47 protein-coding genes and 3 pseudogenes (2 of these 50 running past the window's edge) are annotated in these 57,671 nt (G+C 59.2%); 26 read left to right on the forward strand and 24 right to left on the reverse strand.

Features of this window, described 5'->3' with window-relative positions; genetic code table 11:
* Together BQ4436_RS02300 and BQ4436_RS02305 are read right to left on the reverse strand one after the other, a co-directional pair.
* A protein-coding gene (locus tag BQ4436_RS02300; protein WP_255366091.1) for a hypothetical protein crosses the window boundary here: on the reverse strand, positions 1-509 show its 5' portion. It extends 289 nt beyond the left edge of the window; only the first 509 of its 798 coding nucleotides appear in the window; its start codon is at positions 507-509; its stop codon lies beyond the left edge, outside the window.
* Between the two features lie 130 nt (positions 510-639).
* Positions 640-1,596, reverse strand: a complete 957-nt coding sequence (locus BQ4436_RS02305; RefSeq protein ID WP_070975386.1) for a diaminopimelate dehydrogenase — start codon at positions 1,594-1,596, stop codon at positions 640-642.
* A gap of 541 nt (positions 1,597-2,137) precedes the next feature.
* On the opposite strand from BQ4436_RS02305, the gene BQ4436_RS02310 reads away from it, so the two are divergent.
* The gene (locus tag BQ4436_RS02310; protein ID WP_070975387.1) at positions 2,138-3,871 is read left to right on the forward strand and encodes an ATP-binding protein; all 1,734 of its coding nucleotides are present in this window, start codon (positions 2,138-2,140) and stop codon (positions 3,869-3,871) included.
* Between the two features lie 221 nt (positions 3,872-4,092).
* On the opposite strand, the gene BQ4436_RS02315 is transcribed toward BQ4436_RS02310, so the two are convergent.
* From BQ4436_RS02315 to BQ4436_RS02330, 4 genes are all read right to left on the reverse strand, one after another.
* Positions 4,093-4,677: a PIN domain-containing protein gene (locus BQ4436_RS02315; protein ID WP_070975388.1), complete on the reverse strand. Its 585-nt coding sequence runs from the start codon at positions 4,675-4,677 to the stop codon at positions 4,093-4,095.
* Positions 4,674-5,084, reverse strand: a complete 411-nt coding sequence (locus BQ4436_RS02320; RefSeq protein ID WP_070361684.1) for a helix-turn-helix domain-containing protein — start codon at positions 5,082-5,084, stop codon at positions 4,674-4,676. The genes BQ4436_RS02315 and BQ4436_RS02320 overlap by 4 nt, the downstream gene beginning before the upstream one ends.
* A 70-nt stretch (positions 5,085-5,154) precedes the next feature.
* Positions 5,155-6,516: an amino acid permease gene (locus BQ4436_RS02325; protein WP_070975389.1), complete on the reverse strand. Its 1,362-nt coding sequence runs from the start codon at positions 6,514-6,516 to the stop codon at positions 5,155-5,157.
* A gap of 152 nt (positions 6,517-6,668) precedes the next feature.
* A complete protein-coding gene (locus BQ4436_RS02330) occupies positions 6,669-6,893 on the reverse strand; it encodes a helix-turn-helix domain-containing protein (RefSeq protein ID WP_070361682.1) in 225 nt (74 codons plus the stop codon).
* Positions 6,894-7,188: 295 nt separating this feature from the next.
* On the opposite strand from BQ4436_RS02330, the gene BQ4436_RS02335 reads away from it, so the two are divergent.
* Entirely contained in the window at positions 7,189-7,389 is a 201-nt protein-coding gene (locus BQ4436_RS02335) for a hypothetical protein (protein WP_070361681.1), read from the forward strand.
* A gap of 756 nt (positions 7,390-8,145) precedes the next feature.
* Here BQ4436_RS02335 and BQ4436_RS02345 read toward each other — a convergent pair.
* On the reverse strand, positions 8,146-8,658 hold the full coding sequence (locus BQ4436_RS02345; protein WP_070975391.1) for a GNAT family N-acetyltransferase: 513 nt from the start codon (positions 8,656-8,658) through the stop codon (positions 8,146-8,148).
* A gap of 335 nt (positions 8,659-8,993) precedes the next feature.
* Between BQ4436_RS02345 and BQ4436_RS12405 the strand changes: the two genes are divergently transcribed.
* Together BQ4436_RS12405 and BQ4436_RS02350 are read left to right on the forward strand one after the other, a co-directional pair.
* The gene (locus BQ4436_RS12405) at positions 8,994-9,149 is read left to right on the forward strand and encodes a hypothetical protein (RefSeq protein ID WP_255366092.1); all 156 of its coding nucleotides are present in this window, start codon (positions 8,994-8,996) and stop codon (positions 9,147-9,149) included.
* A 12-nt stretch (positions 9,150-9,161) separates the two neighbouring features.
* Positions 9,162-9,593: a DUF488 domain-containing protein gene (locus BQ4436_RS02350; RefSeq protein ID WP_070975392.1), complete on the forward strand. Its 432-nt coding sequence runs from the start codon at positions 9,162-9,164 to the stop codon at positions 9,591-9,593.
* Positions 9,594-9,607: 14 nt separating this feature from the next.
* On the opposite strand, the gene BQ4436_RS02355 is transcribed toward BQ4436_RS02350, so the two are convergent.
* From BQ4436_RS02355 to BQ4436_RS12410, 3 genes are all read right to left on the reverse strand, one after another.
* Positions 9,608-10,039, reverse strand: coding sequence for a cupin domain-containing protein (locus BQ4436_RS02355; protein ID WP_143000773.1), 432 nt, complete (start codon positions 10,037-10,039; stop codon positions 9,608-9,610).
* Positions 10,040-10,733: 694 nt separating this feature from the next.
* On the reverse strand, positions 10,734-12,764 hold the full coding sequence (locus BQ4436_RS02360; protein WP_143000775.1) for a hypothetical protein: 2,031 nt from the start codon (positions 12,762-12,764) through the stop codon (positions 10,734-10,736).
* Between the two features lie 63 nt (positions 12,765-12,827).
* Positions 12,828-12,950, reverse strand: a complete 123-nt coding sequence (locus BQ4436_RS12410) for a hypothetical protein (protein WP_255366093.1) — start codon at positions 12,948-12,950, stop codon at positions 12,828-12,830.
* A 265-nt stretch (positions 12,951-13,215) separates the two neighbouring features.
* On the opposite strand from BQ4436_RS12410, the gene BQ4436_RS02365 reads away from it, so the two are divergent.
* Entirely contained in the window at positions 13,216-14,427 is a 1,212-nt protein-coding gene (locus BQ4436_RS02365; protein WP_083329398.1) for an IS1249 family transposase, read from the forward strand.
* 264 nt (positions 14,428-14,691) lie between these two features.
* Positions 14,692-17,097 (forward strand): DUF262 domain-containing protein, encoded by a 2,406-nt coding sequence (locus tag BQ4436_RS02370; RefSeq protein ID WP_070975394.1) that lies wholly within the window; start codon positions 14,692-14,694, stop codon positions 17,095-17,097.
* Between the two features lie 431 nt (positions 17,098-17,528).
* On the opposite strand, the gene BQ4436_RS02375 is transcribed toward BQ4436_RS02370, so the two are convergent.
* From BQ4436_RS02375 to BQ4436_RS02390, 4 genes are read right to left on the reverse strand one after another with little or no spacing between them, the layout of a single operon-like run.
* Positions 17,529-20,768, reverse strand: coding sequence for a type I restriction endonuclease subunit R (locus BQ4436_RS02375; protein ID WP_070975395.1), 3,240 nt, complete (start codon positions 20,766-20,768; stop codon positions 17,529-17,531).
* 35 nt (positions 20,769-20,803) lie between these two features.
* The gene (locus tag BQ4436_RS02380) at positions 20,804-21,973 is read right to left on the reverse strand and encodes a restriction endonuclease subunit S (protein WP_070975396.1); all 1,170 of its coding nucleotides are present in this window, start codon (positions 21,971-21,973) and stop codon (positions 20,804-20,806) included.
* A complete protein-coding gene (locus BQ4436_RS02385; RefSeq protein WP_070975397.1) occupies positions 21,973-23,604 on the reverse strand; it encodes a class I SAM-dependent DNA methyltransferase in 1,632 nt (543 codons plus the stop codon). The genes BQ4436_RS02380 and BQ4436_RS02385 overlap by 1 nt, the downstream gene beginning before the upstream one ends.
* 52 nt (positions 23,605-23,656) lie before the next feature.
* Positions 23,657-25,651: a helix-turn-helix transcriptional regulator gene (locus BQ4436_RS02390; protein ID WP_070975398.1), complete on the reverse strand. Its 1,995-nt coding sequence runs from the start codon at positions 25,649-25,651 to the stop codon at positions 23,657-23,659.
* A 279-nt stretch (positions 25,652-25,930) separates the two neighbouring features.
* Between BQ4436_RS02390 and BQ4436_RS02395 the strand changes: the two genes are divergently transcribed.
* The gene (locus BQ4436_RS02395; RefSeq protein WP_070975399.1) at positions 25,931-26,356 is read left to right on the forward strand and encodes a hypothetical protein; all 426 of its coding nucleotides are present in this window, start codon (positions 25,931-25,933) and stop codon (positions 26,354-26,356) included.
* On the opposite strand, the gene BQ4436_RS11505 is transcribed toward BQ4436_RS02395, so the two are convergent.
* Positions 26,353-26,547, reverse strand: a complete 195-nt coding sequence (locus BQ4436_RS11505) for a histidine phosphatase family protein (protein WP_369822022.1) — start codon at positions 26,545-26,547, stop codon at positions 26,353-26,355. The genes BQ4436_RS02395 and BQ4436_RS11505 overlap by 4 nt on opposite strands.
* Positions 26,548-26,863: 316 nt before the next feature.
* Between BQ4436_RS11505 and BQ4436_RS12155 the strand changes: the two are divergent.
* Positions 26,864-28,085, forward strand: a pseudogene (locus BQ4436_RS12155) (ISL3 family transposase).
* Between the two features lie 153 nt (positions 28,086-28,238).
* Here BQ4436_RS12155 and BQ4436_RS02405 read toward each other — a convergent pair.
* Entirely contained in the window at positions 28,239-29,948 is a 1,710-nt protein-coding gene (locus tag BQ4436_RS02405; RefSeq protein WP_070975400.1) for an RNA-directed DNA polymerase, read from the reverse strand.
* A gap of 235 nt (positions 29,949-30,183) precedes the next feature.
* Here BQ4436_RS02405 and BQ4436_RS02410 point away from each other — a divergent pair.
* From BQ4436_RS02410 to BQ4436_RS02420, 4 genes and pseudogenes are all read left to right on the forward strand, one after another.
* Positions 30,184-30,411: pseudogene (locus BQ4436_RS02410) on the forward strand (IS256 family transposase); the annotation flags it as partial.
* A 427-nt stretch (positions 30,412-30,838) separates the two neighbouring features.
* Positions 30,839-31,324 (forward strand): annotated as a pseudogene (locus tag BQ4436_RS12600) (Abi family protein); the annotation flags it as partial.
* 150 nt (positions 31,325-31,474) lie between these two features.
* A complete protein-coding gene (locus BQ4436_RS12415; RefSeq protein ID WP_255366095.1) occupies positions 31,475-31,609 on the forward strand; it encodes a hypothetical protein in 135 nt (44 codons plus the stop codon).
* Between the two features lie 301 nt (positions 31,610-31,910).
* Positions 31,911-32,672: a DUF4352 domain-containing protein gene (locus BQ4436_RS02420; RefSeq protein WP_070975403.1), complete on the forward strand. Its 762-nt coding sequence runs from the start codon at positions 31,911-31,913 to the stop codon at positions 32,670-32,672.
* A gap of 434 nt (positions 32,673-33,106) precedes the next feature.
* On the opposite strand, the gene BQ4436_RS02425 is transcribed toward BQ4436_RS02420, so the two are convergent.
* Positions 33,107-34,432 carry a Fic family protein gene (locus BQ4436_RS02425; RefSeq protein WP_070975404.1) on the reverse strand — a complete coding sequence of 442 codons (1,326 nt, stop codon included), beginning with the start codon at positions 34,430-34,432 and terminating at the stop codon, positions 33,107-33,109.
* A gap of 187 nt (positions 34,433-34,619) precedes the next feature.
* Between BQ4436_RS02425 and BQ4436_RS02430 the strand changes: the two genes are divergently transcribed.
* From BQ4436_RS02430 to BQ4436_RS12160, 3 genes are all read left to right on the forward strand, one after another.
* Entirely contained in the window at positions 34,620-35,867 is a 1,248-nt protein-coding gene (locus tag BQ4436_RS02430; RefSeq protein ID WP_070478690.1) for an inorganic phosphate transporter, read from the forward strand.
* A 9-nt stretch (positions 35,868-35,876) separates the two neighbouring features.
* Entirely contained in the window at positions 35,877-36,125 is a 249-nt protein-coding gene (locus tag BQ4436_RS02435; RefSeq protein WP_070975405.1) for a hypothetical protein, read from the forward strand.
* A gap of 358 nt (positions 36,126-36,483) precedes the next feature.
* Positions 36,484-36,630: a hypothetical protein gene (locus BQ4436_RS12160; RefSeq protein ID WP_176754795.1), complete on the forward strand. Its 147-nt coding sequence runs from the start codon at positions 36,484-36,486 to the stop codon at positions 36,628-36,630.
* Between the two features lie 1,197 nt (positions 36,631-37,827).
* On the opposite strand, the gene trpB is transcribed toward BQ4436_RS12160, so the two are convergent.
* Positions 37,828-39,171 carry a tryptophan synthase subunit beta gene (gene trpB / locus BQ4436_RS02440; RefSeq protein WP_070975406.1) on the reverse strand — a complete coding sequence of 448 codons (1,344 nt, stop codon included), beginning with the start codon at positions 39,169-39,171 and terminating at the stop codon, positions 37,828-37,830.
* Positions 39,172-39,269: 98 nt separating this feature from the next.
* Between trpB and BQ4436_RS02445 the strand changes: the two genes are divergently transcribed.
* The 5 genes from BQ4436_RS02445 to BQ4436_RS02465 all read left to right on the forward strand — a co-directional run bounded on the left by BQ4436_RS02445 (position 39,270) and on the right by BQ4436_RS02465 (position 45,217).
* Positions 39,270-39,794, forward strand: coding sequence for a PepSY domain-containing protein (locus BQ4436_RS02445; protein ID WP_083329402.1), 525 nt, complete (start codon positions 39,270-39,272; stop codon positions 39,792-39,794).
* Positions 39,795-39,964: 170 nt separating this feature from the next.
* On the forward strand, positions 39,965-41,317 hold the full coding sequence (locus BQ4436_RS02450; RefSeq protein ID WP_070478682.1) for a TRAP transporter large permease subunit: 1,353 nt from the start codon (positions 39,965-39,967) through the stop codon (positions 41,315-41,317).
* 4 nt (positions 41,318-41,321) lie between these two features.
* The gene (locus BQ4436_RS02455) at positions 41,322-41,639 is read left to right on the forward strand and encodes a hypothetical protein (RefSeq protein WP_070975408.1); all 318 of its coding nucleotides are present in this window, start codon (positions 41,322-41,324) and stop codon (positions 41,637-41,639) included.
* Between the two features lie 12 nt (positions 41,640-41,651).
* Entirely contained in the window at positions 41,652-44,462 is a 2,811-nt protein-coding gene (locus tag BQ4436_RS02460; RefSeq protein WP_070975409.1) for an FAD-binding and (Fe-S)-binding domain-containing protein, read from the forward strand.
* Positions 44,463-44,485: 23 nt separating this feature from the next.
* Positions 44,486-45,217, forward strand: coding sequence for a nitroreductase family protein (locus BQ4436_RS02465; RefSeq protein ID WP_070975410.1), 732 nt, complete (start codon positions 44,486-44,488; stop codon positions 45,215-45,217).
* 203 nt (positions 45,218-45,420) lie between these two features.
* Here BQ4436_RS02465 and BQ4436_RS02470 read toward each other — a convergent pair whose 3' ends face one another.
* From BQ4436_RS02470 to BQ4436_RS02485, 4 genes are all read right to left on the reverse strand, one after another.
* Positions 45,421-46,395, reverse strand: a complete 975-nt coding sequence (locus BQ4436_RS02470) for an IS3 family transposase (RefSeq protein WP_070975143.1) — start codon at positions 46,393-46,395, stop codon at positions 45,421-45,423.
* A gap of 41 nt (positions 46,396-46,436) precedes the next feature.
* A complete protein-coding gene (locus tag BQ4436_RS11880) occupies positions 46,437-47,354 on the reverse strand; it encodes a hypothetical protein (protein WP_143000740.1) in 918 nt (305 codons plus the stop codon).
* 94 nt (positions 47,355-47,448) lie between these two features.
* Positions 47,449-48,069 carry a hypothetical protein gene (locus tag BQ4436_RS02480; RefSeq protein WP_070975411.1) on the reverse strand — a complete coding sequence of 207 codons (621 nt, stop codon included), beginning with the start codon at positions 48,067-48,069 and terminating at the stop codon, positions 47,449-47,451.
* On the reverse strand, positions 48,066-49,433 hold the full coding sequence (locus BQ4436_RS02485; RefSeq protein WP_070975412.1) for an AAA family ATPase: 1,368 nt from the start codon (positions 49,431-49,433) through the stop codon (positions 48,066-48,068). The genes BQ4436_RS02480 and BQ4436_RS02485 overlap by 4 nt, the downstream gene beginning before the upstream one ends.
* Positions 49,434-49,963: 530 nt before the next feature.
* On the opposite strand from BQ4436_RS02485, the gene gluA reads away from it, so the two are divergent.
* From gluA to BQ4436_RS02505, 4 genes are read left to right on the forward strand one after another with little or no spacing between them, the layout of a single operon-like run.
* Positions 49,964-50,692, forward strand: coding sequence for a glutamate ABC transporter ATP-binding protein GluA (gluA, locus tag BQ4436_RS02490; RefSeq protein WP_070361658.1), 729 nt, complete (start codon positions 49,964-49,966; stop codon positions 50,690-50,692).
* A gap of 16 nt (positions 50,693-50,708) precedes the next feature.
* Entirely contained in the window at positions 50,709-51,575 is an 867-nt protein-coding gene (locus tag BQ4436_RS02495) for a glutamate ABC transporter substrate-binding protein (protein WP_070975413.1), read from the forward strand.
* A gap of 22 nt (positions 51,576-51,597) precedes the next feature.
* Positions 51,598-52,284 (forward strand): glutamate ABC transporter permease GluC, encoded by a 687-nt coding sequence (gluC, locus tag BQ4436_RS02500; RefSeq protein WP_070975414.1) that lies wholly within the window; start codon positions 51,598-51,600, stop codon positions 52,282-52,284.
* Positions 52,284-53,222, forward strand: coding sequence for an amino acid ABC transporter permease (locus BQ4436_RS02505; RefSeq protein ID WP_070975415.1), 939 nt, complete (start codon positions 52,284-52,286; stop codon positions 53,220-53,222). Before gluC ends, BQ4436_RS02505 begins: the two co-directional genes overlap by 1 nt.
* 189 nt (positions 53,223-53,411) lie before the next feature.
* Here the strand turns inward: BQ4436_RS02505 and BQ4436_RS02510 are convergent, their stop codons facing one another.
* Positions 53,412-54,305 (reverse strand): ADP-ribosylglycohydrolase family protein, encoded by an 894-nt coding sequence (locus BQ4436_RS02510; RefSeq protein WP_083329403.1) that lies wholly within the window; start codon positions 54,303-54,305, stop codon positions 53,412-53,414.
* A 283-nt stretch (positions 54,306-54,588) separates the two neighbouring features.
* Here BQ4436_RS02510 and BQ4436_RS12420 point away from each other — a divergent pair, with 283 nt between their 5' ends.
* Positions 54,589-55,461 (forward strand): hypothetical protein, encoded by an 873-nt coding sequence (locus tag BQ4436_RS12420; RefSeq protein WP_255366072.1) that lies wholly within the window; start codon positions 54,589-54,591, stop codon positions 55,459-55,461.
* A 29-nt stretch (positions 55,462-55,490) separates the two neighbouring features.
* The gene (locus BQ4436_RS11510) at positions 55,491-56,480 is read left to right on the forward strand and encodes a DDE-type integrase/transposase/recombinase (protein WP_083329404.1); all 990 of its coding nucleotides are present in this window, start codon (positions 55,491-55,493) and stop codon (positions 56,478-56,480) included.
* 503 nt (positions 56,481-56,983) lie between these two features.
* Here BQ4436_RS11510 and BQ4436_RS02530 read toward each other — a convergent pair.
* A protein-coding gene (locus tag BQ4436_RS02530; RefSeq protein WP_070975419.1) for an ABC transporter ATP-binding protein crosses the window boundary here: on the reverse strand, positions 56,984-57,671 show its end. 1,265 nt of this gene lie beyond the right edge of the window; 688 of the gene's 1,953 nt are visible here — the last part of the coding sequence; its start codon lies off the right edge, out of view — the gene reads right to left on this strand; it ends in the stop codon at positions 56,984-56,986.

Consider the following 57,671-nt stretch of genomic DNA (forward strand, 5'->3'; position numbering starts at 1 on the left):
GTGCCGTAGTTCTGCGGGAAGCCATCGGCAGCGACGGGTGCCGCGTGCGCCATGCCGCGCAGCAGCGGCGCGGCCACCGGATCATGCCGGATGGCCTGCACAAACCTCGCGACGTCCACCGCCGACGTACTCGCCACTCCCCAGTTCCCACGCCGTTGAGTAGCGCTCAATTTGAAGTCGCGCGCGATCGCGTCAATCGCCTGTGGGTACGCAGCATCCAGCGTGCCCGCAATGCCATCGTTCGAGGTGCGCACCATCTCCTCCACCAGCGCCTTATGCCGCGGCACCCCGTGGTACAGCACCCAATAGCCCAGGTAGAGCTTGCTCAGGCTCAGGGCCGGCCGCGCCTCCCACCCATTTCTCGACGCCTCCACTCCCCCACCCGCATGCACCACAGCCACCGCGGACCGGGGCGAAGCGGCGTCGCCACGCGCGGAGATCGCCGAAGCACTCGGCGCTGCCAAGATTGCGAGTACGAACGCCACAAACAGGGCAATGAACTTCTTCACAGGGGGCCTCCTGAAAATGCTATTTCCAGGAAGTGTAGCCAGAAGAGTCAGAAAAATGTGAACAGATCTGCATGTGCAAATCTGTTCACAAAATCTCTAAGGGCCTTTTGCGGCACCCTCTACCCGTGGGTTAGACGTCGCGGGCGATCAGGTCATCGAGGGCGACCGGGGACAGCAAGTACGGCGGAACCTCCAACACCGTGTAGGCGCCGGACTTCCCGTCCTCCGCGAGGCGGGCAGCCGCGCGCGCGTACGCGACGGCGACGGCGCCGGTGAAGTCGGGGTTGCTGGAGAGTTCCAGGGTGTACTCGACAAGCTGGTGGTTCTCGCCGACGCCACCAGTGGTGATCACGTGGCCGCCGTGCGGCATGCCGGAATGCTCGCGGACGAAGGTGGCGTCGTCAATAAAGTTGACCTCTACCTCGTAGCCGACGAAGTAGTCCGGCATCGTGCGGATGGTGTGCTCGATGGCGGCGGTGTCGGCGCCATCCTCCGGCACGATGTAAACGACGCGCTTGTGGGCGGACTTGCCGTCGAGACCCTCGGTCTCGCCGCGGCGCGCGCGATCCAACGCATCCGGCGCAGGAATCGTGTACTGCACACCCTTCGCGACGCCCTCAATCCTGCGCACCGCATCCGAGTGACCCTGCGACAGGCCCGGGCCCCAGAACGTGTGCTGCTGCGCATTCGGCAGAATTGCCTCCGCCATCGCGCGGTTCAACGAGAACATGCCCGGGTCCCAACCAGTGGAAACGATGGACACCGTGTTGTGCTCGCGCGCGACCTCGTCCATCGCCTTGCGGTGACGTGGGATGTCACGGTGATTATCGTAGGTGTCCACGGTAGGCACGTACTTCGCGAACTCCGGCGCCTGCTCCGGAATATCCGTCGCCGAACCCAGGCACAGAATCGCGACGTCAATCTCGTCCTTGTACTGTCCGAACTCCGCCACCGGTAACACGCGAGTGTCCGTGTCCAGCTTGCTGCGGCGCGAGAAGATCGCCGACAACTCCATATCCGCCTGCAGCTTCACCAGCTGCTCCACGCTCTTGCCCAAGTTTCCATAGCCGACAATGCCAACACGCATAATGCGCCTCCCTTTCCTCGTGGCCCTTTGGGCTCGTGGCTTCTGGGCTGTTTGCCCATAAATTACGGGCCTACTTTACTCGCACATCGGTTGTGAGGGAATGCGCACGACGGGTTGGTGGCAGGTTGGTGGCTTGCTGGTGGCTTGCTGGTGGCTTGGTCACAGGGAGCGAGTGCCAAAGGACGCAATTTCGGTTTTGGAAACGGCTGTTTTCCCAGGTCGTGAATTTTCGGGTGCGTCCTTTGGCACTGGCTCCGCTGGCGAAAGGGTTTCTGGCAATTAGCTGTGCACCAGAACCCGGGTTTTTGGCGGGGCTGGAGGGTAAAAGGCCAGGTCGCTGATTGCGCGAGGTGGAATTTGGTGCACCCGGCGCCCTCACACCGAAAGATATAGAAAGAGATAGAAAGATATCGAAACAAATTGCTGACCTGCACAAATAACATTTCGGCGAGGCTTCCAGGCTCCCTATATCTTTCCGATATCTTTCAACTCCCAAAATTGGCTCCGAAAAGAATTACCTGGGGAATGTACAATCTGCCACATGGTCACGGAATCAGCTTGGGACGCGCTCCCCTCGTATGTTCGTTTAGCGCTGGAGGCGATTCATGATGGAGCGACGGCGGACTCGCAAGAGTCGCTGATTTTGGAATTCAAGGAGGATCCCACTGCTCGTGAGGGGAAGGGCGGGAGGGCGAAGCTCGTCGAGAAGCTGTTGAATGAGGCTATTTGTATGGCCAACAGCGAGGCGGCGACGGGGCACATTGTTGTCGGCGTTGCGGACCGGACTCCCGGCGCGGGCGCATTCACTGGCACTGAGCTGGGCGAGGAGGACATTGCTCGGCGGATCTTCAATGGCACGAAGCCGAACATGAATGTGCAGGTCACAGCGGTGCATGCGTGGGGCACTCGGCTTGTGGTAATTCACGTGCCGGAGGCTCGTGCACTGTACACGCGGGGTGATGGCGCGGCGAAAAGGCGGACGGCGGACTCGCAGTTCTCGTGCCAGCCGATGACAGAGGAGCTACGCCGAGCGATTGATGCCGCGCGGCGAGACCCTGACTATTCGAACGACACAGCCGATATCACTATCGATGACCTGCAACTTCCCGTCATCGAGGAGGCGCGGCGGATGCTGCGGGAGCATCGCCGCTCGCGGGGCTCGGACGCGGCAACCCCTCAGACCACCACTGGCCTGCTTCGAGAGCTCGGGCTCATGCGTGACGACGGCCAACTCAAGCGCGCCGCCGAAATCCTCCTCGCCCAACCAAACCCGACAGACGTGGTGGTCCGCCACCTGTGGCGCAGCATCCCAGGGCAAGAACCGCAGGCCACGCTCATTTCAGACCCTCTGCTGCTCGCGTTGCCACGCCTGCGACGTCTGATTGCGGAAAATGGTGACCGCGAAATTGAGAGGGTGCAATTCGATGACGGTGAGGAAGTCGCCATCAGTAGGTTCCCGTCGCAGGCAGTCGACGAGGCCGTCTCGAACGCATTCATTCACCGCGACTGGCGCCTGCCCGGCCCAGTCGTGGTCGAGCAAACGAACCGCACGCTCAAGATCACTTCCCCGGGACCTCTCCCACCAGGAGTAACAGTTGACACATTATTATCGACGCCCTCAGTCCCCCGAAACAACCGGCTCATGGCGGCGATGCGGACCCTTGGCCTCGCCGAGGAAAGCTCGCGCGGTTTCGACCGCATGTGGGCCACCATGATCCGCACCGGCCGCAGCGCCCCGGAGGTAACCGCCACCGAGGCAAATGTGCAGGTGGTACTAGCAGCGCAGCAGCCAGATACCAACTTCATCAAGGGCTTGCGGAAGCTTTCGGAGCGTTTCGGCGAGGAGGTCGTCGATAGTGTTGCGGCACTGATTGTGCTCTGGCACCTCAACTCCGCGCCGCTCATTACAGCAACAACGGCTGCACAGAAAACCCAGTTCAGCTCCCTCGAAGTACATGAGCTTATGGACGACCTCGTCGCCCGCAGCCTTCTCGACCCCGTCACCGACGCCGACGAGTGGACCCTCAGCAGCGAAGCCCGGAAACTCCTCAACCTGGGACAACCCGGCGACCTCGCCACCGTAAGCGTCCAGGAATGGATCGAGGCCAAACTCCACGACGGTGCCGCACTCCAATCCGCCGACATCGCCGACCAGACCGGTGTCAGCGTCGCCGAAGCAGGCCGGATCCTTCGACACTTACGCAGCCTCGGGCGCGCGAAGATCGACCCGGATGGTCCTCCGCGCGGCCGCGGCACCCGTTGGATTCGGGCGTAGAAAGAGATAGAAAGATATCGAAACAATTCTCTAACCTGCACGAACGGCCAGAATTGCCACTTCTCGGCGCGTGATATCTTTCCGATATCTTTCAGAGCCTTAAAATGGTCCTAAAAAGAATTACCTGGGGTTTTACCTACCGGGGTGGAGGAGCGATTCTGAAACGTCCAGGTCGCAAACAGTCCACAATGGAATTTGCTGCACGGCACCGACCGTGCCCACTATCTTAAAACCGAATCAATAACCGTTGCGAAATTCGGGCAGCCCGAGCGCTCTAGCATTACGGCAGTTATCGGCCGGTCCGCCGCTTTGACGCCCTTTACCTTCTCCCAATAAGCCTCGTTTTCCTGCGCTACCCTCTTACAAAGCCCTGGGAACGCCTCAAAAATGTGGCAAAAGAAATCATCCGGAGTCAGCAAGTCAAACAGAAACTGCTGTGAGTCGACATAGTCAACGAGTCCCCTGTCGCTGGTGACGACGCACTGGACGTTGCCAGCCACGGCAGCGCTGAGAACGTGATGATCATGAATGTCCGCGTACCCATAATTACCAACAACAAAACCGGAGATTTCCCATTCCGCCAACGCACCGCGAATTCGCTTGAAGCGTTTTGAAATAGCACCCTCGGGAGCGTGTGGGTTATTTCTGCGCAAATGATACTGAGCTTCGGCGATAATATCCTCGGTCCACACTGGAAAGAATGGTGGCTCGACATCTTTATCCGAGCCCAGGAAGAGAAGGAAGCACCAGTCGGTGAGAGTGCGCGAGTACCAGACGTTAGCGTCAAAAAGGACTGGAATACTCACAGGCCTTCGATCTCATTATCAAGCTCTCGAATCGCATCGAACTCGTGACGTGCGCGCGCACGGCACCGCTGCAAGTATGCGACGACGTCTTCCCTGCGAAGCCGCGTGTGTGACCCGGCTTTGAAGTAATCGATTTCGCCTTCTCGAATCCGTTTCATCAGAGTCGGCCGAGAGATCCCGAGATACTCAGCGGCCTCAGTGGTGGTGAGTATCTCGGAGGGGCGGGAAAGCGCGACGCTCTCTCCGCGCGCGACCCTGGCCAAGATGGACTCGATAAATGAGGCTAATGCAGGTGGAAACGTACCGCGCACGGCATCATGAAACGTTTCGGGGTTAGCCACGACCTGGCTGGCCTGCTGCTCGACAGCTTGAGTGACCTCAATTGCCGGATTAGTTTTCGTTGTCACAGCGCTTCACCTCCAGAGAGTTTACACTTATAACTGTAACATCCACACCATAAACGTGCAACCCGCCGTACTACGCCACCATCTGCCAGACCGTCACGCAAATGATCACGATGCCCAGGCCGAACACGAAGATGGCCTCCGGCTGGTTCGCGTAGTGGCGGAAGGCCGTCGCGTGGCGGAACAGGAGCATCGGCACGATGTAGACCAGCAAAGTAATGAAGATACCGCCGACGACCGAAATCAAATCCAGGATTGACGGGTTGAAGATGGCGACAGCGACCGTCGATACGAAGACGAAGAGATAGATGCCCGCGCGGACCGCACGCGGATTCCACTTCTCCGTCGCATTCGGCGCCACCGCACGCAACAGGTACTGCGTGCCCTCCTCCGTGCCAAGCATGTGCCCAAAGTACGACGACGCAATCGCACACAGCGCGACCACCGGGGTCACCACCGCCATGAACGGGGCATTCGTCGTGTTGGCGAAGTAGGAGAGGACCGGAATGTTCTCCTCGCGCACGGCGGACATGCCATCCGCGCCGAGGGCGAGCGTGCAGGACCAGACGAAGAACATCGTGAAGCTGACCAGGAGGGTACAAGTAATCAACTCAATCTTGGACACCTCCTTCTCCGTACCGGCCACATCACCGTCATGCGACTTCTGCACATCCAACGCAGACTGCGACACCGCCGCCATATGCGAAAAGGAAAACACCAGCACAGGCAGCACAAACAGCATCGCCTTCCACAGCGGCACATCCGACTTGTACGCCATGAAACTCTCCAGATCCCAGTACGGAATCAAGTACAGGGAGACGGCAGCGAGCGCCACGATCAGCGGATACACCAGCAGATTCGCGAACCACAGCGTCGCCTTCTTGCCGAGGGCGTAGGCGCCCGTCATCACGCCGACACAAATCGTGGCCAGCAGCCAACGGTCAATGTGCGGGCCGCCCATCTGGTTCACGATGAAACTGTCCATCGTGTTCGTCACCGAAACGCCATAAATCAGCACAATCGGGTAGATCGCCAGCCAGTACATCAGCGCCGTTGCCAGGCCGCGCTTCCGGCCGGCCAGAGACGTGATGACCTGCAGCACGTCCAGACCCTTCACCGGCGACGCCGACACAATCCTCGAATACATCCGGTGCGAGAAAAACACCATTGGCCCAACCAGGATCGTCGCAAGCAGGAGGGGCCAGAAGCCGAAGGAACCGGCGTCGATAGGAAGGAAGAGGATTCCGGCGCCGACCGCGGTACCGAACAGCGTAATCGCCCACGACCAGGTACTACCGTCCGGAGACGGGGCTCGCCGCGTGCGGCGGATCTCGCGCTTGTCCGCCGGCGTGAGGTTCTCCAGCTCGAACTCGTCAGCGGCAACCTCCTGGTGCTCGCTGCTGAAAGGTACGGGGTCCGTGGCGCGCTCGCTCATGAAATCCTCTCTCGCTCGACAATAATGTGACCCCACACACCTTAGCCGATGAATGAAATTGAGCTAACTTATCGACGGCCAGCTGCGCGGAGGGTTGGGCGGAAGGTGTCGAAAACTGTCCTTAGCGATTTTGTGAACAGATTTGCGCCTCGCTATCGGAGCGCCTCCGGAACGTGCTGCACCGCCACCACATCCAAACCAAGCACAGCCAGCACGGCCTCAACCTTATCCAGCCGGACAGAACGTTTTCCCTGCTCAAACTCTCGAATGAACCGTTCCGACACCATCGACAGGTCGGCCACGTCCGCCTGCGTCAGGCGCATGGCACGGCGTTGCTCGCGAGCCTGCTCGCCGAGACTGCGGGGCGTGGGGGACATGAGGGCCTTTCGTGTCGCGGTTCTGGGGGGTTCGGCCTTTTGGAGTTTCGGCACGATCGTGCCGTTTTGAAGTATATTGTGCGGAATAGTGGTGCGCAAGAGGCAGTTTCGGCACGATCGTGCCGGTTTCACGGAGTTTGGTCAGCATCGCATTCACGAGGAAAATCCAGAAACATATCGCACGGTTGTTCCATATCGTTTGGGGGTGGCAGGATCCGTTTGTCTTTTGCAAAGTTAAGATAAAGGCATATAGTTCATTTTCAATTTTCACTTGCCCTACCCGAAAGGAGCGATCATGACCGCCCCGCTCGTTGAAAATCTGTCGAAAGAAGCTGCACGTCATGAGCTTGCTGAACTCAAAAAGTCGATCGAATCCCTTTCTGGGGACTCGTTCGAAGAGTTTGAAGAGCGTGCGGACAACTACAATCTCACACCCCGTGAATTCGCCGTGTGGGAGCGTGTTTCGGAACTGCGCTGGCTCCTTGGCGATGACTAAAAACGCTGAGCAATTACAGGCCCTGGTCGCCGAGTTCAGCGCAGACCTCGCCGCTACGGTGGAAGCCTTCACCGGACAGCATTTTGAGTTTAGTAGCAAAATAGTTGAGAACGGCAGCATTTCGATCCGCCTAAAGCAGATAGAGGACCGTGTAGGCATCATTCCTCTATCTTGGAACGGGCACGTAATACTCGGATTGCGTCCGACGTTTAAATGCACCTGGGATTCAACTCACAGTTTCTTGGCCGTGGAGAACTCCAGCTTCGCTGTTCACACTCAAGCAAAATCAAACGACGAACCGCTTTTCAGAGTTGAGTACGACCGCAACAAAAGCAACAGACCGAGTTCGCACTTCCACGTTCACGCGCATCGGGACGAAGTAGCCCACCTTCTAGGCCTAACAAAGAAGTTGGATTCAACGAACGATCAGAAGATAAAGAAATTTACTTCGGAATTCCCTCGACTCTCAAAAATCCATTTCCCTACTGGTGGGCACCGTTTCCGCCCGTCATTGGAAGATGTCTTAGAGAGCCTCCGCCAGGAGTTCAACCTCGATACCGATCTAGGCAGATGGAAGACGCACCTAAAAAAAGTCACGCTTGAAATGGCGAAAGATCCAAACAGCAGCCGTTTTTTTTTTCAAGCAGAAGACGGCATACGAGATACTCGTGAATGAGTTCCAGATGCCCGTACCCGAAAGCTGGGAATGTCCGTCGGATAACGACGCCAAAATCGTTCGAGATTAAACCCAGCGGATTAGCAACAGGACGCGGGGCGTCGGTAAATGAACTCGTGGTCGCGGTGATTGCCGACCTTGAAGAAGTACTCGCCGGCCTTGGAGAAGCCGTAGCGGTGATAGAAGCGCTGCGCCCCAAAGTTTTGCGACCAGACCCCGAGCCACGCGGTACGCGGACCAATCCAGTCGAGGACAAGCTCGATGAGCGTGGAGCCGAGGCCGGACTTTTGGTGATCGGCAAGGAGGTAGAGGCGTTTAAGTTCGCGGTCATCGGGAAGGACGTCCGGGTGGGGGAGACTGCAGGGGCCGACCAGCGCGTAGCCCACGAGGGCGCCGTTGTCCTCGACGAGCCAGATGGCGTGGTCTGGGTCGGCGAGGAGGGTTTTGTGTTTCTGCAGGTCGTAGGCTTCGGTGAGGAAGGTTTCCAGGTCGGCCGGGTCGTAGAGGTGGCCGAAAGTCTCCGTGAACGTGGTGGTGGATAGTTCGACGAGGGCGTCGGCGTCGGCAGGCGTGGCGCGGCGAATCGTAGGCATGGGGACAGGATAAGGGAAGGGATAAGCGTCACGAGCGGAGTCGGGATTTTGTGAACAGAATTGCAGATGGGAGTAATCCGGGCTTAAGGGACATTATGTGTGTATAAATCCATCCGGTTTCCCGGGGTGACCTCGACCAACAATCCGATATGGTTTTCAAAACAGTTCCATCCGCCAGTTTTGAGAAATCAACGCTGAATGGCATCGGGTGTGGGGTATGGAGGCTGCGGGTAGCGCCGCTGCGCCGGGTGGAGCAACGCGAGGGCACAGCGGGAGACGTTTGGTGGGGCAGTGGGGCGTCGATAAGCAAGAGTCCCTGCGGTACCGTGGGCTGCGTGACTGATGCACTTGCGCCCAAGCCTGAAGCCCTTTCGATCGACGCGGTGGCCGCGGGCAAGACGCAGGTGTTCGTCGAAGGCTTTACCGACGCCTGCCTCATGACCCAGAACATGGTCAACGCTGCCGAGCGACTCGCTAGCAAGGCTTCGTGATCTAGGAGGATTATGCGAATTTACACACTCGGGTTTTCACACAAGAGCGCGGAGGAGTTCTTCGACATTCTGCGCGAGTCCGGCGTGCGGCGCGTGGTGGATATTCGCCGCTCGAACACGAACCAGCTCGCCGGGTTTACCAAGAAGGACGACCTGCGCTACTTCCTGCGGGTCATCCTGGACATGCCGTACACGCACGAGCTCGCTCTCGCGCCGTCGGCGGATCTGATGCACGCGTATCGGCATGACGAGGTTGGCTTCGATGAGTTTTCGAAGCAGCTGCGCGAGGAGTACGACGCTGGGAAGGTTTCGTCTCTGGACCGCTCGCTTTTTGACGACGCCGTGCTGCTTTGCTCCGAAGCCGACCCCTCTACCTGCCACCGGTTAGTTGCCGCCGAGTACCTCGCCGAAGTTTGGGACGACGTGGAGATCGTGCACCTTTAGGGTTGTGTTTGGGCTTAGCTGTCTTGCTCGCCGTGGCGTTCGCCCGTAAGCATGCTGAGCAGCAAAATGTTGCCCGCCGACAGGGCGTTATCCGGGCAGTAAACCGCGTGCGGCACGTACGCGCGCAAGTGGACGACTTCGCCTGGTTTCAGCGGGAAGCGCTCGCCGCCGCACTCGAACTCCAGCGAGCCGTTGAGGCACTGCACGGTGATCGGGTGGGCCGCCTTGTGATCCGGCAGCGTCTGGCCAGGGCAGAAATTGAAGACGATGAGGTTCGCGCCGTCGCCCTGCAGCAGTCGCTTGACGCCCGGTCGCGCATTGTCTGGCCGCGGAGCAACGGCGTTGATCGTCTGGATGCAGGTGGCGTGGTCGGTCGAGTCTGCCGAGTCTGCAGCACCAAACACTTCGGGGCGGTTGACAGGTAGGTCGTCTTTTGGCTGAGACATCGTTGATCCAATCTTTGGGATATCGGGGGTAGTGGCGTCTGGGCGTTTACGCACCATGTTATCGGCTCAGTCCGCAGCGTGTGGCGTACGCAGGATGACTCGTTAGCGGGGCTGACGTTTGGTCAGTGGGTGCATCTTCTCTCCAAGCCACATGCGGGCGAACGTAATGCTCGCGTTGTTCTCTGGAATGAAGCGCTTGAGCCGAACCTCTCATCCTATGGCCAAAACTCCACTAATCGCAGGCGTTTCCAAGGCCAGGCGCTTGCGGTCAAAGAATTACGCAACCGAGCTACTCATCGACGCCCGCTAGTCAAAATTGAGTCAACACGACCCACCGTAGGTGATGATGGGGCCGAATCACCCCAACTGCACTGCGATCGACCAGATTCTGCGGCGCATGCCAACGACGACATTCACCCCACCCCAAGTCATGCTGCCCACCGAAGCGGTGGGGACTCAAGCGAGTTCACCGGGCGGTGGATCGTTGGCCCCGCTATGTTGCATGCCGCGATTATCGACGGCACGCTCGCCCAGTGGGTGCGGAGGCTGTAGGCCTTCTGAAGTAGTTGCCTCCAGCGGAGTCGGGATTTTGTGAACAGAATTGCAGATGGGAGTAATGGGGTTGAGGCACTACACAGTCGCCGCTCAATTCAGTTCACTAGTATCCCGCTTCCGGTTGGGGCAGGGCAGGGGGTTAGCGGTTCCGGTTCAGGAAATGCTCCGCGGCACTGCTGCCCTCGATGGCGGTGAAGGCTTTGCCGGGTTCGGAGGAGCACCAGTCGTAAAGGATGGCGGAGGCGGCAGCTAAACCGAAGATCACTGCGGCGACCGTGCCGATACGCTGGACGTTCGGGTCAGAAGCAATCTCCTGGAACCTCCGATTCGCGTCCGCGATTTGGGCGCGGAGGGCGGCGGAGGGGTCGTCGTTACGCGGGGCGCGACCATTGCGACCGCGATCTGGCGAATCCTGCTGGAACGCTGCCTGAATATCCGCATTGATACGTGCGAGCTGCTCATTCAGCGCACCGGCGTACGGGCGGGCGAGCTCGCCGCCAACCGCCGCAAGCACACCAACCGGCACGAAATAGAACAACGGCGACGCAATCGCGTTAGCGAAGCAGCGCTCGGCAGTCTTGCCAGGCGCGGTCGTGGTCGACGTTGCGGTGACGGTCGGCGTGGGATCCTGCGGGTCCGCCGGAGCAACCGGAGTCGTGGTGACAGTGGTCGTGACGGTCTCCGTGGCCTTTTCGGTCGTTGTGGTGGTCGTCGTAGTGGTCTCGGTTGCTGTGGCCGTTACGGTGGTCGGGGTGGTCTCCTTGGTGGTCACCGTGGTTGTTTCGGTGGTCGGCTCAGGGACCTTCTTCGTAACGGTGGTCGGGGTGATCTCCTTGGTGGTCACCGTGGCGGTTTCGGTGGTCGGCTCAGGGGCCTTCTCCGTCGTCGTCGCGGTCTCAGTCACCGTCGTTGGAGAGCAATCGCAGTCTGCGGTCGTCGTCGCAGTCGTCGTCGCCGTGGTCGTCGCCGTGGTGGTTGCGGTCGTCGTTGCCGTGGTGGTTGCGGTGGTAGTCGCCGTCGTAGTTGCCGTCGTAGTTACGGTGGGCGTTGGCGTCTCGGCAGGCGAGGTCGGGGCTTCCGGCGCTGAGATTTGGGTCTTGGCGATCTCACGCTTGATTGGGTTCATGATGACGCCGCCGACGTAGCTGCTGTAAATATCCGACGGGTACACCTCCGTCATCGAACAATGACGCTGGTTATCGTATACGGGCTGCTCGATGACTACGCGGCTACCGCTAGGAAGGAACACCTGCCCAAGCGTTTTGTTCAGGTCGGCGCGATTGAGGTTCAAACCCCAGTCGTAAGTTTGCTGCCAAGTCGTGTTTTTATACTGCTCATTGCGCTTCTCCAACGTTCTCGGGTCTGTCAACCGTCCCTCAGCGTCGAACTCACCAGCTTTGCCGGTGACCTTCTTGCCGTCGGCGTCAAAAATGGTAATGGTGGCGTCGCCAAGCTGAACATTGGCTGGGTCGGTGACGCCGAGGAAAAGCTCGGTAAGCCAGGCGCCGTATTCACCAGCGTGGAGTTCGTATTCCGTCTTGGCAATCCAGGTGCACTTGCCGTCAACTTCCTGAGGCGAAACAGTACGCTTACCCGGGACAGCGTCGAAAGAGAACTCCGGATTAATCAGCGCTTGGGCAGCGCCAGAAAACGTCAAAGTCTCACCCGCGGGAGCATCTTTCGTTGCTTTGACGGGGACGGTGATCTGGAAGTTGCCTTTCTCGCCCATAGCGCCGCGAAGGTCTACTTCGTACGAACCTGATGGGAGTTCATTAAACCCCTGAGTCCCCAAAGACTGGCCGTTGATGTTTACTCCTGCGCGGTCGGCAAGCTCGATGCCGTCCGGCAGTGTTACCTCAACAGTGAAGCCTTGAATGTTGGATTGACCAGGTTGAGCAGCTGCGTCCCCAGCAGGAAACGGCGCCTCCGCTGTTCCCGAAATCGTTACATTAAACGTGTCGCCAGCTTTGACCCCGTCCGTCTTATCCGTTTCGACGTTCACGTCCACAGCCGGAATCTTCGCCGGGTTAGTCACATCGGGGCTCGGCTCCATTCCCGTCGTGTCTTGCTTCTCCACGTACGCGCCCGCCACCGGGCCACCCACCGCAGTAATTGACCCGCACGCAATAGCGATGGCACCACACATCGCAACTAGTTTCTTCCGGTTCATACCGTTTTCTCCTCGCAAATACCTGGAAACTTACGTAGAATATCCTACGCTTTCGGATCTTGCTTATCGACGCCCGCTCCGCCTCACACCCAGGTCACGGACATCCTCGACGAGCCCGGCAGCGTGGTCCGGGTCGGTGAGGAAGATTCCGAGGTCGGCGGGCGTGGCGCAGCGGACCGTAGGCATGGGGGCAGGATAGGGGACCCGCGAGGTCTGTTGGGGAAGGGATAGGCGTCGAGCGCGGAGTCGGAAATTTGTGAACAGAATTGCAGATGGAGGGCTTAAGGGACATTTTGTGTGTATAAATCTATCCGGTTTCCTGGGATGACCTCGCCTAACAGTCCGATATGGTTTCCAAAACAGTTCCATTCGCCCGTTTCGAGAAATCAACACCGAATACCACCACACCTGTGGTATAGGCTCCGACCGTGGTGCGGTAAGGCCAATTGCTATGGCAATCACAAACCGGCCGTCTTGCCCACTATGCGGCCACACACTGATAAAAAACGGAACCACAACCGCAGGCACACAACGCTGGCGCTGCCCGAACTGCAACGCATCCACAATCAACCCCCGCGCCCGCACCAACGATGTACGCCACTTCAAAATCTTTCTCGACTGGATCCTTTCCGGGGAACCCGCAGACCGCGTCGCTCAACGACACAAGGTGACCAGACGCACCTTAACCAGATGGTTTCAACTGCTGTGGTTTATCACCGTGCCCAACATGACAGACCCATATCGCGTCTACGACCAAGTCTTTATCGACGGCACCTACTTCCACAAGAAATGCCTGCTCGTTGCATGTACGGACACACACGTCATTGCCTGGCACTGGTGTTTGCGGGAAAGCTCATCGGAGTACCTCAAACTCCTCGACAAGATCGCCCCACCGCTAATCATCACCACTGACGGCTCAGGAGGAGCCTTAAAAGCAATCCGGAGTAAATGGCCCCACGTAGCCATCCAGCGCTGCCTAGTCCACGTACAACGCAACACGTTTAGCGATATCAGTAAAAACCCGATCCACCCAGCACATAAAGCAATCCGCAAGCTTGGCTACATGCTCGTCAACGTTGCTGATACCGACGATGCCGCACGGTTTATCGCAGCCGTACACACCACCCGCATCACCTTTGACGACTGGCTCAAACAACGCACCTATCGCCGTGATATCCCCCAAGGTCAAGTACCAACATGGGTCAACGACACCCAACAATGGTGGTACACCCACCGCAATGCACGCCGTGCACTACGCAGGTTTGAAAAGCTCATCCAAGACGACCAACTCTTTGTCTTCCTCGCCCCACCAGAGGGCGTGACACAAGATGTAAAAGCCACCACGAACCTGTTAGAAGGCGGGATAAACAAGCAGCTCAAAGACAAAGCTGGCCAGCACCGTGGCATGTTCGATGAACATCAACGCATCACCATGGACTGGTGGCTATACATGCACACGCAAGACCCGGTACCGCCTCTTGAGCTTGCCCGGCAACAAGACTTCGGACGCGTCGGCGAGAAGGCCGCACGAGCTGCGTGGGCCAGAGAAGAATTACAACGCCGCGGTCACCTGGATGGGCGGCCGAAAGAATTCGATACCGGCATTGATCATCAGTGGAACCCCAGCTTAGGCGTGAGAAAAGGGTGGACTGGACGCAGCTAAACACACACAAAATGTCCCTTATCGCGACACGCCGTAAAAACACACAAAATGTCCCTTAAGCCAGATGGAGCGCAACGGGCTGCGGAAATAAAAGATGGCCCCCGATTTCTCGAGGGCCAGAGCCTATTTGCCTCGCGGCTTGATGACTCAAAGATACATGGACTTCGACATTGAGTCAAGACGACGCGCCGTAGGTGATGATGGCACCCAACCACCCCAGCTACACTGAGACCAACCGCACTTACAACGAGTCGAGAGGTTTCCATGCAAGGCGCACGCCCGATCATCCAAGTGTTTGATGGCCAACATCGTGAGCTCATTATTCCCGTGTACCAGCGCAATTACGACTGGCAGACGAAGCATTGCGCGCAGCTCTTCGATGACTTGGAGGAGATCATTCGTGAGGGGCGGGAGGCTCACTTCTTTGGTGCGATTGTCGGCGGCGGGGCGTCGTTTGAGTGGCTAGTTATCGACGGCCAGCAGCGCCTCACCACCGTCAGCATTTTGATGCTCGCGCTGGCGAAGGCGATCGAGAACGGGGACATCCAGGCTGATGACGAATCCTTGGGTGTGAAGATTGTCGATTCCTTCCTCATGATCGGTGATCAACGGCAGGAAGTCCGGTTCAAGCTCAAGCCGGTCAAGAATGACAAGAAGGCGTATGATGCACTGTTTGGGGAGCCGTCGAGGTACGTGGCGGCGTCGAATATTACGGCGAACTTCAAGTACTTTCAGGACCGGCTGCGGGCGACGAAATATACGGCGGATGAGATTTGGGGGGCCGTCGAAAAGCTGCAGGTGATGCTGCTTGAGCTGGACAAAGATGACGATCCGCAGCGAGTTTTTGAGTCGTTGAACTCGACGGGCTTGGACCTGACTGAGGCCGATAAAGTGCGCAACTTCATTCTGATGGGGCACACGGTGGAGGTGCAGGAGAAGCTCTACGAGAACTTGTGGAACCCCATCGAGACGAATGCAAAGTTCCGCACGTCAGCGTTTATTCGCCGGTATCTAACGACGAAGAATTCTCGTACGCCGCGCGAGAAGGATGTGTACGAGGAGTTCAAACGCTTCACAAAGCGCCAAGGCACCGGAACAAAGGAGGTGCTGGAGGAGCTCTACGAATTTTCTCGGTATTACAGGGAGATTCAGGAATCGAGTACCGGGTTTGCGCAGGCAGATCGTATTCTGCGGCGTATGCAGCCCATTCTCGGCGGTGTGACCTTGCCGTTCCTGATGCCTGTGCTGCGCGATGTTCACGCCAACCGCATCACTGAGGATGATTTCTGCGACGTGCTTCGCATTACTGAATCGTTTATTGCGCGCCGCTTCATCATCGAGATGGCAACGAACTCGTTGAATAAGATCTTTGCGACGGCCTACTCCGAGACCACAAAACTGCGTAAAGAGGATGACCGGTTCGCTGACGTATACGCGTATGTGTTGGGGCGACGCACAGGCAACGGCCGTATCCCTACCGATAGCGAAGTACAAGCCGCGCTGGAGACGCGAAACATGTACAACATCAAGGCCCAGTGGCGGAACTACATTTACGACATCCTCGAAAACGGCAACTCGCAAGATACCCGCGACATCGCCCAAAAACTCGAAAACGGCGACATTTCCATCGAACACATCATGCCGCAAACGCTCACAAAAGAGTGGGCTGCAGAACTGGGCCACGATGCGAAACGTATCCATGATGAGTGGTTACACCGCATCGGCAACCTGACCGTGACCGGCTACAACTCCAGTTACTCCAACAAGTCATTTGCCGTAAAGAAGGACACCGACAAAGGCTTCGACTCCTCCCCGTACCGCCTCAACCGCCGACTCAAAGAGACCACGACCTGGGGCGAAGCCGAGATGCAGCAACGCACAGAAGACATCGTCACCGCCGCCCTGAACTACTGGCGCATGCCAACGACAACGTTCACCCCGCCCCAAACCGTGCTCCCCACCGAAGTGATGGGGGACTCAGGCGACTTCACCGGGCGGTGGATCGTTGGATTCAAATACCAAGACTTCTCCAAAACGGTAGAGAGCTGGGTAGACATGGTTGTTGCCCTGATCCAGCACCTCCTTCGCGACCACCGTTCCGAACTCCTCGCCCTCTCCAATGATGCCGCGCTACTACATACCGAGTTCGACCCGGCGGACCTGCCACGCGGCCGGCGAGTTGTCGACGACGCCCTCGCCGTCGACGTCGGCAATAGCACCTCGACAAAAATGGGGCTGCTACGCTTCATCTTCGACCGACTCGACCTAGACACCAACGACCTCGAGTTCCGGTTCCGAGCCACCGAGCAAGATGCAGCAGACGAGCCTGAAAAGCCTGTGGCGAAGTACGCCGGACTATTGAAGTTCGTCGCCGAGCTTGATGAAGCCGCCGAGTTGCAGGCACCGCTGGAGGACACTGAGGCGCTTCGAGCCCAGTTCACGGAGGAGTTTGCGAAGTACGCGCCGGCGACACCGGACGCGGAGGTTTCGAATTTGTCGCTGCCGGAGATCGCCGAGCAGGTTCCGACGGAAACGGCCACGGAGCTGCAGGCACTTTCGGTGATCCAGATGATCATCCAGGCAGCTCGGTTAGTTGGGCCTACCACGATCCACGACGCGATTATCGACGGCACGCTCGCCCAGTGGGTGCGGAGGCTGGAGGCGTTCTGAGGTGGCTGCCACAGGGGTGCGTCGGCGAGGTCTGTTGGGGAAGGGATAGTCGACACGAGCGGTGTCGGGAATTTGTGAACAGAATTGCAGATGGGAGTAATGGGGTGGGGAGGTTGTGGCTGGAGGTAGGTTAGGAAAGTCATCCTCGAACACCCCGCGTATGCGGGATTGCCAGTGCCATCAGTGTCTGGGCTGTACGCCGCTTTACCGTTCTGGTCAGCCGATACCTCTCCGCTGGCAACGCTACCCTCATGCTCGTGGCCGGGTGCGTCACGGCGGCCTGCCTCGCTTGGTCAAACTAGATTTTGGTGGCTCTAAAACCGGAAGAGCCAATAAACAACCCCGAGCTGTATCTGCCGAACGTGTACAGCCCACCGTGTATCCAAACTTGTCGTTGCTCATCATGTCTTTCCTGGCTCGTGCCTGCCAACCTAGTAGCAGCGAGGCGAAAGCACCGCCGGGAAGGTAGCGTCACCTTGTTCGCACACCGCCGCTGAATACCTTGGCGCGAATTTCTCCATCTGTTCAAGCACGAGCTTGATGGCCTCCGGCGCCTTGTCCGGGGGATACTTGTAGTCGCGTAGCAACCTGCGGACCGAACGGCGTAGTTTCGCACGTACGTCATCACGTACTGTCCAGTCGGTCTTGGCATCGCGACGCAGCATGGAAACGAGCTGGCGTGCGATTTCAGCAAGAACTTCGTCGTCCATGAGCTCGGTTGCGGATTCGTTTGTCGACACCGCGTCGAAGAAGGTGAGCTCGTCATTGCCCAGTGGCGGGGTGAATTGTTCACCGCGTTTGCTTTCCTTGACAATCTCCTTGGACAGGCGGATGAGTTCAGCGATGATTTCAGCGGCCGTGAGCTGCTGATTGGTGTACCGATTCATCAGCTCGGTGATCCTCTCGGAGAACTGCTTGGAGCGCAGCTCGTTGTTGCCTGTGGCGGTGCGGGCTTCCTGCTGGAGCTGGCGGCGCAACGCATCGATGAGCAACGAGACCTCAGAGGGGGATTGTTTGTCCTTGAACAGGTCGACGGTGAGATCCTGCAAGTTCGGAATCTCAATCCCGGCCTGGCGGTAGATGTCGATGACACCGGTGGCCTCAGCCGAATCAACGACCAGCTTGCCTAGGGCGTTGCGGATGGAGTCGCTAATCGGCTCGCCATTGGCCACGCGGTCGCCCGCATCGAGCTTGATGAGCCAGTTCTTGACCTCGGAGTAGAACCGCACGCTCGGACGGAATTCATCGGCGGCAGGGCTGTTGGACGCAAGCGCCCATGCACGCGCGAGCCTTCCAGCCTGACGCTTGAACTCATCAGCGACGGGACGCGCGTTTGGCTTCTCGGGGTCGTAGTTGCCTTCGGTTCTTGGATTGCGAAGGAAACCAGTGACATCGAGCAAGGCACGACGAAGGTTGACATCATCGATGAAAGCGGTGTTCTTCCATTCGATTCCCACAATGTCGTCGAGACGAGCCAGGAAGCCCTTCGCCAGATTGAGCGCTTCTTCGACGTCCTGTCCCGTGACCTTCGTACCGTCGTCGGAGGGGTTGAGCGTGAACTCAGCCAGCGCCTTCTCCAGGTTCTCGACCAGCGGAGCATAGGCGACAAGGAGACCATCCTGCTTGCCTCGGAACGTGCGGTTGACGCGGGCGAGGGTCTGCATGAGCAGCGCGCTCTTGAGCGAGCGGTCAATGTAGAGCGTGTGCAGCGGCGGCGCATCGAAGCCGGTGAGCATCATAGACTGAACGATGGCGATTTCCAGCTCGTCGTCGACATCCTTAATGCGGTTCTTCACTGCCTTGAGCGCACTCGGGCGGCGCATATGGACCTTGAGCTCATCCGGGTCGGACGGCGCGGCAGAGTAGATGACCTTGATCTTGCCCTTGTCATCGGCATCCGAATGCCACTCAGGGCGCAGTGCCACGATCTTGGAGTAGAGGCGTGCTGCAATGGAACGCGTGGCGGTCACGATCATGGCTTTGCCCGGTGCACCGATGAATTCCCGCATGTTCTCGCGACGGTCTTCCCAGTGGCGAACAAAGTCCTCAGCGAGCGCATCCAATCGGTCGTCGGAACCGTAAATGATTTCCAAGGCTGCGACGGAGCGCTGAATCCGGTCGCGCTCCACCTCGTCGAGACCCGTGAGCACTTCCTCAGCGGTGTCATCAATCTCGTCATCGGTAATCCCAGCAATGCGCTTGAGCGGGATGAGGCGCGGCTCGAAATACACGGGCACCACGGCACCATCTTCGACGGCGCGGTTCATGTCGTAGATGTCGACGTCATCGCCGAAGACCTTGCGCGTGTTGCGGTCCCATTCCTTGAGCGGGGTACCGGTAAACGCCAACATGGTGGCATTCGGCAGCGCATTGCGTAGGTGCTGTGCGTAGCCGTCAGCCGCGGTGTCGCCAAAGCCATAGTGGGAGCGGTGTGCCTCATCAACGATGACCACAATGTTGCTTCGGTCAGAGAGCAACGGGTGCTCCTTTTCGCGGAGCTCGCCCTTTCCATTCAAGCCAAACTTCTGGAGCGTGGAGAAGTAGATGCCACCGGAGGTCTTCTGCGACAGCAGCTCACGCAACTCAGTACGCGACTCGATATTGCGCGGTGCCTCCGGCAGGATGGTGGACCGGTTGAAGGTCTCGAAGAGCTGCTCATCTAGCTCGGTACGGTCATTGAGCACAATGACGGTCGGGCTGAGCATCTCCGGCCGACGCATAATCTTGGCGGTGTAGAGCTCCATCTCCATGGACTTGCCCGCACCCGTCGTGTGCCAGATGACGCCCGCGCGCTTGTCGCCGCGCGCCGCCGTGATTGTGGAACCCACAGCCTTGGTCACCGCGAAGTATTGGTGCGGCTTCGCGATGCGCATGACTAGCCCCTCAGCCGTGTCATCGAACGCCGTGAAGTCGCTGTAGAGCTGTCCAAAGCGCTCCACATTAAACAGACCATCAAGCAGCAGGTCCAGTTGCGTGACCGGCTCGCCGGCCACAACCATGTTGTTGGGGTCTACCGGGCTGCCGTTCTCATCCACGTTCCACGGCGCAAAGTGGTTCCACGGAGTAAACGGCGTACCGTACTTCGCGCTGAGGTCATCCGAAGGAATCACAATATTGGCAAAGCGGAAGGCCATGCCGAATTCCTTGACGTACGTCTGCAGCTGGTTGTACGCGCCCTCGACGGAGGTATTCGCGCCCGTCCTCTTCAGCTCAATGAATGCCAGCGGCATGCCGTTGACGTAGCAGACCACATCAAAGCGACGTTCCCCATCAAGGTTCGCAACGGTGACCTGGTTGAGCGACAAATAGTCGTTCTTGTGCGGCTGTGAGGACAGGAAATAGATGGTTGGGTTCTGGACGTTGCCTTCGTGGTCGATGTACTCGATACCGCGGTAGCCTTCCACCAAAATCTGGTGAATGCGCCGGTTCTCCGCAATCGAGGACTGTGACTTCGGCGTGATGACCTCACCAATCGCCTGGTCGAGGTACTCCTCCGGCACGCCCGGGTTGAGGTTGCGCACGGCATTGCGCAGACGCCCGCGCAGCACGATGTCATTCCACGTGTCGCGCTCGCCGGAGCCCGGCGCAAAGTCCGGACCGTGGCCGGCCTGCCATTCCAGTTCAGCCAGGTGGTCCTGAACAATGAGTTCGAGGGATTCTTCGCTCAACATGAGCTTCTCCTTTGGGGTTGTAGGGGTAGGGGTGCTTAGCTTTCCGACGCCACCGTGCCCACAACGTCCGCAGCGTCCTGCGCCTCACCGACCGTAATTCGGCCGCTCATGAGGAGGGGAAGGAGTTCGTCGCGGGTGCGGGCGAGGACTTGGTTTTCTTTCCGGGCATGCTCTTGACGGGCCCGAAGTGTTTTGAGCAACGGTCCAATCTCGCTGGCAGAATCTTCGCTAATCCATGGAACTGCAACTTGATAAGCGTTTTTTCGATTCAGCCCTGGAACAGCTGAATCAGTATTCATGGATGCGAAGTCACAGGATTTCAGCAAGAAATAGAGCAACTCGAGGGGGAGTCGTTTGGACTCAACCCAAAATGTGGTGTCGATTGGGTAGTTTGGGCCAGAAATCCAATGAACCGTACCTATTGTTCCCTTGCGGCCGACAATGATCGAAGGCCCATCTAGTAGCATTTCATTATGGAAACCTGAGATACCACCGCTACCTACTACCGCAACTTTGCCAGGGATTCGAGACTTCTTGGGGAGTGCTTTGCCGTAGTGTAGCTCAAGCTCCTTTCCGAGGGTTGTTGTATCAGCGGTGGCTGAGGTCTTTCGGAATAAGGCTTCGGATAAAGATTCGCAATCTCGAATCGTACGTTGATTTGCGGCAAGCTTATCGTCGAGAGCTCCAAGCAAATGAGCGATTTTCAGCTGTTCTTGCCGGTTTGGCAAACGGACGGCCTCGCGGTCGAGGAACTGCTCGAATTGAAAGTTTGCAATGCCGGTGGATCGGTTTTGGTAATTCCACGTTTGTCCTGTGGCATACATATTCTGGAGCCAGTAATAAACAAAGTGGGGTTCCGCTTTTTCTGTGTCAATTGCGAGACGTCGGCAGAAGCTAGCAGGAATTAAAGGACTAGCTGCATCGTTAACCATCTTTTGCGTAATAAAGATCGTTCTACCGGTTGGGCGATCCTTTGTACCGCCTGAAACCTCAAGGACAATATCGCCTGGATTCAGAACTCGGTTTGGGATTCTAGAGGATTTTTCGAATCTGATTGGAGCCGAAGAAATATCTTGGAGAGCCGCAGCCGGGAAATCTGCGCCTCGAATGACCGTAACTTCGTTTGTGTCGTCCTGAAGTTCTTCTGCTCCCCAGCCACCGCCGATTGCGAACTTGGTCAGCTCGCGCATGGTCAAGGTATTCATTACTTCAACCTCCCCAGCTGTTCACGCACAACCTTGTCGAGGCGGGCGGCGTCGTCAAGCGCGGCGGTGAGCTCGTTGGTGAGGCGGGTGATTTTCTCGTCGATGGGCTCGTCGTCTTCTTCGGCTTCGGCGAAGCCGACGTAGCGGCCGGGGGTCATGGCGAAATCGGCGTCGCGGATGTCGTCGAGGGACGCGGACTTGCAGAAGCCGGCGATGTCTTCGTAGGCCTCGTCCTTTGGGGCGGAGGTGCGGCCGCGCCAGAGACGGAAGGTGTCGGCGATCTTCTGGATGTCGTCGTCGCTGAAGGTGCGCTCCGTGCGGTCAATCATGTGGCCGAGCTCGCGGGCATCGATGAAGAGCACCTGGTTGGTGCGGTCTATGGAGCCTTTGGAACCTGCCTTCTTGTCCTTGGCGAAGAACCAGACGCAGACCGGAATCTGCGTGCCGCGGAAGAGTTGCGCAGGAAGTGCGATGATGCAGGAAACGATGTCGTCTTTTACCATGGCCTTGCGGATATCGCCTTCACCGGAGGAGTTCGACGTCATCGTGCCGTTGGCCATGACGACGCCGGCTTCACCCTGAGGGGTGAGCTTGGAGATAATGTGCTGCATCCACGCGAAGTTTGCATTGCGCTTGGGCGGAACGCCGTATTTCCAGCGAGTGTCTTCCTCGTTGCGCGACCAATCCTTGATGTTGAACGGTGGGTTGGCCATGACGTAGTCCATCTTTTTATCCGGATGGATGTCACGGGCGAAGGTGTCGGCCCAGCGCTCACCCAAGCCGGCAGAGCTAATGGCGTGGATGGCCAGGTTCATCTTGGCCATGCGCCACGTGCGCTCATTGAGCTCCTGACCGTAGATGGCCAGAGCAGTGCGGTCCTTCTCTGTGGTCTCGAGGAACTTCTCGGCCTGCACGAACATGCCGCCTGAGCCACAGCACGGGTCGTAGACGCGACCCTGGGTCGGCTCCAGGATTTCCACGAGGGTACGTACGACAGGGCGCGGGGTGTAGAATTCACCGCCACGCTTGCCCTCAGCGCGGGCGAACTTCTCGAGGAAGTATTCATAGACCTCACCCAGCAAATCGCGTGCGCGTTCTGGGCCCTCCGAAGTGAAGCGGGTGGTGCTGAACAAGTCGATGAGTTCGCCCAAACGACGCTGGTCAACGCTATCCGAGGCGAAGTTGGTGGGCAGGGTACCTAACAGGGACTCATTGTCCAGCATGAGCTGCTTCATCGCGTTATCGATGAGCTTGCCGATGGACTGGTACTCCTGGCCGGCGTCGGCCGTCTTGCCCTTCGAGTTGTCACGCAGGAAGGTCCAGCGAGCGATGGGGTCGACCCAGAAGACGTTTTTCTCACGGTAAGCGTCGATATCCTCCAGGTCTTCCTGGATGTACTCTTCGCTATCGCCGCGCTCCTCGCCTTCGGCACGCAGTTCTGCGCGCCGGGCGTCGAAAGCATCAGTGACGTATTTGAGGAACACCAGTCCTAGGACGATGTCCTTGTACTGAGAGGCGTCCATGGAACCGCGCAGCTTGTCTGCTGCCTTCCATAAAGTGTCCTTGAGCTCTTTGAGGGTGGTGGCGGAGGCAGACTCTACGTTCTGCTCATCCTTGACTGAGTTGGTCATTTTTCTCCTTATATATAACGGTGTTTGTGTTTTTGAATGTTGAACTCTGTTATTAGCCTGGCGGGGATTGTGCACGAGATTCAGCGGTGGTGACAGCACCGGTACCTATTGAAATAGTGAGGTTGTGCCGTAGAACATCGATACTCCTTAGCTGCTCAACCAACTGGCGACGCCGTGCGCCGAGCTGTTGCTCGACTGTGCTGAGGTGTTCCACATTCTTGCGAGGCAATACGGGGAAGTACACCGATCCCAACTCGGAGGAGACAGCTTCGTTTATAGCCTTCTCTACGAGGTAGGGAATGCAGACCTGTTCCAAGGGAGTGTGGCTGCGTCCACGGAAGGTGCGGCATCGTAGTGCTTGCGCCGGTGCAGTGACTAGCTTGCCGCCTTCCTCATCGATGAGCGCGCGTGGTCTCGGGCTCTTGATGAAGACCACATCCCCTGGTTCTGTGAGGGTGCCGCGCGGTGCAATGTCTTCCAGCCGGAGACGATCGATGCAACGTGCGCCCTGTGGAATGCTCCCCAGAATTTCGGGTTCACCGATGAGTTCCAGTTTTGCTACTGCTTCAGGGGCGAGATCACGTTCGGCAATGCGGGAGCCGCTGAGTTTCTGAAGAACTCCGGTTCGCGTATTAGTTGCGGCTTTCCAAGGACGGTATTCAATGCGCGTGGACTCAGTGTCGGCGCGCATGCCGACCTGTGGCTGCGTGTCCTCGAGTCCTATAGAGCTGATGTCCCATCCGGCCTGATGTGCGGTGTGGATGAGGTCAGCAGCCGATACTGCTGGCTTGCTAGTAAAGACGGAATCATCAAGAGAATGAGTGCGGCTGCGCCATGCAGCGGCGGCACGCAGTGTGCGGCCGCGCACAAAGGTGTGCTTGAGAGCATCGTCCGGAGTGGTAAGCATGGTGACCCAGTCCGAGATGAGTCCGGGCGCGGTTACGTCGGGTACGTCTGCAAGCACTACCGGTGCGTCGGCGGAGTTGGCGACTGCAGCGCGGTTGGGGCGCTTGAAGATCCACAAGGCGCCTTGCTGTTGGCCACGGTCAGGGAAAATGCCGCGGGGCAGGCGCGCGCTGTAGCGGAGCGGGGCCAGTGCGCCGGTTTCTGTCGGCGCGAGGAAACGCCGGCGGATACTCTGCGCTGCGGAATCTTCGATGAGTAAGCCTGCGGAGGATACGCAGAGGAGCGCGCCACGGTCATCCAAGTGGTCGAGCCAATCCTGGAGGCCGTCGAAGTACTCTTGGACTTTTTCGGGTTGCGCGGACGTTGCGTGGATGATGAAGGAATCCGAGGGGATCTCCTCGCTGACGTCGAGGAACTCCACGTTGCGGCACGCCAGTTCAGCCCAGAAGAGAGAGGCGGGAGCGCACTCCTTCCGATAACCGATGGTGAGTGACATCGGTTCCGTGAGACTACGGACCAGGTCTGCGACGAGTCCCAGGCTGTATTCATCAGTAGGGATGATGAGCGGTGCAGGACCTGAAACAGTGAGGGCTTCTTTCAAAGCAGAGGTTACGCGCGCAGAGAAGCGAGAAGACAGCAGAACCTGACGTTGAGCGCCGAGATCGTGGGCAAGTCGGGCCAATACTGCAGCAGGCGTGAAAGCCGCCTCGGTGACGAGCTCGGCTGCTTCGTTGATATCGGCGTGCGAGACGGCAGTAGGGGTGCTGTCTGCGGCGCGTTCGTATGAGGCAGTGAGGGCGTCTATGACCTCGGTAGAGGAATCTAGGGAAGGTTCCTCAAAACCCGTGCTGCACTGTAAGAGGCTGAGTGCGGCGTGGGCAGGGTGGCTGAGCAGCATCTGGTAGAGAGAAGAATGGAAGAGTGCATCATCCACCGCGGTAGCACGATGGCCGAGCTGCGTTGTGCGCAGCCAGCCTTGAACATCGGCGACGGCGTAGTAGGAACGGCCGTCATGTTCTTCGTAGGGGGCGGGGAAGGGGGAGGCGGATTCTGCATTAAAGCGCCGGATCCACTCGTTGACCGCAGGGCGTGCGACGCCGGTCATGCGAGCGATGTCGGCGAGCGTCATGGTGGCGGTCATGGTGTGCCTCCTTTCGTAGGGGGAGCGATGGGAAATAGGGGCGAACAGTCATTGCTGATTGCTCTGCTATTCACCATAAGGGAACTTTGGTGCAACCGCTCAAACCTACATTGTTAAACGTCCTTAAGGGTTCTTAAGGCCGATTATCTTAACCCTGAAACGAATGGGTGGGCGCTGCTGCTTGCTGCAAGGTGTGGCGACGGTATAGGTAGCTGGTGTCGGGTGCTTCCGCTACCCTGAGTCACGATATTCATCAGTCATCGAGAGAAAGGACGCGGAATGTCTGTTGCCAGCCCGAATCCCGAAGTCGGATTTAACGTGTGGGTTTTCTACTCCGAGGGCGGTCTTTCAGCGACCTATGCGGTCAAGCCCTATGCGTTCAATGGCGACGCCGAATCAATGCGGGCCATGATGAAAGCTCTCGCGCCCACTGATTTCTATACGGTTCCGCAGCGGACGTACCCGAAACGCTTCCAACTGCACGGCCCCAATGGACAGGTGCTCGAGGGGGCTGTGACCGTGGCGAGCGTCGACGACAAGGTTGTCGAGCAGTTGGTCGAATCTGTGCTCCCGCTGCCGCCTCAGTACGTCAACCGTCAGGGCGTTCCCGGAGATTTCCAGCTGCCGGTTGATACGTTTAATTTTGTGGTGACGTTCGTCGAAGAACGAGAAGACGGCACGCTGTTGCCGCAGGTGTCGGCCTAAAGCCTGCCCACGCGGCTGTTCCACTTCTTGAGTGCGCGGCGGCCGCAGTAGTGGCCGAGGAGTGAGACGGTCGCGGTGTCGAGGGGGAGCTGTGAGCCGAAGCTCAGGGGCATGCCCAGCAACGTCATCGCGAGCACGCGCAGGGCGTGGCCGTGGGTCCAGATCTGCCAGTCGGGGATGGTGGCGATGATGTCCTGGCGGGTCTTTCCCTCGTACTGCCCGTAATTTCACTCGGCGAGGTCCTCGGTGACCTGATAGTCCGAGAATCCGGCGAGTTGGGCGGTTACCTGTGCACGCAGGCGGGGAGACCAGTAAACCGGCTCTTCCGGTTTTAGGGTGCATTGATTAGTTCGCCGGGGGTTCGGGCGTGGCACAAGATATTGGGGTCCTTGGCTTTGTAGGAATAAGGGTGTCTAATCCATCCGTACAAACCAAGGACCTACTGTGCAGCCTAACGGAAATGTCATCGTCGATACCATCTGCCGCACCGCATAACTAGGAGTAACTATCACCGGGGCTGCAGAACACGGCGATGTCACCGTCATCGAAGCCGAGCCCATCGACCCCATCAACGAATGCCCCACGTTCGGGCAGCCTGGAGTATTGCGCGACCACGTCATCCGCAGCTTGATCGATCTACCCATCGTCGGCCACCCAACACGCATTCACGTGCGCCTTCCACGCTACCGGTGCACCAACAAGGCCCGCGCAGAAGATCTTCCGCGCGGGCCTTGCTTGCGCGCCCGACTGCCCGACAATGCAAAGACCACGGACCGGGTGACCCGCTGGATACTGCAACGACTCTGCCTCGATCGGATGAGCGTTGCCGCTGCAGCCAAGTCATGAGGCCTGGGATGGGACACCACCAATGCCTTAGCCTTAGCTGCTGTTCGCGACTTGATCTACAACGACGAGCACTACCTCGACGGGGTCAAGGTCATCGGTGTTGATGAGCATCGCGTATCGCACAACCGACGCAAATGGCGTGATGGATACGTCACCGTCATCGTTGATATGACCGACCACCATGATAAGGATGGAAACGTCGTCCGCCCTGCCCGGCTTGTTGATGTTGTGCCCGGGAAGAAGCGCTGACGCGTTGCGAACATGGCTGAATAATCAAAGCGAGCAGTTTCGTGATCAGGTCAACATCATCAGCATGGACGGCTTCCAAGGCTATGCCACCGCCGCCGGCGAAGTCATTCCCAACGCGACCCAAGTCATGGACCCGTTCCACGTTGTACGCCTGGCTGGTGACAAGCTCACCAAGTGCCGCACCAGGCTCCAGTGAGAAACAACAGGCCGACGTGGCCGCAGCAACGACCCGCTCTATCGCAACCGGAAAACACTGTTGACCACCGAGCGCCTACTCACCGACAAGCAGCGCGAAAGGCTTGAGGAACTGTTTGACTTCGACGACGACTACGCGCCATTACAAGAGACCTGGACCTACTACCAACAAGTCATAAGCTGCTACAACAATCCCAACAAGCAAGCAGCCAAGAAAGCCATGAGCACGCTCATTGACACGCTTGTTGACATCAAAGACGCCGGGATCGCCGAGATCGCGCAGCTAGGCAGGACCATGAACAAGCGCCGCAAAGACATCCTCGCCTACTTCGACCACGCAGCATCCAACGGGCCTGTCGAAGCGATTAACGGCCGCCTGGAATTCCTACGCGGCATCGCCCTGGGATTCCGCAACCTCGACCACTACATCTTGCGGTAGCTGATCCACGCCGCCAACATCCGACACAAAATCAATGCACTCTAAAACCGAAAGAGCCGGTTTTAGAGGCGAAACCGACCTACGGTGATAGGGCTGTAAATTGGCACTGGCGGGCCAGCCTCCCGCGACGCTAGATGGTTCTTTCCCCGCAGCTCAGGGGTGAGCTAGCAAACTGAATTCGTGGTCAATCATGATCTCAAAACACTTCTTCTCGATTGCGGAGAGGCTGGAAATACTAATCTCACTGTTGCGACATAGTTCGTACCGGATCGGCCATTCAGGTGACCACTCGGCCATCCGCGCATCATTCCAGTTGCCAGGAGTCGTATATGTGGTGCACAACAGCTCTCGCAGGTTAGTAGTAAATTTAGAGACCCCGTGGTTATGATTTTCGAGCTCATATGAGTAGTGGAGCAGACACACCGCGAGTATGGGGTTCATTTGATTCCGTAAGGCTTCCGCGTCCGAGACGCTTAATGGCAAGCTGGGCGGGAATTGGCTGGCTGATCCGGTGCCATTTTTTCTGAGCACTTGTTGCACAAAGTCGCCGATTACGTGGCTCAGATCGAGGGTCAAGAGCTCCGAAAGGTAAATCAGCCAACATGTAAACTCGACAGACCCAATGCGAAGCGAATCTCGGAATAGTTTTGTCAAGAACTCCTTCACAGATAGAGATTTCGCGATTCTGGGTATCAGCTCGGGCGAGTCAGCAATTGTCTGGGTATAGCCTTGGATTAATTCTGGATGCATCGGGAGAAGATACATAGATTCGACCAAGAACTCGTAAAAGAGACCTGCTTCTTTGGCCTTTGTGAGCAGACTCGGCCATAAGTACCTAGGTAATGACATTTTTTGGTGCTTTTGGGAGAACTGATGTATTTCCACAATAAAGACTTTTAGTTTTCCTCGAGATGGGAACTCGCGCCATGTTTCTAGAAACTGATTAGCGATAGTGCCGATATCGTTCGCGAGGAAGTCAAAAACCGTCGAGTAAGATTGTTTAGTGTGGTTAAGTGTTAGTGAGTATTTCTTCAAGATCATCGAAATATCGCTGATCAGTTCCGATGGATCGGTTGACGCTGGTATCAAAATTTCGACGTCATCTACGTGACGGCGAAAATCGAGCTCGCCCTTGCGCTTCGCGTCTTGTAGGTATTTGTCGAGTTCGTTAAGAATTATTTCAGCCGCGATATTAGAAGTGATCGGACCGATAGACACCCCATCCGTGCGGTTATTACGCACATGTGTGTATGCGTAATCTATCGAGCTGCCTAGTGATTTTTTCGCATTAAATCTTCCTTTGGAGATCGCCCAGTCCAACGCGTGCGTATAGATCGAGGGAAAGAAATTGGCTATGTCTAGGGCTAGCACCCTTGGTTCATCGAACGAGGAGCGCCCATTTACGAATGGCGCGGCTTCGTCCAGGGCCGACAGCCATTCGTCTTCTCTATCGCCATAGTTAAACGCAATTATTCGACTTGAATTTGAATCGAAGCGTGGCCTCAGGAGAGATTCCTCTGTGTCGCAAAGCTGTCCTAGCTTATCCCATTTGTCGATTAGTACCTTACCCAGCTTGGCGTAAGGCCACGGGTGGGGAAATTCTAAGAACCGAACCTTTCCATCGAATCGAACTACTTGATAGCCGCACGGCCCCACAAAATCGCACCGTCTAGCCTTAGAATCGCCATTCGATGGGTCCGCGATGGATGGAATGGATGCTAGCGCATCCATTAGGTCTTTTGTGAAAGATTCGGTTGAAATGATCGGGGGCAAGGCAGGGTATTTGTTGATGAAGTTTAGCCACTGCCTCCTAAAAATTGCGTTGAAGAGTATTGTCTTTTCGTCGACAGCTGAAGTGGTCAAGACCGGATCCCTTCGCCAATTTTGATTCCTTCTGAGAAAACAATCATAAGCACAGGAGGGGTGGCGATCCGGACTTTTAGTCGAAAAACAATTGCTTTCCTTGAAGGTGGTGTTCAGCGCTTTCTTTTGCTCCCGAACAGAATTGCGGTGGGCGAAGCTGGCGTCAAGAAGTAATAGATGAGGGTGTCAGGAAGGTTGTGTGTGAGGCTCTGATCTAGAAGGAGTTTCACCGATAATGACTACGGTGTCACCGAAGAAAAGCCATGACCCGGCGAGGGTCAACGAGATCAGCGAGAAGCTGATGGAAAACCCTGAGCTCGCCAGCTTGATCAGCGAACTGTCGGCCTCCGCTGATGATGCAAGCGAGCTGGTCAAAGGCCTGCTACAGGCATCGATCAACGCTGGTCTACAGGCGGAGATGGATGCGCACTTGGGCTACAGCCATTCCGACCGCAACGCCAAAGCCCAGCAACATCTAACACAAGCATACTGCGCAGCGGGCTACAGATACACCACACTAGAGGACACAACCTGAGCTGGTCCGAGCAACTGGGGGAGAGGCAGCGTGATGGTGACCAACAGGTGTGCCAGGGGACGAGGTGAGTGGCGGAGCGGGCGTCGAGAAGTAGACATTGTCAACTGAGTTGACAATGTCTACTCAGTAACGTTTATAATGTTTACAACAGAAACCCCCTCCGAGCTTCTCATTAGAACAGCGTCATATGAGAGGGGGGCTTTTGATATTCTAGCTCGATGAACCGACGTAAAATATTTTTCCCTGTCGAGCAGCAAGCATCCTTACTAGAAAAACGGGGCCTACTTCTTCCTCCGAGAAGCGAAACGCGCAGACATTCCTGACGCGCCATAACTACTACCGCTTCTCGGGCTACATGCGCTATTTTCAAACTGACTTAGCCAGTGGCGACACCACGTTTAAACCGGGAACGCATTGGGATGAAATAGCCGATATCTATTACTTGGACTCAACGCTTCGTACTTACCTCCTACGAGGAATCCAAACTGCGGAAGTTGCTATTAGGAGCGCATTTTCCCTCAGCGAGTGCTCACTGCATTCGCCCTATGAACAGTATCTCCAGACCAACGCCTACAGACCCCCGAAGAACAACAGAGCCCTAGCAACCGAGCTTCTTATTGCCAGTGAACTAGAGCGCTCGAGGGAACCTTTTATACAGAAATACCGCGACGATACTTCGCGAACAGATAATGATTGGAAAAAGGATGTTCCAGTTTGGGCAGCCGTAGAGGCCCTTTCTCTTGGAACGCTCTCCAAAGCTATTCAGTTCCGAAATGACGATAACGAGGTTTACAGCGAAACCTGCAAGATTTTGGAAGTACGTAGACCATTCCTTGCCACGCAAATGCGGTCATTCACCTTTACCAGGAATAAGTGTGCACACTCATCCCGTCTCTGGAACAGCTATGTGCTCGATCAACCCTCCATACCTCGCGGCGCGAAGCAGAGAGCAAACGAACGTCTCGGTGGTACCTACGACGCCAATTCAGTTATGGCAGTGATCATCGCGCTCGACTTCTTCCTGGAGCGGACAAAGCTACAATCCGGGTTCCTAGATGGATACTTGAAACTCGTCGAAGACTCCCCGGCCTTCCACCACGGCATCACGCACCCCCGCCATTCTTAGAGTGCTGCGTTCTTCCACCAACGCGATGCGTTCGTGTCCGGCGAAGCGGCTCGCGGAGCGAAGCTGGCGTCGAAAAGTACAGCTTGGCTCACGGTCTCACCATGCTCATTGACTAACCCAAAAACGAGCTTTAGTGAAGGAACTTCACATTTAACCGTAAGCCTATTGGCAGGAAAAGAAAGCATTCATGACTCAACCTGGACCACACTCCGAACAGCCCGAACCAACGCCTCAGGGCCACCCATCCCCGTACCAAACGTCGGCACCAGAGCAGCCAGTGCCGCCTATGTAAGCGCAGCCTATGCAGCCTGAGAAAACCAAGAACACGCTGGGCATTATCGCCCTCATCGTCGCGATCCTCGGACTCATTCTCGCGTGCGTGAAGGGCGCGCTGATCGCGGGGTGGATCCTGCTGCCGATCGCGTTCATCCTGGGCATCGTGTCCCTGTTCATGAAGAACAAGAAGAAGGGCATGGGCATCGCAGCGATCGTGGTCTCAGTGGTGGGTGCGGTTGTAGCGCCGGTCATGTTCCTGGCGTGCGTTACCGACGCCGCCGACGAAGCACTCAACGCACCTCCCGCCCAGACCGGCCCGGATGGTAAGACCATCGAGAACAAGGGCAAGGACGCGCAAGGCACGAGCCGCGACAACCCGCTGCCGATGGGCTCCACCGTCGAGTCCAAAGAATGGCCCTACACCATCAACAGCGTCGACCTCAACGCCACCGACGCCGTCATAGCCGAAAACCCATTTAACGACGCCCCCTCCGACGGCCAGCAGTACATCCTGATCAACGTCACCGCCACCTACACCGGCAACGACCCAGAAGGCGCCACCCCATTCGGCTCGGTTGCGTACGTCTCCGCTGATGGCAACACGTTCGCCGCCCACGACAGCCTCGCCGTCGCCCCGGACGCGTTCGACCAGATCACCACCCTGTACGAAGGCGCAAGCACCACCGGCAACATTGCTATCGCGGTACCTTCGGAAGAAATCGAGAACGGCGTGCTGGCGGTCTCGCCAGACATGTTCTCAGGCAAGTCCTTCGTGGCGGTGCAGTAGTTAGTTTCTTGGGCTCCCCTCCAGGTCGCTGGTAGGGGAGTTTTTTCGTGTTCGGTTGGGCGGCGGGCGCACCAAAATCCGGGTTTCCTGTTTGCCTCGTTTGTGTTTTCCCAGGTTGCTGCCCTCTCGTGCTGGGTTGTGGTGCACAGCTAACGCCCAGGAAGCTCCCTTAGTTGCTTGTGCGCCTCTGGCGCCCTCTCGAGCTGGGTTAAAAGCGTGGGCTTAATGGAGTGCGATGCAGGTCGCGGAAAATCGGCCAGGCTGGGTGAGAAAGCGCGACCTGCATCGCACGCTTCCAATCGAACGCTTTGAGCGCACAGGAGGCGTGCCACGCGGAGAACCAGGTCGGGGCTGTCGCGCTTGGTCTCGGTCGTGCCGTTCGTGTTTGTCGGGTTGCCGTGGTGAGCTAACAGTGGTGAGTGAACAGGGGTGAGCTAACCCTTGAACGCCCGCACCGCGTCGGCGAGTACGACTGCCGACCAGGCGCGGATGCGGGTAGTCAGGCTCAGGCTGATGTCCGGGGTGAGCTCGCGACGGAACACTTCCAGGTTTCGCGGGCCAGGGCGGCCGGATGGCTGCGCATACGTACAAGCCACGATGTATTCGGGGCGATCGGTGGCCTGCGGGTTGGCGAACACGCTAAAGTTCGCGGTCACCTGGGAGCCGGAAGATGAGGTTGGCGTGAGGGAGAAGGAAAAGCCGTCGGCGTCGGAAATGACGGGGAGGTAGCCGGTATCGGCGCAGGTTGGAGTGGTGCAGGTACGGGCGATGGTGGCGTCGAAAAGTGGGTGGTGTTGCAGTGCCTCAAACTGGCGCTCGAGCTCCGTGAACACCATGTCCGCGAGGCGGAGCGCGGAGGCATCGCCGAGGTCGGCGAGGGCGGAATCGACGTCATCCGTGCCGCCGAGTTCGAGCATCGCGACGTTCATCGTGTCAATCGCTCGCTGCTCAATGAAATCGATGAACGGGCGGAACACACCCGCATCGGCGCTCTCGAGGGCGTCGTAGTAGTGGTGCTTTTGGTCGTCGAAAATTACAAGGGGGATACCCGGATCCCGGTACAAAAACACCGACGCCAACGCGCGCGCCACACGCCCATTGCCATCAGCAAACGGGTGCACGCACACGAACGCATAATGCACATACGATGCCTGCACCACCGGATGCGCCGCGACAAACTCATCCGAACGACACTGCTCCACCAGGCGACGCATCTCACTCGGAGTCTCCTCCGGGGACGCGTACACGTGCTGCGAACCATCCGGGCGCACCGGGGAATTCTGCTGGGACTTATACACGCCACGCTGCAGCGGCTGCTTCTGTCGACGAAGCTCACCAGCAACCAGCACCCTGACCTCATATTCGCCCTGGCTCGCCATGATCGTTTCGTGCAGGCGACGGATCAACGCCTCCGTCAACGGCCAGCGGCCCGTAGCCACATCAAGCGCCAAGTTGTAGCCGTCCATCGCCGCTTCAAACGACGGCCGCACATGGACACCGCGCTCCTCCATCGCCGATTCCCAACCATGCGCCTGCTTCGCCACGGAATACGTAAAACCACGATCCGAACGAAACACCCCCTCAATCGCATTCGTATCGACGGCAGCAAAGCGCGTCGACTCACGCGAATAGCGGGCACGCTGCTCCGCCCCAAAACACCGAAACTCGGCAGCAAGTCGCTCAAACGCCCCATGCCCGTTCGCTTGGTCGGACCACTCAGCAAACGTCGGAAACGGAACGTACGCAGCGGAATCGTTCACGGTACACCTCCCCAACCTCGGCGTGTCCTCATTGGCACAGACTCTAACACGAACACACCCCCACGCCAGCCCCCAGAAGGTGAACAACCGGCGGACGGGCTGGGAAAAGGCCTGGTGGGAGGTGAACAATAGGTAAAAAGTGGAAAAGAGTTTCATTCCCGGCGGGGGAGGAGAATAATGCCAGGTTGTGAGTATCACTATCCTTCTGATTCTGATTATCGCCGTGGCACTGTTCTTCGACTTCACGAACGGTTTTCACGACACGGCGAACGCGATGGCCACATCCATCGCGACGGGGGCGCTCAAGCCGAAAACGGCGGTGGCGCTCGCGGGCGTCCTTAATTTAATAGGTGCGTTCCTGTCGGTGGCGGTGGCGAAGACGGTGGCGAGTGGCATCGTGAAGTTGGACGGGTTCGACCTGTCCAACACCATCGAATCCGAGAAGCTCCTGCTCGTGGTCTTCGCCGGGCTGACCGGCGCCATCATGTGGAACCTGTTCACGTGGCTATACGGGATTCCATCATCGTCCTCGCATGCGCTGTTCGGCGGACTGATCGGTGCTGCGATCGCGGCGATTGGCTGGGGAGGCGTCGTCTGGGAAGGCGTCCTGGACAAAATCATCCTGCCCGCCGTGTTCGCGCCGTTCGTCGCGGGGATCATTGCGGCCGTCGCGACGTGGCTGGTGTACCGACTCACCGCCAACGCCGAACACGAACACCGCGACACCTACTTCCGCTGGGGGCAGGTCGGCACCGCGTCGCTCGTCGCGCTCGCACACGGCACGTCCGACGCCCAAAAAACCATGGGCGTCATCTTCCTCGCCATGGTCGCCGCCGGGCAATTCGACGCCGACCACACCATGCCCTTCTGGATCCAAGCAGCGTGCGCCCTGGCTATCGCCATCGGCACCTACTCGGGCGGGTTCCGCGTCATCCGCACGCTGGGCAAAGGGCTCGTCGAAATCCACCCGCCACAGGGCCTCGCCGCCGAAACATCCTCCGCAGCAATCATCCTGACCTCCTCCCACCTCGGCATGGCACTATCGACGACCCACGTCGCCACCGGCTCCATCATGGGCTCCGGGCTCACGGGCCCAAAGGGTGAGGTGCGCTGGGGAGTCGCCGGAAGGATGGCGCTCGCCTGGATCACCACACTGCCGATCGCGGCAGCCATCTCCTTCGTCACGTGGTGGGTGGCGAAGTGGGCGTCGACAATTGGAGGCGACCTCGTTTGGGGCGGCATCCTCCTCACCGTCATCCTGGCAATCGGCGGCGGCTACATGTTCTACCGCGCGCAACTGCAGCCCGTACACCGCGACAACGTCAACGACGACTGGGACCCAATCGACGGCCCCGAAGGCCCCCAAACCGGACCGACCGGGCCCGCGCACATCGTCGACACCACCCACGGACTCAACCACCACCTGGGCAAATAGGAGACACCAATGCTGAAATCACTACTCATGGTCCTCGGCGTAGGCATGCTCCTCGGCGCCGGGCTGCCCACCCTGTTTTCGTTGAGCATCCACTTCCTGTCCCCAGCCGAAGACGGCACGGCGGCGAGCGGGGTGCGGCGGGTTGTTGGCTGGGCGTTCCTGGCGATTGTGCTGGTCGCCGTGGTAGCCGCCATTTTGCTGATCGCGCGCGAGCGGATCGAATACTTCACCGGGTGGGACCCGTACCCGTTCTTGTAGGTTTCGGGGGTTGTTTTCGCTGGTTTTCGCTCCGGTGTTTTCGTTGAGTTTCGCTCCGGTCGAGGTGTTAAAGGAGTGCGACGCTGGTCGCCGAAAATCGACCCAGGCCGGTGCGAATGAGCGACCTGCATCGCACGCTTCTAAGCGCACGCTTTGAATGGGTTGGGGGAGCTTCTGCGGTTCAGCCGTAGAGCCTAATTGCACGAGAATCGGGAAAGCGGCTGTGTAAGCTTTGGAATAGCGCTTTATCGAAGCGCTCCCTTTTCTAGCGGTGCGAGTCTCCACCGCTGGTGCGGTGGATCCAGGCTTGCCCTGGCTAGTTGGGGCCACCCTTCCGTGGGAAAGGGGGTGAGACGAGATGCCTAAACCTGGTGTCGGCGATGAGCCGGAAAAGGGAAAGGCCCGGAAAGCAATCGGAGAGATTACGATCCGGACCTTTGTGGCGTTAGTGGCCAAACTGCTCGCGGAACTTGTCCGCGAGCTGACCGGTTGGCCAACTAACTAGTCTCACGAAGCCCTTCACTTTGCTTGCCGGCGGGTGAGGGGCTTCGCCTTTACGCTGACATGGAGGCGTTGGGTGGCTTCATGTCAGATCCCACTATAGACGAGTTGTTGCCCTTGGGTTCAAGCCTGGGGAAATGAGTGTGCTGGCCACCGGGACTCGTTCCAGAAATACCTGCGACACGCCAATAGTGGGTGTTGACAAACTAATTTTGTGGCCCTAGAGTTACCTCAACGTGAACAGAAGGTTAACAACCTTCACACTTTGAAAGGAGGGACCCACATGATGCAGTTGATCAACCAAATCCGCACGTGGTTCCGCGACGAGAACAACGGCGTTGCCACCGGCTTCGACGTACTACCGCTCGCAGTCCTTCCACGGGCATAATTGCAAATGGGTTTGAGCCCGCACCCCTAGCTTTCGTGGCAGGGGGTGCGGGTTTTTGCGTTGGTGAGGGGTTGGACGCACCAGATTCCAGGATTTCGGGAGGGCGCCTGGGCAAAAGACCAGGTCGCAGGTTGGGCGGGAAGGAATGTGGTGTCCCTCCAACCGAGTGAGTGCCAAAGGACGCAACCCCTTTTTCGCGACCTGGGCTTTTGCCGGATCTGGCAGATGGAATTGCGTCCTTTGGCACTGCTGCGAGGAGGCGCGCACCAAATTCCAGGGTTTAGGAGGGCGCCTTGATAAAAGCCCAGTTCGCCGCAACGCCAAGAGGGAATCTGGTGTCGAGCTGGAGGAAGTGCGCACCAGATTCCGGGATTTCGGGAAGGCGCCTGGGCAAAAGACCAGGTCGCAGGTTGGGCGGGAAGGAATGTGGTGTCCCTCCAACCGAGTGAGTGCCAAAGGACGCAACCCCTTTTTCGCGACCTGGGCTTTTGCCGGATCTGGCAGATGGAATTGCGTCCTTTGGCATTGCTGCGAGGAGGTGCGCACCAGATTCCGGGATTTGGGGAAAGCGCCGGGGCAAAAGCCCAGGTCGCGTGGTCTGCGGGAGGGAATCTGGTGTCGAGCTGGAGGATGCGCGCACCAAATTCCAGGATTTTGGGAAAGCGCCGGGGTAAAAGCCCAGGTCGCCGCAACGTCCAAAGGGAATGTGATGCACAGGCCACGCACAGGCAACTCACAGGCGCGCCAAAAGCAAAGAAAAGGCCCCCACGCTAGGAGCGAAGGGGCCCAAACGTCACAGCAAGCAACCCAAAACTAGTGGGCGACGGTGTGGCCGGCCTCGCGTTCGTTGGAGGAGCTGGTCATGGAGGCGAGGACTTCGCTGATGTGGAGGTCGCCGATGGGGGCTTGCTCGGGGTCGTCGAAGAGTTGGTCGCCGAGGATGTTGTAGACGTAGTCGAGGTCCTTGTCGCCGCGGCCGGACAGGTTGACCAGCAGGTTGAGCTCGTGGCCGTCGGCGTCGGCGACTTCGGCGAGCTTCAGGGCGTACGCCAGGGCGTGGGAGGACTCGAGGGCGGGGATGATGCCCTCGTAGCGGGAGAGCAGGCGGAAGGCCTGGAGGGCGTCTTCGTCGGTGACGGCGACGTATTGGGCGCGGCCGATCTCGCGGAGGTAGGCGTGCTCGGGGCCGACGCCCGGGTAGTCCAGGCCCGCGGAGACGGAGAAGGACTCAGGGAGGACTTCGCCGTCCTGACCTGTGACGATGTAGGAGCGGGAGCCGTGCAGGATGCCCAGCTTGCCGTGGTTGAGCGGCGCGCCGTGGCGGTCGGTGTCCAGGCCCTCGCCGGCGGGTTCGACGCCGATGAGTTTGACGTCGGCGTTGCCGGGCTCGTCCTTCAGGTATTCGGCGAAGGCGCCGATGGCGTTGGAGCCGCCGCCGACGGCGGCGATGACGGCGTCGGGAAGTCGGCCGGTGTCCTCGAGCATCTGCTGGCGGGACTCGCGGGAGATGACGGCCTGGAACTCCTTGACCAGGGTGGGGAAGGGGTGGGGGCCGCAGGCGGAGCCGAGGACGTAGTGGGTGGAGTCGATGTGCTCGACCCAGTCCTGCAGGGCGATGTCGATGGCGTTGGACATGGAGCCGCCGGCGTCGTTAGTTACGGGGACGACGGTCGCACCCATCAGGCGCATGCGGCGCACGTTCGGCTGCTGGCGGGCGACGTCCTGCGCGCCCATGTAAATCGTGCACTCCATACCCATCAGCGCTGCGACCATGGCAGTGGCGGTGCCGTGCTGGCCGGCGCCGGTCTCCGCGATGAGACGGTTCTTGCCCAGCCGCTTCGCGATCAGCGCCTGCGCCAGCACCTGGTTGCCCTTGTGGGCGCCGCCGTGCGCGAGGTCCTCACGCTTCAGGAAAATTTTCGACGACCCAACCCTCGGCAGGTTGGCACATTCATAGACCGGGGTCGGCCGGCCGAGGAACTTCGCTTGGAGGCGCGAGAGCTCGTCGAGAAACTCCTTATCCTCGCGTGCTTCCACGAAGGCGCGCTCCAGCTGATCGAGCACCGGGTAGAGCGGCTCGGGCACGTACTGCCCGCCGAACTCTCCGAAATATGCAGGTAGAAGCGTGTCGCGCTCAATCTTTTCCACATCGGTCATGGTGAATTTCCTCCGCGTTTGTGAACCTTTGTTGTGCGACACTCTACCTCCAAAACAGGTAGTGTGGGGGCTTTCTGAACCCGAACGAAGGAGCAATCATGAAACGCACACTGACAGTCTTGGCCGCGGCGGCACTGCTCGCTGGCTGCTCGAACGGCGGCACTGAGGCGCCAGCAACGAAGACCGTGACGGAGGCTCCGGAGACCACGGTGGCGACGACGACCACGGCTGCGGCGTCGGAAAGCGCGGGCGAGGCCACCAACGACGCCGCGTACGAGGCAATCGAGGCCGCGCGCCCATTCGGCACCGTCATTGCCATCGACCGCGAGGACAACACCAACGCCTTCAAGGTAAAGGTCGCGGCAGAGGACAAGATCGTCGAGCTGCATGTCGACGGCAACCACGTGATGGAGCAGGAGTCCGAGCAGGACGCTGAGGACGTCGCGAAGGCGGGCCAGGCCACCGTCGCGATCGAGGACGCCATCAAGGATGCGCTGAACCAGCACGACGGCATCCTCGACTCCGCCGAACTCGACGAAGACAACGGCGTACTGCAGTGGGAAGTCAGCATCGATAACCCGGACGGCACCGACCTGGCAGAAGTGAACGTGCCGGCGAAGTAAAAATAACCGCTACCGGGGGTCAAACCCGGGCGGGTGCAGCAACGCACCCGCCCGGGTTTTTGCGTTGGTGGGGGAGGGGTGGCGTCGATAATTAGTTGGATTTTGTAGCTACAGCAACATGCAGCGCGTAATGTGTGCCGCGTCACTAATTGGAGTTGAAGGGAGTGAACATGGGCATCGTTGCGTTGATAGTGTTCATCGCGATCACGGTTGTGTTCAATGTTTTGCTAAAACGCAATATTGCAGAAGCGCTGCTGATCGGCCTGGTCGGCGTGGCGCTCGTCGGCGGAACGAGGGCGCCAGAGCTGCTGTGGCTGGGAATTAAAAAGGCCGTCTCCTCGGAGGTCACGTTCGCTGGTATGGCGTTCGTGTTCATGGGGATCATTGTGCAGTCGACGGGCTTGATTGACAGGCTGATTACCATCCTGAACTCGATCTTCGGGCGGCTGCGCGGCGGGGCGGGCTACGTGTCCACCCTGGCCTCGGCAATGATGGGGCTCATCGCGGGCTCGACCGCTGGCAACTCCGCCACGGTCGGATCCGTGACCATCCCGTGGATGAAGCAGACCGGCTTCTCCTCCAACAGGGCAGCGACGCTGGTCGCCGGTAACTCCGGCCTGGGCGTGGCGCTGCCGCCGAACTCCACCATGTTCATCATTCTGGCGATGCCGGCGGCTGCGGCGTCGTCGGCAAGCCAGGTGTACGTGGCGCTGGCCTGCGCCGGCGCGTACGCGGTGCTGTACCGCCTGGCAGTCGTGTTCTTCTGGACCAAGAAAGACCGCATCCCCAAGACTCCCAAGGACCAGATCGTGCCGTTCGGGCAGGCGTGGGCGCAGGGGTGGCGCTCGCCGTCGATCTTCCTCGGCATCATCATCCCGGTGCTGCTCACCATCGGCCCGCTGGCCAACTGGTTCAAGAACTCCACCGGCGTCGGCGAGGACGGCATCAAGGCCATCTCCATCATCGTGTGGGTGCCGGTGCTGATCACACTCATCGCCCTCATCGAGGGCGCAGGTCGCATCCGTCGCAACAACGCCCAGTTCAGGGCGCAGATCGTCCGGGACCTGCCGAGCTTCGCCACCGTCGGCATCTCGCTGTTCGCAGCGCTCGCGGCCGCGTCCATCATGGAGGAACTCGGCGTGGGCGACCAGCTCTCCAACACGCTTGGGGCAATGGACCTGCCGAAGTGGGTCATGATCCTCGTCGTCGGCGTGCTCGCCGTCGTCGTGGCAACCCCACTGTCTTCCACTGCGACGGCAGCCGCCATCGGTGCCCCGGCAGTCGCGGCGCTCACCGCGGTGGGCATCGACCCGACGGTGGCGATCGTCGTCACCCTGCTGTGCACCTCGACGGAGGGGGCGTCGCCACCCGTGGGCGCGCCGATCTACCTCTCGGCCGCGATGGCGGAAGCCAACCCGACCAAGATGTTCATCCCGCTCATCATCTACTTCGTCCTGCCGATGATCCTGCTGGCGTGGCTCGTCGGCATGGGACTGGTCCCCGTCTACGTACCAGGAGTGTAAAACCATGAACCCAATCTTCAAACTCTTCTACATCCTGTTCTACCTCTTCCTCGCCGCGTTCCTCCTCGGCGGGCTCGCACTCGTCGGCGTGCAGGCAGTCGGCCTTGTCACCGGCAGCGGCGACACCATCACTGGCGCCAAAGCGGCGCTCGCGCCATGGGTTTTCGGCGCAGCTACACTTTGTGCAGTATCCGCATTCGTGCTCGGCTACCGCCCAGAAGCGCTCCGAGCACAACGCGAACAACGCAAACGCGACAAAGAAGTGCAGTTCCACGAGCACCGCGACCACGACCGCGACCGCGACGAAAACAGCGCAGAATAATAGAGGACACGCATGAACACCACGCCACACGCCATCCGGGCCAAGCTCCGCAAAGACATGCCAACCCGGGCCGCCTACTCCTCTGACGCATCACTCTTCCGACGCGTCCCGGCGGCAGTACTCGAACCCAGCAGCGCACAAGACGTGCTCGACGGCATCGCCTACGCACGCGAACGCGGCTGGTCCATCGTGGGGCGTGGTGGCGGATCCTCCGTGGCGGGCAACGCCATCGGCGACGGCCTGGTCATCGACACCTCCCGCTACTTCAACCGCATCCTCGACATCGACCCGGATGCCAAAACGGCCACCGTGGAACCCGGCGTCATCTGCGACCAACTCCGCGACGCCGCCGCACCCCACGGCCTCACCTACGGCCCCGACCCCTCCACCCACTCCCGCTGCACCATCGGCGGCATGGTGGCCAACAACGCCTGCGGCTCCCACTCCGTCGCCTACGGCACCTCCGCCGACAACCTCGTCGACATCACGCTTGCGCTCGCCAACGGCAGGGAAGTCACCTTCAGCGCCGACGGCTGCGACGACCCCACGCTTCACGACGCCCTCTCCGCCCTCTACACCCGAAACCAGGAACTGATCCAGCAGGAACTCGGACGCTTCCCCCGCCAAGTCTCCGGGTACGGACTGCACTACCTGGGCACCGACATGGCCAAAGCCATCGCAGGGTCCGAAGGCACCCTCGGGGTGATTACGCGGATGACCGTGAGGCTCGTCGATAAGCCGAAGCACACCGCGCTCGCCGTGCTCTCCTTCGCGGACGTCTTCGCCGCCGCCGACGCCGCCCCCAAACTGCGCCAACCCGGTGTGGCCACCATCGAAGGCATGGGCGGCGACCTCCTCGACGCGCTGCGCAGCAAAAACGGGCAAGAACACGCCGGCGAGAATCTCCCCGGCCAACCCCACGCCGGCGGCTGGCTCTACTGCGAAACCGAAGGCGACACCCTCGAAGCAGCCGTCGCCGCCGCCGAAGCGCTCACCACCACCGTCGAACACACCGGGGCCGTCGTGGTCAGCGACCACGCCGAAGCCCGCGCACTCTGGCGCATCCGCGAAGCCTCCGCAGGCACCGTCACCCGCCTCCCCGACGGCGGCGAAGCCTGGCCCAACTGGGAAGACTCCGCCGTACCACCCGAAAACCTGGCCAGCTACCTGCGCGGACTCTACGACCTCATGGACACCTACGGCTACCGCGGCATCCCATTTGGCCACTTCGGCGAAGGCTGCGTCCACGTCCGCATCAGTTTTGACTTCCACTCAACAGAGGGCATCACCAACTTCAACAACTTCATGAACGACGCCGCAAAACTCGTCACCAAGCACGGCGGATCCCTTTCCGGCGAACACGGCGACGGCCGCGCACGCTCATCCCTGCTGCACACCATGTACAGCCCCGAAATGCGCGCCATCTTCGAAGAATTCAAACTGCTCTTCGACCCGCAACGCATCATGAACCCCGGCGTCCTCGTCTGGGCCGACGCCGTCACCGACGGCCTGCGCATGGAACCCGCCCAACGCACCCACGAAATCACACCCGTCCAACTCTTCCCACGCGACAACGGCAGCTTCACCGACGCCGTCAACCGCTGCGTCGGCGTCTCCGCCTGCCGCTCCATGGACGGCTCCATGTGCCCCTCCTTCCAAATCACCCACGACGAAATCCACTCCACCCGCGGCCGCGCCCGCATCCTCTCCGAACTCTTCCGCGGCGAAACCGTCACAGGTGACGACGCCACCACTGCCCTCGACCTGTGCCTCTCCTGCAAAGCGTGCGCCTCCGAATGCCCCGTCAACGTGGACATGGCCACCTACAAAGCAGAGTTCCTCAACGACCACTACGCCGGACGCGTCCGCCCACGCGTCCACTACCTCATGGGCTGGCTGCCAATCCTCAGCCACATCGCCCACAAACTCCCGCTCGTACCACGCATCACGAACTGGGCCCTCCACGCCCCCGGCGTCTCGACGGCCGTCGCGAAACTCGGCGGCGTGGACACCGGGCGGCCGCTCATCAGCTTCGCGCCGGAGTCGCTGCAGAAGTGGGCGCGGAAGCGTTCGGGGGCTGCTGGTTCGGGTGCTTCGCGTGAGCGGATTGTGCTGTGGCCAGACAGCTTCAACAACAAACTCAACACCGGCCCGGCGCGAGCGGCCGTCGAAACGTTGGAGATGCTCGGTTACGAGGTCATCATCCCCGACGGCTTCGTGTGCTGCGGCCTGACCTGGCACTCCACCGGCCAACTCGCGATGACGCGGCGCGTGCTCGAACACTCCGCGCACGTGCTCAAGCCGTACCTGGACCAAGGGCTGCAAGTTGTCGCGCTGGAGCCGTCGTGTACCGTCATGCTGCAACACGACGCCACCACCCAAACCGCCGACCCCGCCGTACGCGAACTCGCCGAAGCCACCCACACCTTCGCCGAAATCGTCGCCCCGAAGATCCAGGAGCTCGTCGCCGACGGCAAGGTGCGCAAGCACAGCGGCAGCATCCTCACCCAGGTCCACTGCCACGAGAAGTCACTCGGCGACCCGCAACAGTCCTCGCTGATCCTGGCGGCGCTCGGCTACGACGAAGAACAAATCCAGACCGGGTGCTGCGGCCTCGCCGGCAACTGGGGCTTCGAAGACGGCCACGCCGAAATGTCGCTGGAGCTGGGCGAACGCGAGCTGTTCCCGCGCGTGAGGGAACACGACGGGCCCGTCGTCGCCGACGGCTTCTCCTGCCGCACCCAAGTCGAGCAGGGCACCGGCACCCAGGCGCAGCACGTCGCCGAAATCGTGCGCGATGTGCTTCGTGAGGAGCTCGCGTAACCGATTTCAAGTACCGTGTGGGCATGAACCACACCATCGAACACCAGCTACAGCACAGGACGATCCGCGAATTTGAGCGAAGGGGCGTCGATAAGGAGGTGCTGGACCAGCTCTTCGAGGTCGCGATGCGCACAGCGAGCTCGCGCGGCCTGCAACAAGCCAGCATCATCCACGTTACCGACCGCGATCTTCAACGGCGGTTGGCCGAGATCGGGCAGCAGGAATACGTCGGGCGCGCGCCCGTCTACCTGCTGTTCATCGTGGACACCGCGCGCAACGCCGCACTCTTGGAGGACCCCTCAGCCGCCGGGCACACCCGCCCCTTCGTCGAAGGATTTACCGACGCCTGCCTCATGGCCCAAAACGTCGTCAACGCTGCGGAGTCGCTCGGGATGGGCGCCAACTACCTCGGCAACATCCACAACGACCTCCAAGCCGTCGTTGACCTGCTGGAACTGCCACGCTTTACCTTCCCGGTCGTCGGGCTGACCCTGGGCTGGCCCGCCCAAGAACCGCAGCTCAAACCGCGCATCCCGGCGCGACTGCGCGTCATGGAAAACACCTACCAGGCCCCCGCGAGCTGGTCCGAGGCGCTGGGGGAGTACGACCAGGAGATGACCACCTACTACGACCTCCGCGACAAAAACCGCAGGTCCGACAACTTCTTCCGCCAAGTCCGCGCAGGGTTGCCGACGCACGCCGTGCCGCAGGACGGGTCCCTCGACGTGGCGAGGCGACAGGGGTTCGAGATCTAGTTTTTTGGGAGCGAGTGCCAATAGACGCAATTCCTGTTGGGGGAGGGGGTAAAAGCCCAGGTCGTGAAAAGGGGGTTGCGTCCTTTGGCACTGGGGTGAGGGGGAGCGCACCAAATTCCCCCTCGTGGAGTTGGCGAACTGGGGAAACGCCGAGGGGGTCTGGCGGACGCTTTATGTCAAGTGGTTGTGAACATGGTTGGGTGTTAGATCGTGATGGGTTGTGGGGGCGGGGCGGTTTGGGTAGTGGTGCGGATGATGCTGACTTCTGCCGGAATGCCTGTGCCAGCTGCGGTGTTCGGAAGTTGAGTGATGATGCCTTCGCGTAGCGCGTTTCGCATCCCCTCCTCGCGTTGGTGTTGCAGTTTGTCCCAGGTGCCGTCGAGGATTGCTTGTGGTGGGTAGTAGTTGATTCCACTGTGGGGAGTGGCGTTATAGACCGGCACCCATTCGTTGAGCCAGTTTTTGGCGTGGCCGAGTGTGGCAAACGTTTTCGGGTAGTAGGTCCTGCCTTTCATGGTGTGGAATACCGACTCGGTATGCGGATTGTCGTTGCTGGTGTGAGGCCGGTTAAATGAGCGGGCCACACCGTGTTTGGCGAAGAGTTTGCCGAGGCGTTTGCTTGTCATCGCACTGCCGTTATCAGAGTGCACGGTTTTCACGTGGGGAAAACGAGTCAGGATGTCGTCAAACATTGCTGCTGCTACGTGGCTGTTTTCGCGTTCTGCTACGACGCAGCCAACGATTGCGCGGGAGTACAGGTCAATGACCGTGTGGCATGCAAAGTTTTGTCCGACGTATTGTCCAGGCAAGAAGGTAATGTCCCAGCACAGTACCTGGCCAGGTGCTGTGGCGCGTACATGTGGCGGGGAGGCGTTTCGTTTGCGTTGAGCTTGCTTGGCTTTGGTGTTGTGTCGTTGGTAGAGCAATCGTCCATGTTTTTTGGCAACTCGGTAGAAACTGCGCAGGCTTGCCAGGTAAATCCCGTTGTTTAACGCGGCGTAAAATACCTGGTCCACCCCGGAATGTGGATTGGCGTCTAACAATTCCAAGATGCGCTCGACAGTGGTATCGGACAGTCGGTTGATCCGTCGTTTGTCGTAGGCAATTGGATCGGCAACACGTGGGCGTGGCTTCGTTTGATAGAACACGCGGCTGCGTGAGACTCCGATGATGCGCATTGCGTGAGTTTTCGAATAGCCACAGTCAACTAACTGGTCAATCAGTGTTTCTTCTGCGTGTTGTCCTTGGTCGTAGAGGCGTTGTTGGTCTTGAGTGAGGACTCTTCCGCCACGTTTGAGTCCACGCCATGTTGCCCTGGCATGGTCGCTAAAGCTTTTCCCAACACATCAGTGGCTAATTCAGCCCGCTCTGCTCTTTCTGTTGCCTTATCCAGGGCACGCTGCATAGCTTCCTCCCGACGCTTCGCATCGAGTTCGAGCTTGCGCTTTTGCTGCATCAACGCGGAGACTTCCTTGCGTAACTGCTGGATTTCAACGCACTCATCCATCGTCAACGTTCCAATCCTCCTTGGTGTAGTACGCGTGGTGAGATCACCATCGGCAACCATTGCTGTCCAGCGTCGCACGGTGTGGTCAGCAAGTCCATGTTCAATCAACCACGCTTCTTTCTGGCCATACGGCACCAGCTGATATTCAATGACCATCTCACGGATGTAGTCAGGTGAATACCTTCCCCGATATGCTTCATCAACGCTGCGTTTGGCTCGTTGAATACCATCTAAACCATCAGTGGTGGACTTTGATAACTGTAATGCGCGGGCCCAGCGCTTGATATCGCAAGACTGGATTGCCTGTCGGGTGCACCATGGGCCTTTCGTGCCGTACGGCAACCGGTTATAAATCGTGATCATTTGTCGCTGCTGTGCTGGATGAAACCACCTGCCAGAGCCAGTAGTGCGGTACGGGGAGAACACGACTGCTACTGCTTGAAGTGAGGCCAACGTGTCTTCATCGAGTACTTGCCCCGCTGCCAGCACACGCGGTGGCATTGCTAGGATCTCTTTGACTTCCTCGCGTGATGTTTTAGTCTTGCCCCCGTGGGTCCTTACCGGGGTTGCAACGGTCGGTGGTGACGTCAACGCTGACGGCACCAACTCAGGCAACTGTGGGTCGGTCATGAACAAAACCTCCTATGGATTGACGTTCACAACCATCCTGACACTAAGGGGGAAAACGGGAATGTGGTGTCCCATCGGGAGGGAGTGAGTGAGGCTAGAGGCCTGTTTGTGCGCTGAGGATCTCGTCGCGCAAGCGCTCGAAGGACTCGCACCCCTCCAAGAAGCTCACATTGGTGAGTGCCTCGACCCAACGGGACCGGTCCGTCGTGAAGCGGGAATCATGCTTTCGCTTTCGGCGCCCGCGGGTGGCGAAGTGGGCGTCGTGAAGCTGTTTTAGCCGATCCTTCGCCGCGATATTCGGGATAGTTTTCCTGGCTGGCAGATCCTTCGCAGGAATGTTGATCCCCAGCTGTGCCTGATACTGCGGACTGTGCAGTGCGTGGAGCACCCACGCCTCAGTCATTTTCACCGGCACAACGGGAACAACCGCGAACTCCGGGCTGACCTCTTCGGACGCCTGGTGGACTTCAAGCGCACGGCGCTCATAGCCGTCATTGTCTGCATCCCGATGAACAAAAACAATGTCAGGCGTTTGACCCTGATCCACGATGAGCTGAAGGACATCAGCCGTGCGCTTCGACCCCGCGAAAGGCTGAGCAACAATTTGGGAGTCAGCCCCGAATCCGAGATCGATGAGGAGCGCCTTGAGCGGGCTCATCAAGCCATCGTCGCTGGTGCCCTCGCGAACGAGCAAACAGTACAGTGGACTACTCATCGATCCCCCTCATCGTCTGCCACAAAGAGCTCACGGAAGCTGAGCTCCGGGAACGACTCGCGAAGAAGCTCCTCAACGTTCGCAGCCGAAGCCTTCACCTTCGACTTCCTCCAGCTCCCCTCCGCCACCACCGGGGTGAGGACCAGCGAGCCATTCATCGGATCCTTCGACCCCAGCAGTAGCTCATCGAAATTATCCTTGTGTAGCGCCAAAAATGCCGGTGAATGGGTATTCACGATGACCTGCCGAAGCGGATTCCCCGACCCGATTGCTTCCTCAGGGTCCACGCTTAGATCGTGCAACAGCCAATACATCGCCTGGATCTTTAACGGGTGAATGCCGTTCTCGGGCTCTTCGAAGCAGATCAGGCGGCTCCCACCTGAGTCAAGCAAGATCGTCCCCAGAACTAGAAACCGCAGCGTCCCGTCAGAAAGTGAACGGGCAGACACCACACCGCCATTACCGACCTGCGCCTGCAGCGTAAACACCTGACGCGCCTCATCAAAGTCGACCGTGACGCTGCGCACATCGACAAGATCTCCGACGACGCCAGCAAGCTCCGCAAGCACATCATGATCCGGCGACTGCCCGACAAGACGATCCAGCGTCTTCGGCAGGTTCCCGCCCTTCGCACTAATAAAGTCGGGAGCCAACGCCTCGCTCGGCGCGCGCATGGCGCTCGGCTCAAGGGAAAGGTACATCCACGCATCCAGCTCCCGGCGCGCCGCCATAATCACCGGATACTGGTCCTGCTGCCCATACACCGACAGCGCAGTACGAGCAGGCGCATCGCCGCTCAACGACACCAACGATGGCCTGCCCTGGCTTCCATGCCGCACATGGATTTGTCGTTCCTGCTCACTCGTCTCAATAAACGCTTTTCGACGTCCGCCCATGATCGCAGACTCAACAAAACTTTTCTTAGCCCAACCCAGCTTCTCTCGAGCATCCGTCTTCGTGAGCGGTTTCAGCTCCTCACGGGTAACAACAATGCTGGAAACGTTCCTATTGTTGCCAACAGTAACGTCCCGCAGCTCAAGGTCAACCTCATACCGGAGATATGTCTGATCAGCAGCAATCGACTTGCCGAAGGAATCCTCAAATTCCTTCTCCGTAATCATCTCTGCAGCAAACGACATCCGGCCGCTCGGCGCGAAAATATCACGGACATCGCCCCCATTACCCCGGATCTTAATGGCCGCCTCATTCAACGTCTGCGACCCAGTGAGCGCTAGGAACTGGAGGGCGTCGAAAAGATTAGATTTACCAATCGCATTCGCGCCGGCAACACACGTGTAAGGACCGAGGTCGATAGCTAGGTTGCGCAGGTTCTTAAACCCATCAACTTCAAAGCGGGTAAGCATATCGAAATACTAACCCACGCCTACCGAGTCAAAGACGCGATGGAACCAAAGCGCGCGACGCAGCGTCAAACTCTTGAAGAACCTGAACCATCAGGTTCCCCGCACTGGCGCCGAAGCTGCCGTTCTAGGAGTTCTTTGGAGGTGCCAGTGCCAAAGGACGCAATTCCTGTTGGGGGAGGGGGTAAAAGCCCAGGTCGTGAAGAGGGGGTTGCGTCCTTTGGCACTGAGGTGAGGGGAGTGCACCAGATTCCCAGAGCCAGAGTTGACGACCTGGGGAAACGCCGAAGGCTTTTTCTGAAATCAAGGAATGCGGTGCGCGGGGGCGGTGGGGCGTGGAGGTGAGAACAAAAGCCCAGTTCGGCTGCGAACCGGAAAAGAATTAGGCGCGCAGTTCGGGGAGTGGGGGTGAACTTTCGGGCGAAAAGCACCCGAGAACTATACAAAGTGTGGGCCAGGCCACTAACGTGCCAGATATGACACAAAGCACATTCACTGCCCAGAGTGGGTCGGGCAATAGCTCCAGTGAAGCCATGATTGACCTAGCGGGCGTACAGAAGCACTTCGGCGACTACCACGCGCTTCGAGACATCAACCTTACTGTGCCGAAGGGCCAGGTAGTGGTGGTGCTCGGGCCGTCGGGGTCGGGGAAGTCGACGCTGTGCCGCACGATCAACAGGCTCGAAACGATTGACGAAGGCACCATCACCATCGACGGGGTCCCGCTGCCGGAGGAGGGCAAGGCCCTTGCGAAGTTGCGGGCGGACGTCGGGATGGTGTTCCAATCCTTCAACTTGTTCCCGCACCTGACCATCAAGGACAACGTGACGCTTGGTCCGTTGAAGGTGCGGAAGCAGGGGAAGGGGGACGTCGAGAAGCGGGCGATTGAGCTGCTGGACCGCGTGGGCATCGCGAATCAGGCGGACAAGTACCCGGCGCAACTGTCGGGTGGGCAGCAGCAGCGCGTCGCGATTGCGCGGGCGCTCGCCATGTCACCCAAAGTCATGCTTTTCGACGAGCCCACCTCCGCCCTCGACCCCGAAATGGTCAATGAAGTGCTTGATGTCATGGCCAACCTCGCCAACGAGGGGATGACGATGCTCGTGGTCACACACGAAATGGGCTTCGCCCGGCGCGTCGCCGACCGCATCATCTTCATGGCAGACGGCGCGATCATCGAAGACGCCACACCCGAAGAGTTCTTCACCAACCCGAAGACCGACAGGGCGAAAGACTTCCTGGCCAAAATCCTGGCCCACTAACCGAAAGGACAACACCATGAACATCCGTTACGCCGCACTCACCGCCGCGCTCTCCGCTGCTGCCGCAACCCTCGTCGCCTGTGGCGGCGGTGCCGGCGAAGGCACCGACCTCCTCAGCCAGATCGAATCCGGCCAGGTCACCCTGGGCACCAAGTACGACCAGCCTGGCCTCGGCCTGCGTAACCCGGACGGCTCCATGTCCGGCCTCGACGTCGACGTAGCGACCTACGTGGTCAACCACATCGCGAAGGCGAACGGCTGGGCAGAACCGACCATCACCTGGCGCGAAAGCCCATCCGCACAGCGCGAAACCCTCATCCAGAACGGCGAGGTCGGCGCCATCGCGGCGACCTACTCCATCAACAAGGGCCGCTCCGAATCCGTCAACTTCGGCGGACCATACCTGGTCACGCACCAGGCGCTCCTCGTCAGCAACGACAACACCGACATCAAGGGCCTCGAGGACCTCGACGGCAAGATCCTCTGCTCCGTCACCGGCTCCACCCCAGCCCAGAAGGTCAAGGACGCCCTGCCAGGCGTGCAGCTCCAGGAGTACGACACCTACTCCTCCTGCGTTGAAGCACTCCGCCAGGGCAACATCGACGCCATGACCACCGACGCCACCATCCTGCTCGGCTACTCCGCCCAAACCCCAGGCGACTTCAAGGTCGTCGAAATGACCAAGGACGGCAAGCCATTCACCGACGAGTACTACGGCATCGGCCTGGCAAAGGGCGACACCGCAGGCACCGACGCCATCAACAACGCGCTCAAGGAGCTGCAAACGTCCGGGGAGTTCGACGCCCTCGTCGATAAGAACCTTGGCGGCGACGACGCAGTCGACGCCGGCACCCCTGGCGACCTCTCCTTCATCGAACAGTAAGACCCCCTAAGGCAGGAACATCATGTCCACACTCTGGTCCGACCTGGGCCCGCAGCTCTGGGCAGCCTTCTGGCTGACCATCAAGCTCACCATCTACTCCGCAATCGGCTCCATGATTGTGGGCACGATCCTCACCGCGATGCGAGTCGCACCCATCCCCGTGCTGCGCGCGATGTCCACGTTCTACATCAACGTCGTGCGCAACACACCGCTGACCCTCATCATCATCTTCTGCTCCTTCGGGCTCTACCAAAACCTCGGCATCACCCTCGCCGATAGAGAGTCCGCGACCTTCCTGGTAGACAACAACTTCCGCCTCGCCGTACTCGGGTTCATCATTTACACCTCGGCGTTCGTCGCGGAATCGCTGCGCTCCGGCATCAACACCGTCCACTTCGGGCAAGCCGAAGCCGCCCGATCCCTCGGACTCAGCTTCGGCCAAACATTCAGCAACATCATCTTCCCCCAAGCCGTCCGCGCAGCCATCGTACCGCTCGGCAACACGCTCATCGCGCTGACGAAAAACACCACCATCGCATCCGCAATCGGTGTCGCCGAAGCATCCCTCCTGATGAAATCCACCATCGAAAACCACGCCAACATGCTCTTCCCCATCTTCGGGATCTTCGCACTCGGCTTCATCATCCTCACCCTGCCAACCGGCCTCGCCCTTGGCACCCTCTCCGAACGCATGGCGGTGAAAAAATAATGAGCGTCCGCGCAACAGTACTTTACGACGTCCCCGGCCCCAACGGCCGCCGCACCAACCGCATCCTCACCGGCATCAGCCTCGCCGTCTGCCTCGGCATTGCCGCATGGGTCTTCTGGAAACTGCAGGCCAACGGACAACTCGCCGCCGCGAAATGGACTCCGTTCCTCAACTCCCAAACCTGGACCACCTACATCCTCCCCGGCCTCATGGGCACCCTCAAAGCAGCAGTGGCATCCATCCTGCTCGCGCTGGCCGTCGGCATCCTCCTCGGCCTAGGCAGGCTCTCCCGCAATCGTTTTGTTCGTTGGGTATGTGGCGTCATCGTCGAGATCTTCCGAGCCATCCCAGTGCTCCTCCTCATGATCTTCGCCTACCAACTCTTCGCCATCTACCACCTCGCCCCGCCAAAGCACCTGGCGTTCGCCGCCGTCGTCTTCGGACTCACCATGTACAACGGGTCCGTCATCGCCGAAATCCTCCGCTCCGGCATCAAGAGCCTCCCCAAAGGCCAAACCGAAGCCGCCGAAGCACTCGGCTTGACCTACCCGCAAACCATGCGGACCATCCTGCTGCCCCAAGCCATCGCCGCCATGCTGCCAGCCCTGATCGCCCAAATGATCATCGCGCTCAAGGACTCCGCCCTCGGCTACCAGATCGGCTACGTCGAAGTCGTCCGCTCCGGCATCCAAAGCGCATCCGCCAACCAGAACTTCCTCGCCTCGCTGGCCGTCGTGGCCATCATCATGATCCTCATCAACTGGGGACTCACCGTCCTCGCCCAACGCGTCGAACGCCAACTGCGCGCCGGCCGCGCCCGCCGCAACATCTTCGCCAAGGTGCCCGAACTCGCCGACCAGGGGTTGGACACCAAGGACAACGTCAACGTCGACTGGCACGACCCCGACTACGTGGAGATCCGGAACCCGGACGAATAGTTGCTGAGGACTCCAGTGCCAAAGGACGCAATTCCTGTTGGGGGAGGGGCTAAAAGCCCTGGTCGTAAAGAGGGGGTTGCGTCCTTTGGCACTGAGGTGAGGGGGAGCGCACCAAATTCCCCCTTGTGGAGTTGACGACCTGGGGAAACACCGAGGCGCCCTTTCAAAAAACGGGAATGTGGTGCGCGACTAGGCGAGGAGGGCGTCCACCAGGTCGAGGGCGCCCTCGACGGAAAACTCCTCGGGTCGGTTCGCTTTGTGGGTGGAGTAGGCGTCGATAATCTGGCGCCACCTGCGAGGAATCCCATCCTCCCCGTACACCGCGCCCAGGAACGCGCCGGCGATCGCGGCGTTTGTGTCCGTGTCGCCGCCCATCCCGACAATCGCGACGAGGTCCTCCTCGAAAGACGAACCGTTCGCGACGAAATAACACACAATATTCCAGGCGAACTGCACGTACCCCATGCGATGGCTATAAACATCCACGGGAAGGTACTGCATGAACTCCCTGATTGTCGACGCCTCATCCCGAGCCGCCGCGAGCAGCGCCTCGCGAGGATCCTCACCACTGATCGTGCGGGCGAGCGCCTCACAATACATACCGTTGACGGCCACCGGGTACTCGTTGGGGTGAGTCAGGCGAGCGTCGGTGCGGGCGTGATCGCCGGCGAGCTGCGGGTCGTGCGCGTACGCGATGGCAATCGGGCTGACCCGCATCAACGCACCATTCGACTTGCTAGCTGAGTTCGGCGCAAACGGTGGCCGAAGCGCAGCCGCACACGTATTACCGATATCCGGCGGGAACGACGCCGCCCACCGCACATACGACTCGAACACGTCCTTTTCTTCGTACCCGCCGCAGCGCACCATGCTGCGGGCAAGCGCCAGCGCCAGCTCGGAATCGTCGGTGGCCTGGCCCGGCGCGACATTGAACGGGCCGCCACCAGTGAGTTCGCGAACGCCATCCGGGAACCGGGAGCGAATCTGCGCGGGGGAAGAGAACTCGACGATCGCGCCGAGGTTATCGCCAATAATCTGGCCGTACATGGCGCCGCGGGCCCGCGCGCGTAATGACTGATCCATGATGGGTTCCTTTCTTTGGTGGTTGTTGGGGGCCATCGGGGGTTGCAAGTATCAGGATACGAACGGGACCCGACGCGGCAGGCACGTGAGGCGAAAATATGTTCGAGGTTGGGGTGCCAGTGCCAAAGGACGCAATTCCTGTTGGGAGAGGGGGTAAAGGCCCAGGTCGTGAAAAGGGGGTTGCGTCCTTTGGCACTGAGGCGAGGGGGAGTGCACCAAATTCCCTCTCGTGCCCTAGGTGGCAGGCTGGTTGTGGGCCAAAACCCGAAGGAGGTCCGCACCCATGTCCCCGCACGATATTCCCCCGCTGATCCCCAAGCCACCGGAGAAGGATTGGGCAGATTACAACACCGACCCCGACCCCGGCAGAACTCGTAAACGTCGGCGTGCAAGCCTGCCATCTGCACGCGATGTGCTGGCGTTGCCGACTGTCACCCTTGCACCCGGTGCCACGCTTTCCGATAGTGAGTTGGTCATGCCGGATGCTGTGGCAGTCGTGTTTATCCCCAACACTGAAGATCGCGGGATTGTCACCTATAGCGATACTCAGAAACAGCAGATGGTCAGGATCTATCACCAACTACCGTACGGGACGAAGCAGGTTTGGCTGGCCCGTCACGACATGGACGCATCACGAGTGATTCGGTGGATGAAGCGGTTTGATCTTGGCACGTTTACCCAGCAACAACGCGCCGCAGTCTATACCGGGGCAACTACCCCTGTACCGGTGGTGTTAGACGCTGAAGCAATCATCTCACTTGTCCACCAGTATGTGGCTGCCCCGCATGGGACAAAACAAGCCTTGCTGGATAAACACGGTATCTTGCAGTCAGCGATGCATGGCTGGATCGAGAAAGTCGCAAACGGCACGATTGCCCACTACACGCACACAAGAAAGGCAGAACCCTTGAACACCCCCAAGACCACCAACAACGACATGGTCACCATTACCCGCAAGGAATACAACGCACTACAACGAGAAAACGCCAAGCTGCGCAAAGAAAACAAGCTGTGGAAGGACACCAGTGATGTACTGGGAAAAGCTATAGCGTCTCTGCCAAAGAAGCATGGCGGGGACTCAAACGCGGCGGGAAAATCCTCACAGGCGAACAAACACAACGCTATGAGGCAGGCCTACAACAAGAAAACGAGCTAATCGAAGCACTCGTTGGTATCGGGCACTCAATGAGGAAAGCCTGCAATGTGTTAGGCGTGGCGCGCTCTAGACGGTATTACCAGGACAATCCCCGCCCGAAGAAGCAAGATCCGATCCCGCATCACAAACGCAACATCAAACGCTTAACCGATGCGCAAGTCAACGACATTTTGGCCTTGTTGGATGCCAATCCGTATTCGAGTGTGGATGATGTCTTCTACCACGCATTGAACAATGGGTGCTATATCGCCAGCTTGCGTAGCTTCTACCGGGTCGCCAAAGCACACGGCAAACTCTTATCACAACGCCACGGCACACGCAGAACACGCCCACGGCGTGCACGCGGCAACAACCAGCCCCCACATGTTGAAGCACACCGGCCAGGTCAAGTGCTGTGCTGGGATATCACCTACCTTCCAGGCAAGTACACCAACCAGTACTACGCCTGCCATACCGCAATCGATCTGTATTCCCGTGCTGTTGTTGGCGCAGTCGTTGCCCACCACGAAGATTCCCGCGTGGCACGACATATGTTTGAAGAAATCTTTGCCGCACACCCTGATGTCGACACGGTGCACTCCGATAACGGGGCAGCGATGACCAGTCGCAGCCTTGGCGAACTTTTTGATGCCCACCAGGTCAAACGCTCCTTCAGCAGGCCGTCGATCAGTAACGATAATCCGCATATGGAGTCGTTGTTTCACACCATGAAAGGTATGGCCTACTACCCGAGGGCTTTTGCCAGCATCAAGCACGCGGCGAGCTGGGTTGATGAGTTTACACACTTGTATAACCAACGGCCCCACAGAGGGATTAATGGCTACACACCGCAAAGCGTGCTAGACGGCACGTGGCAACAGATGGAGGCCAACCGGCGAAGTGCCGTCGAGCAAGCACTTGCCGATGGGCTAATTACCGCGATACCGAAAACACCGATTGGGTTGCCTGAGAAAGTCACGATTATCCGCACAACGAGTAAGACGGCGCCGACGCCGCGTGCATTGATGATGCATTGTTAACCATGAATCTGGCCCACAACCACTTGACACAGAGCGGTGGAGTTGACGACCTGGGGAAACGCCGAGGGGGTCTTGCGGAAAACGGGAATGTGGTGTCTGGGCGGGGGACACGCGCACCAAATTCCTGGTTTTTCGGCAGCCGGGTTTGGAAAAGCCCAGGTCGGCGGGGGACAGGGAGGGAATGTGGTGCGCGCGACGGTGGAGCGAGTGCCAGAGGACGCAATTCCTGTTGGGGGAGGGGATAAAAGCCCAGGTCGTGAAAAGGGGGTTGCGTCCTTTGGCACTGGGGTGAGGGGGTGCGCACCAGATTCCCTCACTTGGAGTTGACGACCTGGGGAAACGCTGAGGCGCCCTCTCAAAAAACAGGAATGTGGTGTCTGGGCGGAGGACACGCGCACCAGATTCCTGGGGTTTCGACAGCCAGGTTTGGAAAAGCCCAGGTCGGCGGGGGACAGGGAGGGAATGTGGTGCACGCGGGGCCTCAGCGGGGCCCACCGAGGGGCCTAGTCCTCGGAGAAACCGGCCTGGTTGAGCTCCCAGTAGGCGCCGCGGCGGGCGAGGAGGGAGGCGTGGTCGCCCTGCTCGGCGATGTGGCCGTCCTGCATGACCAGGATGAGGTCGGCGTCGCGGATGGTGGAGAGGCGGTGGGCGATGACGAAGCTGGTGCGGTCGGCTTGGAGGGCGGCCATGGCGTGCTGCACCATCAGCTCGGTGCGGGTGTCCACGCTGGAGGTGGCTTCGTCGAGGATGAGCAGGGACGGCTTCGAGACGAAGGCGCGCGCGATGGTGATCAGTTGGCGCTCGCCGGCAGAGAGGGCGCCGCCGTCCTGGTCGATGACGGTGTGGTAGCCGTCGGGGAGGGTGTGCACGAAGCGGTCGACAAGGGTGGCTTTGGCGGCGGCGATGACGTCCTCGTCGGTGGCGTCGAGGCGGCCGTAGCGGATGTTTTCCAGGATGGTGCCTTCGAAGAGGGTGGCGTCCTGAAGCACCATGCCGACCTGGCTGCGCAAGTCCTGGCGCGACATCGACTGCGTATCGACGCCATCAAGGAGAATCTGGCCCGAGTCGATGTCGTAGAAGCGCATCAACAGGTTCACCAGGGTGGTTTTGCCCGCGCCGGTGGGCCCGACGATGGCGACCTTCTGGCCCGGCTGCACCTCGAGGTTGAGGTCCTGGATGAGGGGAGTGTCG

Origin of the sequence: Corynebacterium sp. MC3, from assembly GCF_900099485.1 — a bacterium.
In the GTDB taxonomy this organism is placed as follows: Bacteria; Actinomycetota; Actinomycetes; order Mycobacteriales; family Mycobacteriaceae; genus Corynebacterium; species Corynebacterium pseudogenitalium.

Coding starts and splice junctions, on each gene's coding strand:
- BQ4436_RS02305 (WP_070975386.1), bottom strand. CDS start 1,596: ATGCGTGTTGGCATTGTCGGCTATGGAAACTTGGGCAAGAGCGTGGAG.
- BQ4436_RS02310 (WP_070975387.1), top strand. CDS start 2,138: ATGGTCACGGAATCAGCTTGGGACGCGCTCCCCTCGTATGTTCGTTTA.
- BQ4436_RS02325 (WP_070975389.1), bottom strand. CDS start 6,516: ATGAGCGAGCGCGCCACGGACCCCGTACCTTTCAGCAGCGAGCACCAG.
- BQ4436_RS02330 (WP_070361682.1), bottom strand. CDS start 6,893: ATGTCCCCCACGCCCCGCAGTCTCGGCGAGCAGGCTCGCGAGCAACGC.
- BQ4436_RS02335 (WP_070361681.1), top strand. CDS start 7,189: ATGACCGCCCCGCTCGTTGAAAATCTGTCGAAAGAAGCTGCACGTCAT.
- BQ4436_RS02345 (WP_070975391.1), bottom strand. CDS start 8,658: ATGCCTACGATTCGCCGCGCCACGCCTGCCGACGCCGACGCCCTCGTC.
- BQ4436_RS02350 (WP_070975392.1), top strand. CDS start 9,162: ATGCGAATTTACACACTCGGGTTTTCACACAAGAGCGCGGAGGAGTTC.
- BQ4436_RS02355 (WP_143000773.1), bottom strand. CDS start 10,039: ATGTCTCAGCCAAAAGACGACCTACCTGTCAACCGCCCCGAAGTGTTT.
- BQ4436_RS02360 (WP_143000775.1), bottom strand. CDS start 12,764: ATGAACCGGAAGAAACTAGTTGCGATGTGTGGTGCCATCGCTATTGCG.
- BQ4436_RS12410 (WP_255366093.1), bottom strand. CDS start 12,950: ATGCCTACGGTCCGCTGCGCCACGCCCGCCGACCTCGGAATCTTCCTC.
- BQ4436_RS02365 (WP_083329398.1), top strand. CDS start 13,216: ATGGCAATCACAAACCGGCCGTCTTGCCCACTATGCGGCCACACACTG.
- BQ4436_RS02370 (WP_070975394.1), top strand. CDS start 14,692: ATGCAAGGCGCACGCCCGATCATCCAAGTGTTTGATGGCCAACATCGT.
- BQ4436_RS02375 (WP_070975395.1), bottom strand. CDS start 20,768: ATGTTGAGCGAAGAATCCCTCGAACTCATTGTTCAGGACCACCTGGCT.
- BQ4436_RS02380 (WP_070975396.1), bottom strand. CDS start 21,973: ATGAATACCTTGACCATGCGCGAGCTGACCAAGTTCGCAATCGGCGGT.
- BQ4436_RS02385 (WP_070975397.1), bottom strand. CDS start 23,604: ATGACCAACTCAGTCAAGGATGAGCAGAACGTAGAGTCTGCCTCCGCC.
- BQ4436_RS02390 (WP_070975398.1), bottom strand. CDS start 25,651: ATGACCGCCACCATGACGCTCGCCGACATCGCTCGCATGACCGGCGTC.
- BQ4436_RS02395 (WP_070975399.1), top strand. CDS start 25,931: ATGTCTGTTGCCAGCCCGAATCCCGAAGTCGGATTTAACGTGTGGGTT.
- BQ4436_RS12415 (WP_255366095.1), top strand. CDS start 31,475: ATGGCAGTGATCATCGCGCTCGACTTCTTCCTGGAGCGGACAAAGCTA.
- BQ4436_RS02420 (WP_070975403.1), top strand. CDS start 31,911: ATGCAGCCTGAGAAAACCAAGAACACGCTGGGCATTATCGCCCTCATC.
- BQ4436_RS02435 (WP_070975405.1), top strand. CDS start 35,877: ATGCTGAAATCACTACTCATGGTCCTCGGCGTAGGCATGCTCCTCGGC.
- BQ4436_RS12160 (WP_176754795.1), top strand. CDS start 36,484: ATGCCTAAACCTGGTGTCGGCGATGAGCCGGAAAAGGGAAAGGCCCGG.
- trpB (WP_070975406.1), bottom strand. CDS start 39,171: ATGACCGATGTGGAAAAGATTGAGCGCGACACGCTTCTACCTGCATAT.
- BQ4436_RS02445 (WP_083329402.1), top strand. CDS start 39,270: ATGAAACGCACACTGACAGTCTTGGCCGCGGCGGCACTGCTCGCTGGC.
- BQ4436_RS02450 (WP_070478682.1), top strand. CDS start 39,965: ATGGGCATCGTTGCGTTGATAGTGTTCATCGCGATCACGGTTGTGTTC.
- BQ4436_RS02455 (WP_070975408.1), top strand. CDS start 41,322: ATGAACCCAATCTTCAAACTCTTCTACATCCTGTTCTACCTCTTCCTC.
- BQ4436_RS02460 (WP_070975409.1), top strand. CDS start 41,652: ATGAACACCACGCCACACGCCATCCGGGCCAAGCTCCGCAAAGACATG.
- BQ4436_RS02465 (WP_070975410.1), top strand. CDS start 44,486: ATGAACCACACCATCGAACACCAGCTACAGCACAGGACGATCCGCGAA.
- BQ4436_RS02470 (WP_070975143.1), bottom strand. CDS start 46,395: ATGCGCATCATCGGAGTCTCACGCAGCCGCGTGTTCTATCAAACGAAG.
- BQ4436_RS11880 (WP_143000740.1), bottom strand. CDS start 47,354: ATGACCGACCCACAGTTGCCTGAGTTGGTGCCGTCAGCGTTGACGTCA.
- BQ4436_RS02480 (WP_070975411.1), bottom strand. CDS start 48,069: ATGAGTAGTCCACTGTACTGTTTGCTCGTTCGCGAGGGCACCAGCGAC.
- BQ4436_RS02485 (WP_070975412.1), bottom strand. CDS start 49,433: ATGCTTACCCGCTTTGAAGTTGATGGGTTTAAGAACCTGCGCAACCTA.
- gluA (WP_070361658.1), top strand. CDS start 49,964: ATGATTGACCTAGCGGGCGTACAGAAGCACTTCGGCGACTACCACGCG.
- BQ4436_RS02495 (WP_070975413.1), top strand. CDS start 50,709: ATGAACATCCGTTACGCCGCACTCACCGCCGCGCTCTCCGCTGCTGCC.
- gluC (WP_070975414.1), top strand. CDS start 51,598: ATGTCCACACTCTGGTCCGACCTGGGCCCGCAGCTCTGGGCAGCCTTC.
- BQ4436_RS02505 (WP_070975415.1), top strand. CDS start 52,284: ATGAGCGTCCGCGCAACAGTACTTTACGACGTCCCCGGCCCCAACGGC.
- BQ4436_RS02510 (WP_083329403.1), bottom strand. CDS start 54,305: ATGGATCAGTCATTACGCGCGCGGGCCCGCGGCGCCATGTACGGCCAG.
- BQ4436_RS12420 (WP_255366072.1), top strand. CDS start 54,589: ATGTCCCCGCACGATATTCCCCCGCTGATCCCCAAGCCACCGGAGAAG.
- BQ4436_RS11510 (WP_083329404.1), top strand. CDS start 55,491: ATGAGGAAAGCCTGCAATGTGTTAGGCGTGGCGCGCTCTAGACGGTAT.